Below are 57,121 nucleotides of genomic sequence, written 5' to 3'. Positions count from 1 at the left end.
GTCAGATCACCCATATCCTTGCTGAAATTGAAGCCAATGGTGTTTGGCAGGAAGCCCATCTTGATGCGGGAATCCCGAACGTCGTTCTGCTTGTCGTCACGGTTTACGTAGAACGCATTGAAGTAGCCATCCACGGAAAAGCTGGTGCCGTCCTGGTTATACAGCTCAACAGCGGCATTGGCCCCTGCGCTTGCACCCATGGCCGCTGCCATGGCAATCGCTAACCCTGACTTTCTGACGTTATTGTTTTTCATAGTTCCCCCGGTTGTTTTTGGAAATCTGGGATCGGAGGCCCGGATCATCCGGACGCCCCAGGCGCGGTCTGTCGCCTGAATTCCATGGTCGGTGATGCGAGGGAGGGGGAAAATGCTTCCAGGGAGCAGGTTTTCTGCTCATTTGGGAGGCACTTGAATTGAAACTTTGGGAGTACGACCAGGCGGGTCAATCGCCGGGAAACTGGGCCAGTTCCTGCAGGCAGTCGTTGAGGAAGTCTTCGGGATCGGCCATCACCGCCTCATCGGCAACGACGCCAAACTGCACCTGGCCGGCGTAGCTGACGATGCTGATACCCAGACCGATATCGCCGGCCTGGGGCACCCAGAACATCTGCTCGGTAATCCGGCAACCGGCCATGTAGCGAGCCTCCGGGGTACCGGGCACATTGGACACCACGGCACTGGCCTTGCGATAGAATACATCGGCCAGAGGCTCCCGCCAGGGCTCCGGCACAATCGTGGCACTGGCCGCCAGGCCCCAGGCAATACCCGGCTGCCAGCTTTTCTTCAGGCGGCGGGTTTCATGCTTGATGCGGTAAAGACGCTCGAGGGGGCTTTCGCCATCCACCGGCAGGGGCACAAACACGGTACCAAAATAGTTGCCCAGCGTGCCGGAGGCCGGCTTGAGCTCCTCCGGTAGGCGACTGCGAATATCCACCGGCACGGCCGCATGCAGCACGGCTTCGTCCAGGTCCTCGCCCTCAATGCCCAGACGGGTCCGTACAGCCGCCGCCACACAGCTCAGCAACACATCGTTGATTGTCACGTTGGTGACTCGGGCAATGTTGCTGAAGCGCGCCAGGGGCACCGGCTCAGACCAGCGACAGTGCCGCCGCCCCAACAGCGGCTGCCTTAAGTCAGTGGCTGTATCTTCCGGTTCAACCAGGAATTCCGAGAACTCATTTACAAGTTTCAGGCTTTTCTGGGCTACCCGCTCGAGCAGACGGCCAGCATCCTGCCACTGATTGCCATCGGATTCGTCTATACCGGCAACGCCATCGGCCTCTTCTGCGGACTCTCCAGAAGCCATCAGTTGTCCGAGCCAAACCTTCGCCGCAGCGGTCCAGCCTGAAAGCTCCGCGGTTTCAGGCGCGCCGTAGATGGCCGGATGCTGCTGGGGTGAAGGTGGGCACAGGCGATCAAAAATGCCCAGCAGGGACAAACCATCGGCGTAGCAATGGTGAATGCGCAGCAGCAGTACCGCTCCACCCTCGGCATTGGGCGCCAGCCAGAATTTCCATCGCGGACGATACATGGGCAATGGCTGATTCAATCGCGCCGACACCCATTCCTGAAGATTTTCCGGGGTGAAACGGTCTACCACCACATCAAGGTGGTGACGGACATCAAACGTCGGATCCTGCTCCCACCACCAGGCAGCTGAGCGCTTGACCGGCATGTACCGGAAACGCGCCCAGGCCATCCAGTAAACCCGAAGAAACTCACGGAAGCGTGGCGCGGTGAGGCCATCAACCCGAAGCATCACAGTGATGGTCATGGGATTTTCCGGGCGCTCCAGGGCCAGCCAGGCCGAATCCGTAGGTAGCAGGAGATGCGATTGTTCGTGACTCAAACCCGAACGTCCCCGGAGAAGTGGTGAAAGGTAAGTAAAAACCGAACTCCGCATTGTGCCAGACAAGCTCCCCAGGCTCCATATGCGGCACCAACGCACGCAGTTACAAAAAATTACACGTGAGTAACTGTTCAGTCCTATACTAGTTATAAGCCTTGATGCAATGGTTATTAATCAACCGGTCCTGTCACCAATTGGCCCTGAGAGATCGAAAAATCTGTATTCAGAGCCAGTAACACAACGGGTTAATCGGGGTACAAAAGGCTTACCAGCACACTCGAATTCCAATAACAGGCCATTGCCGTGCTGGACGGGAGAACAGTTATGAAAGCGAGCCACGTTCGCAAGCTGATAAAACCGATTGAAAGCGCCTACTCGGAAATGTTCTCCGGGCAGGTGTATCGCGTTGGTAAGGGCGCCGTGTCCGTTCGCAACCACAGTGGCAAGGCCGAGCAGACCGTTATCGGCGTGCACGGCTTCCTGGAAAACCACTGCTACTTCACCCAGGCCTATGAAGCGCCCACCACCGAACTGATCCTGCTTACCTGTAGCAATTACCATATCCCGGTGAACGGCGTGACCCCGGAGACCCCGGACTGGGAAGTGCCGATCAAACAGCTGGAAGGCACCATCGAGTACGATGCCTGCATTCTGAACCAGGCGCTTTCCAGCCTGCCGACCACTGAAAACATTCGGGTACATGGCCACTCCCGGGGCGGGGCGGTCATCCTGGAAGCCATCAAACAATGGCCCCAGCTCTATGACGACGTGGAAATCGTACTGGAAGCGCCCGTACTTCCCAACGGTAAGCTTTCGGCGTTGGTGACGACCATTCTGGAACCTGTCAGCCACGGCATGTGGCCCTGGCTGATCCGCCTGATCAACAGTGCCCCGTCCTCAGCTTACGGGCAGACTTTCTTTGGCAAGATGAACCCACGGAAGAAACAACTGCTGAGCAAGCTGTTTTCCGCCACCAGGGACCATCTGACCATTGTTCGTAACATCGAGAACATCATGGACTGGATGGCACGGACGGACACCAGCGTCTACAGCCATGTGCGCCATGGCACCTTCCTGATCCCCGCCGTGGATCGCATTCTCGATCGTTCATCCATGCTGGCCAGCGCCCGCCAGAGCCCGACCACAATGCGAATCGTGGAAACCGAAGCACCGAGCCATTTCATTACCCTCGACAGCAAGGAATGGGTCCCGGGGTTCGAAACGCTGCCCGCAGCCGCACAGGGCTAGCGCCCGGCCAGTGACCTGCTGCAAGACCGCCAAAGCTCCGCTAAACTACGCTCTTTTCTTCAGGTTTAGTGGAGCCCTTGCCCATGTACCGAGAGCGCCTTGTCGCTACCGAAGCCCGCACCGAAAGCGCTCGCCGGCTGCAAAAACTGCTGCTGGACTACCATGATTTCCGGCATCTTAAAGCCACGCACCCGCTGCTGGAGAACGCATCCCACATCGCCGACTGGCAGGCTGAACGGCTGAAGACAACCCACGAAGACCTCTACCATCACCCCGGCTACCATCACGGCCTGGAATTCTTGCTGACCGACCTGTACGCGCCTGCCGGAATGACCCACCGGGATGACAATATTGATCGCGTGTTTCCCAAGATGGTGAAGTGGCTGCCGGATAACCTGTTAGACACGTTTGCTGGCCTGGTGGAGCTGAACCTGATTACCCAACGGCTGGACCTCGAGCTGGCCGAGCTGTTCCACCTCCAGAGCGTACCCGCCCACTCCTTAACCACCGAGGACTACTGTGCCGCCTACCGTGAGAGCAGGTTGCTGGATCAGCGGGAAAAGCAAATCTCCCTGGTGGCTGACGTGGGCCAGCAGCTGGATCGCTATGTCCGCAACCGCACCCTTGGATGGCTGTTGTCGATGACCCGGGGCCCGGCGGAAATGGCCGATCTGAGGGACTTGCACAGCTTCCTGCACCGGGGCTATTCGGCCTTCCGCAAGATGGACGATGTGGAGCTACTGATCGACCGCCTGGTCTCCCGGGAACAGCAGGTGATGCGCAATATACTCAACCATCACCCGGACCCGTTCAGCCTGCCGGAAAGCCTCTGAGTCACCGGAAGCTGGTGCTTCAGGCCTTGATGATCTGGTCCAGCTGGGAGTGAATTTCCTGCTCGATCCGGGATTTGAAGGGCCGTAACATCATGCCCAGCTCCAGATGAATGTGCAGATCCGTCGGGGTAATGTTGAGATGCCCCTTGACGCCGCTGCGCTTGAATTTCAGGTGATCGCCTTCCCACTGGTAATGCACGTCGAATTGGCTGGAGAGGTCTTTGGCCAGGGTTTCGGCAGCCTGTCTGGCGTGTTCTTTATCCAGGGTATGCGGGCGGTGTACATCAATGACGGACATGAAAACGTTTTCTCTCGGATTTGGACGAATTTACAGTTTAGGGCGCTATTTAACTCGCCGCCACCCTTGTAGCAACCCCGTCAGCGGTTAGAATACGGGGTTCAGATTCTGACAGGACATCTCCCATGAGTGAGCAGCAAACGCCAGCCAACCAGGCCGCGAATAATACCGGCCAGGATGACGTCACCCACTTTGGCTTCCGCAATGTACCGAAAAGCCAGAAAGCGAGCCAGGTGGCAGAGGTATTCCACAGTGTGGCAGGCAAATATGACCTCATGAATGACCTGATGTCCATGGGGATCCACCGGCTCTGGAAGCGCTTCACCATCGAGCTTTCCGGGGTGCGGCCCGGCCACCAGGTATTGGATATTGCCGGCGGCACCGGTGACCTCACCATGAAGTTTTCAGACCTGGTGGGCCCCACCGGCAAGGTGGTGCTGGCCGACATCAATGCCTCCATGCTCCAGGTGGGCCGCAGCCGCCTGACCGACCGCGGCTATGCCGGCAATATTGAGTACGTGCAGGCGGATGCCGAGCACCTTCCGTTCCCGGACAACAATTTCAACGCGGTTTCCATTGCCTTCGGTCTGCGCAATGTCACCGATAAAGATCAGGCCCTGCGCGACATGACCCGGGTTCTCAAACCCGGTGGCAAACTGATGATCCTGGAATTCTCCAAGCCGACCAATCCTTTGTTGAGCAAGGCCTACGACACCTACTCGTTTTCCGCTCTGCCACTGATGGGCCAGCTTTTCGCCGGCGACAGCGAAAGCTACAAGTATCTGGCCGAATCCATCCGCATGCATCCGGACCAGGATACCCTCAAGGGCATGATGGAAAATGCCGGCTTGGTGAACTGCAAGTACTACAACATGACCGGCGGCATTGTCGCCCTGCATGTGGGAATCAAGCCCTGATGGTTGCCGGCCCCACCCTGCTTTCCGCTGTCTCCGCGATCCTGGAAAGCGCCCTCAACCGGGCGCTGGAACTGGATCCGGCGGGGCATCATGCCTTGATGGAAGCACTAGCGGGCCCGGTGCAGTTCAATATCACCGATCCTTTCCCCCTGACCTACACCCTGGACCGTGCCGGAAACCGCGTCCGGGTTGGCACCCAGCCGGCCGACCAGCCTGCTCTGGAGATCACCGGCAAGCCCATCGCCTTTGCAGCGCTGGCCACCGGCGATGACCGGGTCTTTGCCGACGGCCGTCTTGAGGTGACCGGCGACACGGCCCTGGCCCATCAGCTGCAACGTGCCCTGAATCAGCTTGAGCCGGATTGGGAGGCCGCCATGGCCCGGCACATCGGCGATGTACCCGCGCACTTTCTGGGCCAACGGGTTCGCGGCGCTATCCGATGGAGTCGACAGGCCTTTCAGTCCCTGAATGCCAACATCGAAGAGTATGTGCACGAAGAAAGTCGTGCCCTGCCCGGGCGACGGGAACTGGAAGCCACATTCGAGGACATCGACGAACTGAACCTGCGCACCGAAAGACTGGAAGCCCGGCTGAACCTCGTTAAAAACCGCGGCAAGACTGACGAACCGGAGAACCTGTGACCCGCCTGCAACGCCTGTTTCGAATTGCCTGGGTATTCTGCCGCTATCGGCTGGACACGTTCCTGCCAATCGCAGAACTGCCTGCGCCCCTGAAGGTGTTTTTCCTGCTTGCGCCGTGGCACCTGTTCCCCAAACCCAAGCTTGACCGTGGCGATCGCCTGCGGCTTGCGCTAGAAGAATTGGGGCCGGTATTCGTAAAGTTCGGCCAGATACTCTCCACCCGACGGGATCTCCTGCCGGATGACATGGCCGAATCTCTCAAGAACCTTCAGGACCGGGTACCGCCGTTTCCGAGCGATGAAGCCCGGGGCATTATCGAAACCTCCCTCGGTGCCCCGGTCTCTGAACTGTTCGCCGAATTCAGCCCGGACCCGTTGGCTTCCGCGTCGGTTGCCCAGGTGCATGCTGCCACCCTGCTCAACGGTCAGAAGGTGGTGGTGAAAGTACTGCGCCCCGGCATCGAGAGGGTGATCCGCCAGGACCTGGCCCTGATGTACATGATGGCGGGCCTGCTGGAAAAGTACTGGTCCGAGGGCAAGCGCCTGCATCCGGTGGAAGTGGTTGCCGACTACGACTCCACCATTCACGACGAACTGGACCTTCAGCGAGAGGCTGCCAATGCCAGTCAGCTGCGCCGGAATTTCGAGAATTCCTCGCTGATCTATATTCCGTTTATCGACTGGGACTACACCCGCAAATCGGTGCTGGTGATGGAGCGCATTCACGGCATTCCCATTGCCGATACCGCAGCCCTGAAGGCCGCTGGCGTCAACATGAAGGTGCTGGCTGAAAAAGGCGTGGAAATTTTCTTTACCCAGGTGTTCCGGGACAGCTTCTTCCATGCCGACATGCATCCGGGCAACATCTTTGTGGATACGTCCAATCCCTCGGATCCCCGGTATATCGCCATCGATTTCGGCATCGTCGGCACCCTGGCACCGGACGACCAGAGCTATCTTGCCCGAAACCTTCTGGCCTTTTTCCGCCGCGATTACCGGCAGGTTGCACAGCTGCACATTCAGTCCGGCTGGGTACCACCCGATACGCCGGTAAACCAGTTTGAGGCGGCCATCCGTACTGTCTGCGAGCCCATTTTCGAGAAACCCTTGAAGGACATCTCTTTCGGCCATTTCCTGTTGCGCCTTTTTCAGACCGCAAGGCGATTCAACATGGAAGTGCAGCCCCAGCTTGTTCTGCTGCAGAAAACCCTGCTGAATGTGGAAGGCCTGGGTCGCCAGCTGTATCCGGATCTGGATCTTTGGAGCACAGCGCAACCCTTCCTTGAGACCTGGATGCGGAAGCGCATTGGCCCATCCGGGCTGATCAAGTCTCTGCAATCCCATCTCCCATCCTGGCTGGAACAGTCGCCGGAAATGCCTCAACTGGTGCACGATGCCCTCCTCCAGCTGCGACAAGCCGGGCCCACCGAGCCCCAGAACCGGGCGACACTGGAGTTGCTCCGCGAGCAGCAGATCCGCACCGAGCGGCGCTGGCGACGGGGTACACTCGCGGTACTGCTGATTATCGGGGGCGTTTTAGGCACCCAGCCTGAGGGCCAGCAGTGGATTGAAAGCGTACCTACCTGGAGCTGGGCACTGTTTGCCATTGCCGGCGGACTGATGCTCCGGGGCAGCCGATAACCGATAAAGATTTCAGGATTCACGAAAATGCAAAATAGCTCGGATAACGTCGAGACCCCTGACTGGCTGGATGCCATTCGATGGACAGAGGACGGCCTGGTGCCGGCCATCGCCCAGGATGCCGAAACCGGCGAAATCCTGATGATGGCCTGGATGAACCCCGAGTCTCTCAGGCTGACCGCCGAAGAAGGCCAGGCCGTGTACTGGTCCCGTTCTCGGGGTAAGCTCTGGCGCAAGGGGGAAACCTCAGGACACCAGCAGGTCATCCGGGACATCAGACTGGACTGCGACGAAGACGTCATCCTGCTGAAAGTGGAACAAAAAGGTGGCATCGCCTGCCATACTGGCAGACGCAGCTGCTTCTACCGGACTCTGAAAGACGGTCAGTGGGTCAGTGTTGACCCGGTGATCAAGGATCCCGGCACTATCTACGGCAGCAACTGAGGAGTACGGACAGTGAGTGATGTACTGGAAAACCTTGCACGGGTTCTGGAAGCCCGGAAGGAAGCAGACCCGGAAACCTCGTATGTAGCCAGCCTCCATGCCAAGGGTCTGAACAAGATTCTGGAAAAAGTAGGGGAAGAGTGCACGGAAACCCTGCTGGCCGCCAAGGACGCTGAACACTCTGGCGAAACCCGGGACGTGGTTTATGAAACGGCGGACCTGTGGTTCCACAGCATGGTCATGCTGTCGAGACTGGGCCTTGGTCCGAAAGATATCCTGGACGAACTGGCCAGCCGGTTCGACCTTTCAGGCCTTGAAGAAAAAGCGTCAAGGAACAAGTGAGCGGTAATACCTCTAAAGGGGTTTCCGCGTAACCGTTCTGGTAACGTACAATGTCACTGAACAGAAACATTAAAACGAGGACCCCGTAATGGGTATCAGCATCTGGCAATTACTTATCGTACTCGGCATTGTCATTCTGTTGTTCGGAACCAAGAAACTGCGCAACATCGGCAGCGACCTTGGTGGTGCCATTCGCGGCTTCAAGAAGTCCATGAGCGATGAGGACTCCAAGGCCGAAAACCAGGAATCCCTGGAAGGCAAGGAAGAGGAGCAGCCACAGCAACAGGCTGCGGCCGAAGACAAGCCCCGGGACAAGTCCCACAGCTGAGATTAGGCTGAATGTTCGATATCGGCTTTCTTGAGCTGCTGATCTGCGGCGTCATAGCGCTGTTGGTGCTCGGTCCCGAGCGTCTGCCTGCGGCCGCCCGTGCGGCCGGTCGCTGGGTGGGTGGTGCACGGCGCATGGTCGGCCAGTTCACCTCGGAGCTGGACCGGGAACTGAAAGCCGGCGAACTCCGAGACGAGCTTCGCAAGGCAGGAGACGTTGGCCTGGACGACGTCCAGAAAACCGTACGCGGCGCCCTGGACGAGGCCAAGAAGTATGAGCACATGATCCTGCCCGAGAACGAGACCCAGAAGCCAAGACCAGCACCCGCGACACGACGGGTGTCCAGCCAATCGAAAGCTTCCGAGGCTCCGGCACAGGATCACGCTGATGCCAGTGACTCCTCGCAGAGTCCTGATGTGGGTTCTGCCGGAAAAGAACAACCCAAAAGCGAAACCCCGCAAAGTCCGCCGGATAACCGTTCATGAATGCAAAACCCGACGGCAACCAGCTGCCTCCGGAACAGCAGGAAATGCCACTGATCGAGCACCTGCTCGAGCTGCGTAATCGCCTTCTGAAAATGGTCCTTGCGGTGCTGGTCTGCTTCGCTGCAATTTATCCGTTTGCCAACGAGCTGTACCTGTGGCTGTCCGAACCCATCCGCTCGCTGTTGCCTGTTGGCCAGACCATGATCGCAACGGACGTCACCTCGCCGTTCTTCGCGCCGTTGAAGCTGGCCCTGGTGCTGGCCGTGTTCGCCGCCATCCCGATCATCCTCTATCAGCTCTGGAGCTTCATTGCGCCGGGCCTCTACGCTCATGAGAAACGGCTGGCCTTTCCCTTGCTTTTTACCTCAGTGATTCTGTTCTACGCGGGCGCGGCGTTCGCCTATTACGTGGTTTTCCCGCTGGTGTTCGGCTTCTTTACCGCGATAGGGCCGGAAGGCATCGTCGAATTGCCAGACATCACCAGCTACCTCAATTTTGTGCTCAAGATGTTCTTCGCCTTCGGCGTGGCCTTTGAGATTCCGATCGCCACCGTGCTGTTGATCCTTACCGGCGCCACTACACCGGCGGATCTGGCGGCCAAACGCCCCTATGTGGTCGTGGGCTGTTTTATCATCGGCATGATGCTGACCCCGCCTGATATTATTTCCCAGACCCTCCTGGCGGTGCCCATGTGGATCCTGTTCGAGATCGGCATACTGTTCGGGCGGCTGGCAAGACGGGAAGTAGCAGACCCGGATAGCGATGAGCCTGCGAACGAATGAATCTGGCGTTACTGTTTGACGAGGATTTCGTCGCGCCTGACCGAGCCGTTCTGAGCGGCCGGCGTCTGGCCCACCTGCATTCCGTTATCAAAGTCGTGGCTGGTGACACGGTCCCTGTAGGCCGGGCGGGAGGCCAAATTGGAACCGGTGAGGTAGTCCGACTTACTGATACCGAAGTGGAGTTGCAGGTTACGCTGGATCAGCCTACCCCGCCCCCACTGCCGCTCACTTTGATCCTGGCCATGCCCCGGCCAAAGATGTTCCGTCGCATCCTGCAAACCTGCGCCGCCCTGGGCGTGAAGGACCTCTGGCTGATCAACAGCTACAAGGTGGAGAAAAGCTTCTGGCAGACACCTTGGCTATCTGACGAGCAGCTTCGGGAAAACCTAACCCTTGGGCTGGAGCAGGCGAAAGACACCCTGATGCCACGGGTGCAGATCCGCAAGTTGTTCAAACCCTTCGTGGAAGACGAGTTGCCAGCGCTTTTGGCGGACAAGCAGGCCCTGGTAGCGCATCCTGGCACCAGCACCCCTTGTCCGGTTCACCTGAACCAGCCGACGGTGCTCTGCATTGGCCCGGAGGGTGGCTTTACCGATTACGAAGTGGGCAAACTGGAAGAAGCCGGTTGCCAGAGCGTACATCTCGGCCCCCGCATTCTACGGGTGGAAACCGCAGTACCGGTGCTGGTGAGCCGGCTGTTCGACGCCTGCCTCTAGCCCCCGGGGCATCTCAGGCGTTCCGCGCCTGCCACCACCGGGTCAGCGGGGTGATAATGGCGACCAGTAACGCACCGGCAAACACACCAAACAGGCCGTTGGCTATCGTTGGCATGACCATGCCAACCACCCCACTAAAACCTTCCGCAAAGTGATGAATGGCGTCATAGACCGGGGTAAAGCCGTGGGTGAGAATCCCGCCGCCCACCAGAAACATTGCCAGAGTGCCAAGAATGGAGAGCGTTTTCATCAAATAGGGGGCCAGCCAGAGAATGCCTGAGCCCAGTTTCTGGAGCACCGGATTGTCTTGCTGACTGAGGTAAAGGCCGCCGTCGTCCAGTTTCACGATCCCCGCCACCAGGCCGTAGACACACACCGTGATCAGGATGGCAACCACCGCCAACACCATGAACTGCATGCCGATGGTCTGGGTCGTCACCGTTCCCAGAGTGATGGCAATAATCTCGGCAGACAAAATGAAATCGGTGCGGATGGCGCCCTTGATCTTGTCCTTCTCGATCGCTCGCAGATCGACCTTCGGATTCTTGAGGGCCTCATGCAGCTCCCCTTTGCGCTTCTGATCTTCCTCCCGATGCAGAAACTTGTGCACCAGTTTCTCGAAGCCCTCGAAACACAGGAAGGCACCACCGAGCATCAGTAACGGCGTAACCAGCCAGGGCATGAAAAAACTGATCGCAAGGGCCGCTGGCACCAGGATTGCCTTGTTGATCATTGAACCCCGGGCGACCGCCCAGACCACGGGTAACTCCCGCGCAGGTTTCACGCCAGTCACCTGCTGGGCGTTGAGTGCCAGATCGTCACCCAGAACACCCGCAGTTTTCTTGGTAGCGGTTTTGGTCATCAGGGCAACATCGTCCAGTACGGTGGCGATGTCATCGATCAGAACCAGAAGACTGCTTCCTGCCATTGGAAAATTCCTTTTCTGTTCAGCTGTTAAGACCCATGGCCTCAGCAGCAATACGGTTTTTGACCGGGCCCAACTGATTGAGCCAGCGCAGGCCGGTGTTGCGCAGCCAGCGCACTGGCAGCTCATCACGGCCAAACAGCTGTTTGAAACCCTCCATGGCCGCCATCATGGTCAGATTCTCACCTTTTCTCCGGCGCTGGTAGCGCGCCAGAACCAGGTCATTGGCTGGACTCAGGCCTGTTTTCTTTGCCCGCGCAAGCTCGTCGAGCATAGCGCGCACATCGCCGTAGCCCAGATTGGCACCCTGCCCCGCCAGCGGATGGATGGTATGAGCTGCGTCGCCTACCAGGGCAAAACCGGGCGCGATGTAGTCTTTCGCGTGGCGCTGGCGAAGCGGAAAGGCAAACCTGCTGGAGACCGCCTCAATTGCACCCAGCTCCCGTTCAATGGCACGCTCAAGTTCCGCTGCGAACTCGCTGTCATCCAGGGCCATCAGACGCCCGGCTTCCTCGGTATCCTGGGACCAGACAATGGAACAGAAATGCTCATTTCCAGACTCGGGCAGCAAAGGCAGAAAGGCCAGTGGCCCGGTCGTGGAAAACCGCTGCCAGGCGGTAAAGCGGTGGCTCTGGGTGGTTCGCACCGTGCACACAATCGCCTGCTGGTCGTAGTCCCACTCGCGGGTTGGCAGGCCCACCCACTGACGCAGACGGGAATTGGCACCGTCACAACCCACTACCAATCCGGCAGACAAGGATCCGCCATCCTCCAGCTCAACGGTGACGTCATCGGACAACCGTTTGCAGCCAGTAATCCTCGCACCCTCAATCAGTTCAACCGGACTTTGTTCCAGCGCCCTGAACAGGGCCCGCACGATACTGCTGTTCTCGACAATCGTTCCAAGGACCCTCGCCTGTAGCTCGGCAGCCTCAAACTGTATGCGCCCCGTGCCATCACCATCCCAAACCGTCATAGCCTGATAAGGACAGTGCCGGCCAGCGGTCACCTCGGACCAGACGCCAAGCTGCTCCAACAACTGCTGACTGGCGACCGAAATGGCACTGACCCGCGGCTCGAAATCTGCAACGGTGGTCGCGGGATCCGGCGCCCGAACCAGGGTTTCGTGATCGGAACCCTCAACCAGCCCTATACGCCAGCCCTGGCGTGAGAGCCCGAGAGCCAGAGCGGAGCCGATCATGCCGCCACCGGCCACAAGAATATCGAAGGTTTTCACCTCACTCATGACCTGGCGCCTCCCGATTCAAGTTTACGGGACGGTCAATCACCGCCCGGCGACCGCCAAGCCCCATAGCCTTACGCGCGAACCAGCGTTTTGCCCCGGGCAGCAGATCAAGGCCGACCAGTCCGGCGTCACGGGCAGCGGTTACCGGCAGCATGGAATGCCCGAACAGGCGCACGAGAGAATCGGAGAAGCGCACAGTCTGCCGCCAGTCCTGACGATGCAAAGCCTGGTAACGCTTCAGAACATCAAGATCGCCGATCGATCGGCCCTGCTCTTCCGCCAGCCGGAACTGTTCGACCAGTGTCATTAGACCTCGCAGCGCCAGATTGAACCCTTGCCCGGCCACCGGATGCAGGGCGTGAGCAGCATTGCCCACCAGAGCGACACCGGGCCGCACCGGCTCGTCCACCGTGGTCAGAGTCAACGGGTAATGGTGACAGGCACCGAAGCGGGTAAACCGGCCCAGGCGCCAGCCAAACCGATCCTGAAGCCAGCGACATTTCTCGTCGTCGGGCAGCTCCAGAACCTCCTGCAAGACCTCATCGGATAATGTCCAGACCAGGGCCGACTGCTGCCCGGCGCGCGTGGGAGAACCATGAGGCAAAAGCGCCATGGGACCGGCGTCGGTGAACCGCTCAAAGGCGGTGAAACCGTGGCTGTCACTGGTGGAGACATTAGCGATCAGGGCATTCTGGCCGTAGCTGTGGCGATCGGTTCTGAAACCGAGCTTCTCCCGCAATCCGGAGCGACCGCCATCCGCGACCACCAGGCAGCGGGCCGTCAGTTCCGGGACCTCTACGCCGTCCTCCGACAACCGCACCCGGACGCCGCCAGCAATGGGCGTCATGTCCGTTACTTCAGCCGGCGCCCGCCACTGAACATTGGTTTCCAGTAGCTCCCGCATCAGGCACAGGCCCATCCAGCGATTGTCAGCGACGTAACCAAGCGCCTGCTGACCATGCTCGGCGGCATGCAACCGGGTGGCGCCGAAGTGCCCTCGATCAGAAACATGGATGTGTTCGATGGGAGTGGCATGCTCGGCGAGCCGATGCCAGAGCCCCAGCTCTTCAAAGATCAGCCGGGAACCCCAGGCCAGCGCCGTAGAACGTGCGTCGTAGCTGGGTTGGTAGCTGTCCGGCAGGGCATCGGGAGAGAGCGGAAACGCCTCAACCACCGTCACACGGAGCGACGGCACCATCCGCGCCAGCGCCAACGCCAGGGTTGCTCCGGCAAGGCCACCACCGGCAATGATCAGATCAGTATCAGGCTTGGTCACAAGGTCTCAGTCCGCCATCAGGGCTTCGATTTCTGCAATGGTCTTCGGGACTGCTTCGGTCAGAACCCGGCAGCCGTCCCTGGTCACCACCACATCGTCTTCGATCCGTATACCGATGCCACGCCACTTCTCATCCACATCGGTGTTATCCGGCGCGATGTACAGCCCAGGCTCTACCGTCAGCGCCATTCCGGGCTCCAGCTGACGCCAGGCGTCACCGACCTTGTAATCGCCCACGTCGTGTACATCCAGCCCCAGCCAGTGGCCGGTTCGGTGCATGAAGAAGGGTTTGTAGGCTTCATTGGCAATGGCGTCTTCCAGGGTGCCAGACAACAGCCCCAAATCAATCAGGCCCTGGGTCAGTACTTCCAGCGCCGCCTCATGTGGCCGGTTCCAGTGGTTTTCCGGCGACACAGCCTCAATGGCCTGGTACTGCGCCGCCAGCACCACCTCATACAGGGCCCGCTGCTCGTTGCTGAACTTTCCGCTGACCGGGAAGGTGCGGGTAATATCGGAGGCGTAGCACTGGTATTCACAGCCGGCATCGATCAGTACCAGATCGCCGTCTTTCAGCGGCGCACTGTTCTCGATGTAATGCAGGGTGCAGCCATTGGCGCCCCCACCCACAATCGACGGGTAAGCCGTGGACCGGGCGCCATGCTCCATGAACGTGTGAATCAGTTCCGCCTCAAGGTTGTACTCGAAGCCGCCCTTGCGGGCCCGTTTCATGGCGCGGCAGTGGGCTTCGGCACTGATCTGGCCTGCCTTGGCCATGATCTTGATCTCATTGGCGCTCTTGTAAAGACGCAGGTCATGAAGCAGGTGCTCCAGGGCCACGAATTCGCCGGGCGGATGGGCCCCGCTGCGAACCTTGCTGCGAATCATCTTCACCCAGTCCATGACCCGCGCATCGAAGTGGTCGTCCTTGCCCAGGGGATAATACACCCGGCTGCGACCTTCGATCATGCCCGGCAGGATGTCGTCGATGTCTGCGATCGGAAACGCATCGTCCAGGCCATAACGTTCAATGGCGCCTTCCGGGCCTACCAGGAATCCGTCCCAGAGCTCTTTCTGTGGATCACGCTCCTTGCAAAACAGTACCGATTCCCCGTGTTCACGCCCCGGAATCAGGGCCAGCACGGCCTCGGGCTCACCAAAACCGGTGAGATAATGAAAGTCGCTGTCTTGGCGGAACGGGTGCAGCACATCCCGGTTACGAACACGCTCAGGGGCAGCTGGAATAATCGCAATGCTGTCTGGCGCCATACGCTCCATCAGCTTGCGACGACGCTCGGCAAATTCCTTTACAGGAATCATTGAGTTCATAGTCTCTCCTGCAATCAGGACCCTGATCAGTGCAGGGTCGGCGAATCAGACTTGGGCGGTTCAGGGGCATTGAATTCGGTAAACACGGCGAGCGCCCCCAGCCGGATGTATTCGGTAATTTCCAGCAACTGCTGCTCGCTTTCGTCGTCCGCTTCTTCCTCTTCGGACAGTTGACTGATGGCCACCATATCCTCAATCAGCTCCCGGATCTCATCGGGCGCCTGGCCAAGCGACTCACCGGCCGACAGTGCCATACCCTCCAAGAATCCCCGCACCCAGGAAACGAGGGCCTCCAGCCGCTGCTCGATGGCGTAGTCGTCATCCGGCAGTAAAGGATGGAAACTCATGTCGGCTGATTTCAAGAGCTCAAGGGTCTGCTCATAGGCCCGGTTCATGAACGGCGCGAGATCGTCAGACTCCTCGGCTGCGTCCTCAGCCAGCCCCATGTGCTCGCACACCATGGCCAGCCACTCCGGCTCTTCAATACGGGACCCGGCCGCCAGGCGACCACAGAGTGCACCGTGCAACTCGGATGGGTGGCTGAACGCCTTGTGGGCTGTAAAAACGTTGGCCCAGCGCTCGAATTCGGCGGCGCGGGCAGCACCGGAAGTGTCGGTTTCTGACATGAAACAGGCGGATCCTGTGTTGATGAATTAAAGGACTACTTTAGCATTCAGGCGATGCCAAGGCACTGCCTGTTGATTTTTACCCGGGAAGCGAACAATATGTTATAACATATCATTTTGCACCATGAGACAATGCCATGACGCCATCAAAGGTAACCCGTGCCCTTCTGTCCGCCACCGTCCTGACAGCCGGCTCCGCTTTTGCCAGCAACAACCCGGGCGCTCACCAGCACGGTCATGCCGAATTGCAACTGGCCATCGATGGAAACCAGGTTGACCTGATTTTCACATCACCGGCCTACAACTTGCTGGGATTTGAACATCGTGCCCGTTCGGACGAGCAGAAGGCACTGGTTAACCAGGTGACCAACTGGCTTGGACAGACTCCCCTGACGAACACTCGCGAGGGGAGCTGCACCGTCATGAATGCGGTAGTGCATCATCAGGCAGGTGGCGATGATCACGGACACAACCATGGGCATGACCATGATCATCCGGACGAATCCTCCCACTCGGATTTCGAAGTTACCCAGACCCTGAGTTGTCCAGATCTGAAGCCTTCCGAGGCGCTTTCAACACCGATCACAATCCGTTTTCCCGAGATAGAGAATCTCAACGTTGAATGGATCTGGTCGGGAGGCCAGGGTTCAGACCGCCTGGGCCAAGGGGAGACCAGGGTCAGGCCAGGAGCCCAATGATGGACCTCGCCAGTTACTCCTCGTAGGGCTCAACCTCGGTTGCGACCATGGAATAGGAAGATGTGCCAATGTCATTCTCGGTGCGGTCGATTACAAGCTTGCCTTCGATCCAGACGGGATCGTACAGGGCCTCAAGCGTGAAACCTTCCTTGTACTTGACGTGAATAATCTGATTTGGCGGCGGTGGCGGCACATGAATACAGGCACCGTAGTAGGGCACCAGGAAGAACTCCAGGATGCGCATATCCTCGGTTGTCTTGAGAGGCACCACGAAGCCGGGAATGCGCCCTTCCACATCGCCCATTTCCGGCACAACCCGACCGGTCATGATCTCGTCCGGCAGCAGCGGCGGGCCATCGCCCTCGTGCTCAATCTCTGGCATATTCTCCAACAGCGCCAGGTCCTCGGCGGGCATCAGCTCAAGCCAGTCAATTTCCCGGGTTTCGGTCCGGCCTGTTGCCGGGAGCAAGAGCACCAGTGCAAGCGCGGTGAGAGAGGGCAGCGCAAAGCGCAAACGCGCCGGGGCAGACATCATTGGACCACATACTCCTGATAGTGAAATACGGAAGCCGCAATCATACACCGGGCAGACAGCAACCAACATGACCAGCAAGACAGACTTAGCCAGCAACAGTTCCCGGAGCACGGAAACCTCGATTGACGTCAGCGGGCTTGGTTTTTCCTGGGACGCGGCACAGGCGCCCCTCAACTTTCCGGATATTACTCTGAAACGCGGTGAACACCTGTTTCTGCACGGCTCCAGCGGCAGCGGCAAGAGCACACTCCTGAGCCTTCTGGCGGGGATGCTTCGTCCTGCCACTGGCTCCGTAAGGGTTCTTGGCACCAACATTCACCGACTGGGCGCTGGCGCCCGGGACCAGTTCCGGGCCGACCACATGGGCGTCATCTTCCAGCAGTTCAACCTGGTGCCCTACCTGACAACCCGGGCCAACGTCACCCTGCCCTGCGGGCTTTCTGAACTGCGCAAACAGCGCACCGAACCTACGGTCGCAGACGAGGCGGAGCAATTGCTCGCAGCCCTGTCAATTCCCGAAGATCACTGGCACCGTAAAGTCACCAGACTGAGCATAGGCCAGCAACAGCGAATCGCTGCCGCACGGGCACTGATCGGCGCCCCAGGCCTGATTCTCGCGGACGAGCCCACCTCGGCACTGGATGCTGACAACCGTGACCGGTTTCTCGAACTCCTCCTGAATCTTGCCCACCGGCATAACACCTCGGTCCTGTTTGTCAGTCACGATCAGTCCCTGGCCCGCCATTTCGGTAATCAGTTGGAACTGCGGGGTAATCGGACATGAAAGCACGCCTTGCCCTGACACTCGCCCTGGCCAGCCTCTGGCACCGGAAAAAAGTACTGGCCCTGGTGTGTCTGACCCTGACGCTCAGCGTTTCCCTGTTGCTGGGCATCCAGTACCTGCGCACGGAGGTCAAACAGTCTTTCACCAGCACCATCAGCGGTACCGACCTGATCGTCGGTGCCCGAAGTGGCCAGCTGAATCTTCTGTTATACACCGTGTTTCATATTGGCGATGCCACCAACAACATTCGTTGGTCGACCTACCAGAGCCTGAAAGACGATAACCGCCTGGCCTGGCTGATTCCGATTTCGCTCGGAGACAGCTACCGGGGTAATCGTGTGGTCGCCACAGACGAGAACTTTTTCAAGCACTTCCGCTACGGTCGCGATCTGCCCCTCGAACTGGATGACGGCCAGTGGTTTGAAGGAGTGTTTGATGTGGTGTTGGGCGCCGGCGTTGCCCGGTCGCTGGCGCATCAGGTGGGCGAGCAGATTGTGCTATCCCATGGCGGTGGACGCACCAGCTTCTCCAACCACGAAGACACGCCGTTTACCGTCACCGGCATACTGGCGCCCACTGGCACTCCGGTGGACCAGGCCGTGTATATCAGCCTGGACGGCATGGAGGCCATGCACGTGGGCTGGGAATCCGGGGTCGCCATCCCCGGACGGACAATCACACCGGAGCAGGCAAAGGGCCGAGATTTCACACCCGATGCCATTACCGCCGCATTCGTTGGCATCGACCGGCAAATCCTGACCTTCCGCATACAGCGGGAAATCAACCAGTTTGCCGGCGAGCCGCTCTCGGCCATACTCCCGGGAGTCGCCCTCAGTGAACTCTGGCGACTGATGGGCCAGTTTGAGCGAGCGCTGCTGGGCATCACCGGTTTTGTGGTAATCACCAGCCTGATCGGGCTGGTTGCGGTGCTTCTGACCTTGCAGGCCCAGCGAGCCCATGAGATCGCCGTACTCAGAGCAACCGGTGCATCCCCGGCTCTGATAGCCTCACTGTACATCCTTGAGTGTGTCGCCCTTGCCCTGGCTGCCTGCGTGCTGGCTCTGGGTATTGGCATGGCAGGCGTCTCACTGGCAAGCCCCTGGCTGCTGGCCAACTATGGCCTGCAGATCTCGCTGCGTCCGCTGACACCTGAGGAATGGGCGTTGCTGACCTCAGTTCCGATCGCCGCCTTTACCGTGGCTCTGATACCGGCTTTCAGCACCTGGCGCCAGAGTCGCCGACTGGGGTTCGGCGAGGCCGCGGATCAGTGATGCGCATCACGCAAGGAGTCCAATGACAAGCCTGTAAATTGACCGACTTAGCGTCCACACTTATAGTTAGTTGCAATTACCTCAAACCACTGCTGGGCACGTCATGGAACAGTCCGAAGTACAGGCATTAGCGGACAAGCTGGACAGGCTGATTGAACGCTGTCAGAAACTTGAGCGGGATAACGCCACATTGCGGGAACTGCAGGATGACTGGAACCGGGAACGGGCCCAGCTGGTGCAGAAAAACGATCACGCGAAGCACAAGATCGAAGCCATGATCAGCCGCCTTCGGGCCCTGGAGCATCACTGATGGCACAGCAATCCACCACAGTTGAGGTGAAGATCCTCGACAAGGAATACCTGGTCGCCTGCCCCGAGGAAGAGCAGGAGGCATTACTACGGGCCGCTCGGCATCTGGACAGCAAAATGCGGGAAATTCGCGCCGGCGGCAAGGTTTTCGGCACCGAGCGTATTGCCGTCATGGCAGCTCTGAACATTACCCACGAACTGCTCGAGCGCGACACCATGTCTGACGCCACCAGCACCTTGCTGCGGGCCATGGACAATAAACTGGACGGCGCCCTTGGTGATGGCTCGGGCCGTTAAATCCGCAGAGAATCTCAGACAGGTGTTGCAATCGGCCCCGACACTGCCCGTATAATAAGAACAACTTCCTGGGCTGTTCGGGATAGTCGGATACGTCCTCGAGCCGATGCGCATTACCCAGGTGGCTACTTCAGGGCATTGTGAGCACGTCCCCGTCAGGGGAAAGCCTAATATGTCACAGCGGCCACCGACCTTGAACTTTGGGTTCAAGGGCAACATCCGATAACGGCAGCCCGGGAAGCTTTATTTTGAGCCAGTTTATCGAGCCTCAACCGTTCCAATCCCATCCCGATACCCTCTCACGCAGTGAACTTCGAAAACGCCTGCGGCAGCATCGCCGTGAGCTGAGTTTCGAGCAACAGCAACAGGCGGCCGAGCACCTTGCTCTTAACCTGCTGAAGAATCCAGACCTGCATCGCGCCCGGCACATTGCCATCTACCTGCCCAACGATGGTGAAATTGATCCTCACGTCTACCTGGACGTCGCACAGCGCAAAGGCATCCGCTTCTATCTGCCGGTACTGCATCCAATTCATGAAGGCAGGCTGGTTTTCAGCCCCTACTACGATGGTGTAGAGCTCTCAGCCAACCGGTTTGGCATCCCCGAGCCCGCATTCAGCAAAGGTCTGCGACGCCCGGCATGGGCACTGGATGCGGTGCTGTTTCCGCTAGTGGGTTTTGACGAACAGGGCGGAAGACTGGGAATGGGTGGAGGCTTCTATGACAGGACGTTTGCCTTCAGCCGGATACGACCAAGACTGGCGCCAAAAATGATTGGCTTGGCACATGATTTTCAGAAGGTGAAAAAGCTGCCGGTAGAGCCCTGGGACGTGCCTTTGCACAGCGTGGTGACCGATAAGCGACGTTACCGGTTCAGCGGCTGACTCACTACCTGAACAGAGCCAACAAGATTGGCGGCTCGTGCGCCTTTGTCTTCGGAGGCGTGGATGGATGTGAAACCAGTAATCACAAGGCCGATGGCAAAAATCAGCACAATGGCTTTGATGATGTCAGGCTTGCCGCCCATGGCTTCAGTTCCTCAAGATGCAGTTTTGAAAGTGTTGGGAAATCAGTGAGCTATTCTTGACTTCAAGAATCAGAAGAAAGACTAACACGCATCTTCAGTTTTACAATTTTTCACAGATTAAAATTAGGTAAGCTTTGTGTGCGGCGACCGGCCAAGGTCTGACAGAGCTTTCCAAAACACGCTGTGGATACGTCCCTGTACGCTTGGCTCCGCACAGTTTTGGAAAGCTCTACCAGACCCTGACCCACTCCACGTTAACTCGATCGTGCATTTCCCTGGCCAAGAAACAGCTGATAGGCCTCATTATCCGTCATGTTTTCATAGCGGAAGCCGACCTTATCCAGCATTTTCTCGAAATCCTGCACCTCGTCGTCGTCCACCTGGGCGCCCAGCAACACACGGCTGTATGCTGCACCGTGGTTGCGGTAGTGGAACATGGAGATATTCCAGCGGGTACCAAGAGACATCAGGAACTTGAGCAACGCCCCCGGGCGCTCCGGGAACTCGAACTGGAACACCTTCTCGTTGGTGATGGTCGGCGCGTGGCCGCCCACCATGTGCCGAATGTGCTGCTTGGCAAGGTCGCTGTCTGTAAGGTCAACCACCGAGTATCCGCTCTCCCGCAAATCCTGAACCAGATCTTCGCGACCATGGCCACCCGCAGCAATCTGGATGCCCACGAAAATCGTGGCATTGGTGGCGTCCGCATAGCGGTAGTTGAACTCGGTAATGCTGCGCTTGTGCAGGGCGTTGATAAAGGTCTTGAAGGCGCCCGGTTTCTCCGGAATGGTCACCGCCAGGATGGCCTCGCGTTTCTCGCCCACTTCCGTGCGTTCGGAGATGTAGCGCAGACGGTCGAAGTTCATGTTGGCACCGCTCAGGGTGGCAATCAGGTTCTCGCCCTCGACTTTCTCGCGCTCGATGTATTTCTTGATGCCCGCCACACCGAGGGCACCGGCCGGCTCGGCAATGGAACGGGTGTCCTCGAACACATCCTTGATGGCCGCGCAGATTTCGTCGGTGGATACCGTGATCACCTCGTCCACGTGATCTTTGCAGATTTCCCAGGGGTACTTGCCAATCTGCTTGACCGCCACGCCGTCAGCAAAGATGCCCACTTCGTCCAGCACCACCCGCTTGCCCGCCTTCATGGCAGCCTGCAGGCAGTTGGAGTCCTCGGGCTCAACGCCAATCACCTTGATTTCGGGGCGCAGATACTTGATGTAGGCGGCCATGCCGGCAATCAGTCCACCGCCACCAACGCAGATAAAGATCGCGTGGATCGGCTTGCTGAACTGCCACATGATTTCCATGGCCACCGTGCCCTGCCCGGCAATCACATCGGGATCATCGTACGGCGGGATGTAGGTGTAACCGTGTTTCTGGATCAGCTCCTGGGCGTGGGCAGCGGCTTCATCAAAGGCATCGCCCTTGAGAACAACCCTGGCACCGTGGTCCCGCACCGAGCGCACCTTGATCTCGGGTGTCGTTTGCGGCATCACAATCACCGCCTTGATCCCCAGATTCTTGGCAGCCAGCGCCACACCCTGGGCATGATTACCGGCGGAGGCACAGATAACACCCTTGGCCTTCTGCTCCTCGGAAAGCTGCGCAATCCGGTTATAGGCACCACGAATCTTGAAGGAGAACACCGGCTGAAGATCTTCACGCTTGAGCAGAATATTGTTGCCAAAGCGCTTGGACAGACTGCGGGCTTCAGTCAGGGGTGTTTCGATGGCCACGTCATAGACGCGCGCATCGAGAATCTTCTTGATGTAGCGTTGCGGCATAGCAGTTCCGGCTTTTGGTCGATGTGTGAGTGATGACTGGCTGAGAAAAACCCACAGTGTAGAAAGTTTGCACGGTAGCCGTCTATAAGCAGAGGGCGCTTAAGCGCTATAATGACGACAAAGCCAACCTGATTTGCAGCCGGAGCCAATGATGAACCAGGACGAACTGAAAAAAGCCGTCGCCAAAGCCGCCATTGATTACATTGCTCCCCGTCTTGATAGCGAGAGCGTGATCGGTGTAGGCACTGGTAGCACGGCCAATTTTTTCATCGACATGCTCGCGGAACTCAAGACCGATTTCGACGGCGCCGTTGCCAGCTCAGAAGCCACCGCCGAGCGCCTGAAAAGCCACGGCATCCCGGTTTACGACCTCAACAGTGCCGGAGAACTGGAGTTCTACGTGGACGGCGCCGATGAAACCAACGAACGCCTGGAACTGATCAAAGGCGGCGGTGCCGCATTGACCCGGGAAAAAATCGTGGCCGCGGTCGCCAAGACCTTCATCTGCATTGCCGATGACTCCAAGATGGTCGGCATACTCGGCAAATTCCCGCTTCCGGTGGAAGTCATCCCCATGGCCCGGAGCCACGTTGGCCGGGAAATCGTGAAACTGGGCGGTGACCCGGTCTACCGGGAAGGCGTAGTGACCGACAACGGCAACATCATCATCGACGTCCACAACATGGATATTTCCCAACCTATCCGGGTTGAAGAGCAGCTCAACAACATCGTGGGCGTGGTCACCAATGGCCTGTTCGCCCGCCGCCGCGCGGATCTGCTGCTGCTGGGAACCAAAGACGGCGTGAAAAGCGTCTCGAGCGAAGGCGCCTGACCGGTTCCTGTTCCTCCTCGATTGTCGAAGCTGGCCTTTCGGGCCAGCTTTTTTATTGCCTGGAGCATTATCAACCAAGCGCTTGCTTGGTAGCAATATTTGGGCGACACTGCTCTGCATTGATTCCGATCAGAGGGAACGTCACTGTGTCCGATTACTTCAACGAAACCCACCAGCAGGTCCGCGCGACCGCCCGCAAATTCATCGAAACCCACGTGCTGCCCCACATCGACGACTGGGAAGAGGCAGGTGAATTTCCCCGGGGTCTCTACAAGAAAGCCGGGGATGCAGGTTTGTTGGGCATTGGCTTTCCCGAAGCATTGGGCGGTATCGGAGAAGGCGACATCTTTCTGAAAGTGGCCGTTTCCGAAGAGTTGATGCGCTCCACCTCCGGCGGCCTGGTGGCGGGCCTCGGCTCTCTGGATATCGGGCTGCCGCCAGTCGCCAAATGGGCAACAAAGGAAATCCGTGAACAGATCGTGCCGCCGGTCCTGCGGGGCGAAAAAATTGCCGCCCTTGCGGTTACCGAACCGGGCGGAGGATCCGATGTCGCCAACCTGAAAACCCGGGCGGTCCGTGACGGCGACCATTACATCGTCAACGGCAGCAAAACCTTCATCACCAGCGGTATGCGGGCCGACCACTACACCGTCGCGGTGCGCACCGGGGGCGAGGGCCACGGCGGTATCAGTCTGTTGTTGATCGACCGCGATATGCCCGGCTTCTCCACCGGCAAGAAACTGCGAAAAATGGGCTGGTGGGCCAGCGATACCGCCGAGCTGTTTTTCGAGGACTGCCGTGTGTCGGCGGACCGCCTGATCGGCGCCGAAAACGCCGGTTTCATCGCCATCATGAGCAACTTCCTGTTTGAGCGCCTGAGCCTGGCTATCATGGCTTATATGACCGCTCAACTGGCCTACGAAGCGGCGCTGGAATACACCCAACAACGCAAGGCGTTCGGCCGCAACATCGCCGGCTTCCAGGTGACCCGCCACAAGCTGGTGGACATGGCCACCCAGATCGACGTGGCCCGTGAATACACCTACCGCTGCGCCGCCCTGATGCAGGCCGGCAAGAACCCCATCAAGGAAGTGGCCATGGCCAAGAACTTCTCGGTGGATGTCTGCGAAAAGGTCACCCGGGAAGCGGTGCAGCTGTTTGGTGGCATGGGGTACATGCGGGAAACCGTCGTCGAGCGCCTCTATCGGGACGCCAAGATTCTCTCCATCGGCGGCGGCACAACCGAGATCATGAAGGAGCTCATTGCCAAGCAGATAAAACTGTAGACGCTGCACCCAATGTAACGACCAAGGTTTAGTTTCGAACTGCAGGATACTCCCGTATAATTGCGCCCACTTTTTAACCGCAGTTAAACGTACCGTTAACGTACCAGGAAGGATCGCACATGCAATTCGACAACATCCCCGCAGGCAAGAACCCGCCTGAAGACATCTACGTTGCTATCGAAATCCCGGCCAACAGCTCCCCGGTGAAGTACGAACTGGACAAAGACATGGGCGCCCTGCTGGTAGACCGTTTCATGGCGACCCCCATGTTCTACCCGGCCAACTACGGTTTCATCCCGCACACCCTGGCGGACGACGGTGATCCCCTGGACGTGCTGGTTGTGACCCCATACCCCATCCAGGCTGGCTCTGTGATTCGCTGTCGCCCGGTGGGTGTCCTGAACATGGAAGACGAAGCCGGTGGCGATGCCAAGCTGGTTGCGGTTCCCCATGACAAGCTGACCACCACCTACCACGACGTCAAGGAAATCGACGATCTGCCCGAGCTGCTGCGCGACCAGATCAAGCATTTCTTCGAGAACTACAAGACCCTCGAGCCGGGCAAATGGGTGAAGGTGCAAGGCTGGGACAACGCCGAAGCCGCCAAGAAAGCCATCGTGGATTCCGTGAACGCCTATAAAGGCTGAGCCGGAGATTTCATGGCATAAAAAAACCGGGCCTCGCGCCCGGTTTTTTGTTTCTCAGATAACACCAACAGCCATCAGCCCCGGGACAGCAGATCCCGCATATCACTGATCGCCGAATTGGCCCGGGAAAGGTAAGCGGCCATCGTCAGTGAGTGGTTGGCCAGCACGCCAAAGCCACTGCCGTTAAGAATGACCGGGCTCCACATTTCGCCCTGGGCACCTTCCAACTCGATAATCACCTGCCGTACGCTGGCCATGGCATTTTTGTCCTGTAGCACTTTCCGGAAGTCCACTTCGATTGCCCGGAAGATGTGCAAAAGTGCCCAGGAGCTACCGCGAGCCTCGTAGAAAACGTCATCAATTTTGGTCCAGTCTGTCTTCACGTCTTCTCCCGTGGCCTCTTCCGCCAGCGGGTCCCCGTCGTCCATGTTGACCACGGCGTCTGATACCGAGGCCTTACCAACGCTCTCACCAAGCGTACGGGACAGGCTTCCGAGGCGAGTCTCGAGATCCGCAAGCCAGTTACTCAGATTGTCTGCACGGGCGAAAAACTGCGCGTCAGCCTGTTCCGGGCTCGACAGCCGGTCCAGATAGCGCTTCAAAGCGGTTATGCCACGGCGGTACTCGGCCTCGGTGGACGGAATTGCCCAGCTCTCGCTGTCAAAGTGGAACTGGGGCTCGGCAATAATCAGATCCTTGTCCTCCGCCGACTGACTCTGGGAGCGGCTGATGTCCTTACGCATTGCGCGTGAGAGGTCACGGAGCTGAACCAATACGCCGTACTCCCAATTGGGCATGTTATCCAGCCACAGCCCCGGAGGAAAAATATCGTTTGAGATGTAGCCGCCGGGCTTGTCCAGCAGGGTTTCTGCAATACGGATCATGGTCACTGTTGTGGCAAACCCGGTGATGGGCTCTCTCTCCATGGTGTTGGACACCGAACGGGTGTGCTCTCGCACCGAGTAAGTCTCAGGTTCGCTGCTCCAGATCATGCCGAGCACCAGCGCCACCAGCAGGTAGACCACAACCAACGCCAGAATCAGTTTGCCGATTACACCGCTGCCACCGGCATAATCCTGAACATCGTCTTTCTTGTCCTTGAAGTACTGTCTGATTTTGCCTGGCATATGACTTTTAATCCCCTGTCTGTTGATTGTCAGCGGCAAACGGCCGGCCCAGATGGTAACCCATGGCCCCGTCGATACCCAGTTTACAGAGTACCGAGTATTCCGCGGCAGTTTCCACTCCTGTGGCGAACACTTTCACGCCTCGACTGTGTGCGATGGCCACAACGGACTCTATATAGAACCGGTTATCGTCATGGGTGTCGATATCGTGAACGAAGGTGTTATCGATACGCAGGGCCTGAAACCTCAGATTTCTCAGGTAACTGAATGGCACACCGCCAACCCCGAATCGGTCAACCAGGACCGGAACGCCCATTCGCCCTAAAGCCCTGACCAGAAGCCCCACAGCCGTGCGCTGATGGTGAATGGTCTGTTCGGAGATGCCGATCCAAAGGTTTCGTGCCAGTGAACCGGCCTGCTGCAGCTGGTCTATCAAATCCGCACGAAACGCCTCGCTGGCCACGGATGCATTGCCGAGTGAGACGGCCAGCGGCTGATCCGGCCATTCCTTCAGGCGATCGAGAACCCGCTGAACCAGCAGGCGATCAATATCTGAAATCAGCCCGAACCGCTCTGCCATTGGCACAAAGGTGCCAGCTTTCAGGACCCCTTCGGCAGAATCGATTCGGGAGAACACCTGATGATAAACGGGCATGAGGTGGCCTTCGTTGACCATGGGCTGAAGCCAGAGCGAAAGCGTCTGCTGGCGGATCGCCTGACTGATAATCACCCGCCAGGTTTCCAGATTGTGATGGCCATCCTTTTCGGGATCAGCCAGATGGCAGTTTGTCTTGGCCCGGCCCTGGGCAGCACGCAATGCTTCATCCGCAGCCGCCATCAGGTCACGGGCGCCACGGCCCTCACGAGTTCTGGCCAGCCCGGCATGCACAGCGGTATCCATCGGCGAGGCAAGATCTGCATATACCCCGTCGAGATCATTCACCATTTGCCGACACCAGACACCGGCGTCGGCCGGCATCACACCGGGCAGAAAAACAGCAAATTCAGCACCAGCCCGGCGGCCGGCAAACGATCCTGCATGCTGCATGACGAAATCGGCGATCAGAGTCGCCACCCTCAACAACAGCCGGTCAGCCTCGCTTCGACCGTAGGCCTGGTTATATCCTGAGAAATCAGCCAGTTGAATCAACATAAGGATCCCGGGCGCAGCCTTTTCCTCGGACTCTACTTCCACTTTCAGGCGCTGATCAAAGGCACTGCGGCTGGCCAGCCCGGTAACCGAATCCTCGTTGTTGACCCGGCGCAGGTGCTGAATGAGTTTGGCCTGCCCTTCAAAAAGCTGCCCCAGATCTTCCGCCATCTGGTTCATGGCGTCAGTCACCTGGTTGATCTCCCGGGTCGACCTGAAGAAGACTTTTTTTCTGAAGTCCCTCTGGCCGAGGGCCTTTGCCTGATTTTCCAGGGCACGGAGCGGACGGAGGGTGTGACGGAGCAGAAGGAAGATGGCAAACAGTCCAATTGCCCCGATAACAGTAGTGCTGACAGTCAGCCCGATGGTGATTCGCCAGAGATCCTCGTACGCGCGGCCTGGATGGCTGATCACCTGCACGGTTCCGAGGCGACTCCAGCCACGCACGACTTGTGCCTCCGCAACCGGCAGGGGAAGAGCCGCAAAGGATCGAAACCAGGAAGGCACAGCTACTTCATTGAGCGTCATGGCCCGACCGGCAATCTGCTCGCCCTGGTGATTCAGGTAGCTGACTGACAGGTATCGGCCACTATCAAACACCGCATCGATCAGTGAAGCGGAGGCAACCGGATCACGACCGTCGATGGCGTTGGACAGGGACAAGCCTATGGCCGTTGCCCCGTCACGGGCATGGCCAGCCAGCTGGTCCGAGACATAGTCCCGGAAATACCCGAAGCTGGTAATGAACACCGCAACCAGCAGGGTAATCAGCAGACTTCCGGTCAACACCAGAAGCATGGTTCGCAATGTGACCACACCCTGTTGCTTCCGCTTCAGGGGGATGTGCTTCCGTGCCATGAAGAGCTTCTCCGGATTGGCTGTGAGCCAGCCGGCCAGGTGATTGTGACCTGCACCGCAGAGTTGACAAACATTTACATAGCGCAACCTACGCCGACAACATTAAACACTATAGACTCTGCAAAAGGACTAAGGTTGAAAAATCGTCCGCACCGGGGAAAGACGACCAATAACGAAAAAGAGACAGGCCCGAGCAACATGAACGACGAAAGCCAGAAAGAAAAACTCAGGCAGCATTTCGCACGCCGTGTAACAACCCAGGCCCGGGTTGTTCTGGATACCTGGCAGAAAATTCACGAGGACCGGGACAAGGCCGCCGCCCATCGCAACGAGTTTGCCGCCGCTGCAGACAAGCTGGTGCGCTATGCCCAGCGGTTCGAAATGGACAGCCACGCCAGGGCCGGGCAGACCACGCTGGAACTGATCAAACAATGGGAATCCGGCTCGGCACTGGACGATAGCCTTGAAAGACAGCTTCGGGATGCCATCGAGACCCTGTCACAGAGCACCCTGCGCAGGACCGATCTCAACAGTTCCGAGTCGCCCCACCAGTTCCGTCGCACCCCGGTCTACATCGCCCTGGCCAACCAGGAAATGGCGGCCCGCCTTATCCGGCAACTGGAGTTTTTCGGCTTCCGGGCGTCGGCCTTTGCCAACGCCGATGAACTGACCGAGGCCTGCGCACTTCACAAGCCGGAAACCATTCTGGTGGACGTCAACTTCGGCGGATCGCCCAATGCCGGCATTTCCACCATCGAACGCCTGCAGGAACGCCACGACACACCCATCCCCATCATTTTCGTGAGCGATGAGGACGGTTCTATCGAGACCCGCCTGCAGGCATCCCGTTGCGGCGGGGAAGAGTTCTTCTATCCGGCCGTAGATCCGGGCCAGCTGATCGAAAAGATCGAAACCTACACCCACGGCAACACGGTGGAGCCCTACAAGGTTCTGGTGTTGGATGACTCCCGGGCCCAGGCCAAATACATGGAAACGGTGCTGAAAAAGGCGGGCATGACCGCCCACATCATCACCGACCCGATGCAGATCATCTACGCCCTGGAAGAGTTTTCTCCAGAGATCATCATCCTCGATATGTATATGCCAGGCTGCACGGGCATGGAAATCGCCCGGGTGATCCGCCAGCAGGACCGCTTTCACAGCGTACCCATCATTTACCTGTCGGCCGAAGAGGACGTCAGCAAACAGCTCCATGCCATGAGCCTCGGGGGCGATGACTTCCTGACCAAACCAATCGACCCGAAGCACCTTATCGCCACCATCCACAACCGTGGCCGACGCGCCCGTTCGCTTCTGGCATTGATGATCCGCGATAGCCTGACCGGCCTGTTCAACCACACCCATACCCTCCACCTGCTGGATCAGGAGATTGCCCGGGCGCGTCAGAAAGATCAGCCACTGTGCTTTGCGATGATCGACATCGACTATTTCAAGAAAGTGAACGACACCTTTGGCCACCCAATCGGCGACCGGGTATTGCGAAGCCTGTCGATGTTTCTCAAGCAACGCCTGCGCAAAACCGACCATATTGGCCGGTACGGCGGTGAGGAATTTGCCATCATATTGCCCAATACCCGCCCGAGCGATGCCCGTAATGTTCTCAATGAAATCCGGGAACGGTTCTCCGAGCTGCTCCAACCGGCCGGCGACCGGGAATTCAATGTCACCTTCAGTTGCGGCATCGCCGCGTGGGATAATGAAACCTCCCAGGCATTGTGCGAGCGAGCGGACCGAGCGCTCTACAGCTCCAAGGAACTTGGCCGCAACTGCGTGACTCTGGCCGATTCCTGATTCCGGGCCGTCCCGGCCCATCTCGCTCTGCACAGAACTCTCCAGACAATTTTCCGTCGGGCATGGCTGAGACCCTACCCGGCTGCTACCTTTTATGAAACCAACGTCGTATAGAAGTTCGTTCCGCCGTTCACGACAATGATTGTCATCAGCGGAAAGATCCCGTTTCGATTCATTTGCCGTCTTTTTACGACCAATGGACAACAGGGAAGATTGTCAAAAAGTGTTGATCTGAACAAAACAAGCACGCACCATTGGGGGAACATGCCGTTAACTTCGGCGATCCTGTAAAAAGACACCAAGGCAGACAGAACCATGTCGACAATTCTCGTGCTCCATGGACCCAACCTCAACATGCTCGGTACACGCGAGCCGGAGGTCTATGGCTACGAGACACTGGCGGATATCGACGACCGGTTGCGTTCACTGGCGGCAGAGCACGGTCATCATCTGCTGCATTTGCAATCAAACGCCGAATACGAACTGATTGAACGGGTTCACGAGGCCCGGGCGGAAGGCGTGGATTTCATCATCATCAATCCGGCGGCTTTCACCCACACCAGCGTTGCCCTGCGGGACGCCATGCTGGCTTCGGGAATCTCCTTTATTGAAGTGCATCTTTCCAACGTGCATGCCAGGGAACCGTTCCGGCATCACTCTTATTTCTCGGATATCGCCGAAGGCGTTATCTGTGGGCTAGGTAGCCAAGGGTACGACCTCGCACTCCAGGCGGCCCTGAAACGCATTCACCGATAGACCTGACAAACGGGACTGGACTGACTATGGATATTCGTAAAATCAAGAAACTGATCGAGCTGCTCGAGGAATCTGATGTAGAGGAGCTGGAGATTCACGAAGCCGACGATTCGGTGCGCATTTCCCGCCGCCGCGAGCCGGCTGCCGGCCCCCAGTACGTGAGCCACTACCCTGCGCCTGCGCAGCAGCCCGCTCCGGCGGCGTCTGCCCCGGCCGCCGAAGAGGCTTCTGCACCTGCTGCGCCGTCCGGCCACACCCTGAAGTCGCCCATGGTCGGCACCTTCTATCGTTCACCGTCGCCGACCGCCAAGGCGTTTGTGGAAGTTGGCCAGACCGTCAATGTGGGTGATGTCATCTGTATCGTGGAAGCCATGAAGATGATGAACCAGATTGAGGCCGACAAGAGCGGCACAATCCAGGACATCCTGGTCGAGAATGGCCAGCCGGTTGAGTTTGACCAGCCCCTGGTCGTCATTTCCTGAACGCGGTGATAGCTACTCATGGCCATGTTAGAAAAAGTTCTGATCGCAAACCGGGGTGAAATTGCCCTCCGGATTCTGCGCGCCTGCAAGGAGCTCGGCATCAAGACCGTGGCAGTGCATTCCCAGGTTGATCGCGACCTGATGCATGTTCGTCTCGCCGACGAGTCTGTCTGTATTGGCCCCAACAGCGCGACCGACAGCTACCTGAACATCCCGACCATCATCAGCGCCGCCGAAGTGACTGATTCCGTGGGCATCCACCCAGGCTACGGCTTCCTCGCCGAGAACGCTGATTTTGCCGAACAGGTGGAGAAAAGCGGCTTCCGATTTATCGGTCCCAAAGCGGAGACCATCCGCCTGATGGGCAACAAAGTGTCGGCCATCAACGCCATGATCAAGGCCGGCGTTCCAACCGTGCCGGGCTCCGACGGGCCGCTCGATGATGATGAAGAGCGAACACTCCGGATCGCCCGGGAAATCGGCTACCCGGTGATGATCAAGGCTGCCTCCGGCGGCGGTGGACGCGGCATGCAGGTGGTCCATTCTGAGGCAGCCCTGCTGAAAGGGGTACAGATCACCCAGAGTGAAGCCAAGAACGCCTTCGGCGACCCGACCGTGTACCTGGAAAAATTCCTGGAAACCCCGCGACACGTGGAAGTCCAGGTTCTTGCCGACATGCATGGCAACTGCATTCATCTGGGCGACCGTGACTGCTCCATGCAGCGCAGGAACCAGAAGGTGATCGAAGAGGCCCCGGCCCCGAACATCAATGCAGAGTCCCGGGAACGCACCCTGAAGGCGTGTACCGATGCCTGCAAGGAAATCGGCTACGTGGGCGCCGGCACCTTTGAGTTCCTGTACCAGGACGGCGAGTTCTATTTCATCGAAATGAATACCCGGGTACAGGTGGAACACCCGGTCTCCGAAATGGTCACCGGTGTTGATATTGTCCGCGAACAGCTACGCATCGCCAGCGGGCTGCCACTGCAATACACCCAGGACGACATCCGGATTTCCGGGCACGCCATGGAGTGCCGCATCAACGCCGAAGACCCGAAAACCTTTGTTCCCAGCCCGGGCAAGGTCAAGCACTTCCATGCTCCCGGTGGCAACGGTGTCCGGGTGGATTCGCATCTGTACAGCGGTTATACCGTTCCGCCCTACTACGATTCCCTGGTGGCAAAACTAATTACCTGGGGTGACGACAGGGACATCGCCCGGCGCCGGATGAAGAATGCGCTGGACGAACTGGTGGTCGAAGGCATCAAGACCAACCAGCCTCTGCATCGGAAACTGGTACGCGATGGTGGCTTTAAACAGGTAGACTTCACCATCCATTACCTTGAGAAACTGATGCGGGATTAATCATGCCCTGGATACAACTCCAGATCCCGGCTGATCCGGACAACGCGGATCAGCTGGAGGATCTGCTTATGGAGATGGGCTCTGACGCCGTCTCCATGGAAGATGCCGCCGACCAGCCCCTGTACGAGCCGGACCCCGGCACCACCCCTCTCTGGAGCCGTACCACCGTCACCGGATTATTCGAATCCGGCCGGGATCTCGAACGGCTTTGCGCCGATATCCGGGATGCCTGGCACCAGCAAACCCAGCAGGCGCTTCCGGAAATCGAAGTGACGCTGGTTGAGGACAAGGACTGGGAGCGGGCCTGGATGGACGACTTCCAGCCCCTGAGGTTTGGGGAGCGGCTCTGGATTGTTCCCAGCTGGCATGACGCTCCGGACCCCGATGCGGCGAATTTGATGCTGGACCCCGGCCTGGCCTTTGGTACCGGCACCCATCCGACCACGGCCCTCTGCCTGGAATGGCTCGATGGTCAGGACGCCCACGGCAAGCAGGTCATCGATTATGGCTGCGGCTCGGGCATTCTTGGCTTGGCGGCCCTGTTGCTTGGCGCAGACCATGTTATTGGCGTCGACACTGACCCGCAGGCCCTAGAAGCCAGTCGGGAGAATGCCAGGCGCAATGGTGTCGACGACAGCAAACTGGACCTGTTTCTGCCAGACGATGAACCCGAGGCCAAAGCCGATATCATGCTTGCCAACATACTGGCTCAACCCCTGATTGGCCTTGCCCCCCATCTTGCATCCCGAACCAGACCCGGCGGCGACCTGGTCTTGTCCGGCATACTGTCCAGTCAGGCCCGGGACGTGATGGCCGCCTACGAGCCCTGGTTCGTGATGGACGAGCCTGAACAGCGGGAAGAGTGGATACGCCTCACAGGACGGCGTAACGACAGATGACGAATTCACTCTTAACGTCTAAACTCCGACACTCGTAGCCCAGTCGCTTTCAGGAAGAAGCATGACCCAAAGCAGCCTGCAGACACAGTGCCCGAACTGCCAGACCCGATTCCGGGTAACCGAAGAACAGCTTGGCATTGCCAAGGGCAAGGTACGCTGCGGGAACTGCATGAAGGTGTTCAATGCCATAGAGCACCAGGTTGTTCCTGGCGGCAACAAGTCACCGTCATCTCCGGAAACTGTGGAGCCGGGTGAAACTCCCTCATCAGGTACTCCCGGCTCCGGAGTCAGTGAAGAAGATTTCGTATTCGCCGACAACCCCGAAGAGGATGCGGCTGAAGGTCGTTACGCCGGTACCAAACTGACCTTCTCTGACGACGAACTCAGTGACAGCTTCCGCAGTTTCGACGAACGCGACGAGACAGATTATAAGGATGCTGAAACCGACACCACTGACGAAAATATCGATGAGAGCTGGGCTGAAGCCATCCTCGAGGACGACGAGCCGGCACCACGCAAACCGTCGGAACCCGCGCGGCCTGACCCGTCACCCGAATCAGAACCTGAGCCAGCCTCCGACCCCGAACTCAGGCCAGAACCGGAGTTCGAGCCAAGCCTCGAAGAAGAACCGGTGTTCGAACAGACCGAAACACCCGCTTCCACTGGCGTCCGCCAGGACAGGGATACGGATCCCTTCGACGACTTTGTGGACGAATCCGGTTTCGGTTTCGATGAACCAGATCGACCAGCCGACTCCTTCCATGCCGACCCGCCCTTTCGGGACCTGCGTCGCGACCCCGTTGCCGTCAATTCCGGCAGAGGCGGCGTCCGGACCATGGTCTGGAGTATTATTGTACTCGCCCTGATCGGCGTTTTGATTGCCCAGGTTACCTGGTTCCAGTTCGACCGCCTGTCGGCCATTCCCGAGCTGCGACCGTTTTATGAAAAAGGTTGTGCACTGGCCGGCTGCGAGCTCCAACCGCTGATCAATGTTGAAGCGATACAAAGCCGGAAACTGGTGGTACGGACCGATCCGGATAACCGCTCGCAACTGGTGGTCGACGCCGTAATCATCAACCGGGCCGACTTCGAACAACCGTTTCCCGCCATCGCCCTGACCTTTTCCAATTTGAATGGCGATGTGGTTGCCCAGAGCCTTTTCACGCCCAAAGAATACCTGGCTGGCGAAGGCCGGGAGCTGGATGCCATGCCCACGGATACGCCCGTGCGCATTGCCATCAATATCCGTGATCCTGGCCGCGACGCGGTCAATTACAACATCCTCTTCCGCCCCTACGCACCCTGAAGCAGTAAGGAAGTATTTACTCGACAGCCATTGCCGACGGCCACCACACAGAACAAAAGTCAACCAAAAAGGGCGAAAAATAATCAGTTTTTTCACCGCCTAGCCCCTTCAATCATGGCCCACCCGGCGGTATCATTACCGCCCTTCGGATGCTGGATCGGTTACTTATTGAACAACCGCTCAGCCCGACCTTTGCTTAACCCGCTGTGACACGGACTCAGATCATGCTGCCAACGGCAAAAATCGGGCCGTACACCCTGCCCAACCCTTTGATTGTTGCGCCCATGGCTGGCGTAACAGACCGACCATTCCGTCTTTTATGCCGGCGGTTGGGCGCCGGTCTGGCGGTCTCTGAAATGGTCATAGCGGACAGCAAACTCTGGCATACGCGCAAATCCCGGACACGCCTTAACCATCAAGGTGAGCCGGAGCCCCGCTCGGTGCAGATTGCCGGCGGTGACCCGCAAATGCTGGCCGACGCAGCGCGCCAGAATGCGGAATTCGGCGCCCAGATCATCGACATCAATATGGGTTGTCCGGCCAAGAAGGTCTGTAACAAGGCTGCCGGCTCCGCCCTGATGAAAGATGAAGCCCTGGTTCGCGACATTCTGGAGGCGGTGGTTCAGGCGGTTGATGTGCCCGTCACCCTCAAGATGCGCACCGGGTGGGACCGGGACAACCGCAATGCACTGGTCATTGCCCGGATGGCAGAGGATGCCGGCATTCAGGCTGTTGCTATTCACGGCCGGACCCGTGCGGATAAGTACGAGGGCAGCGCCGAGTACGACACCATCGCCGATGTGAAGTCCCGCATCAGCATCCCGGTGTTTGCCAACGGGGATATTACATCGCCGGAGAAAGCCCGGGACGTGCTTCGCCATACCGGCGCCGATGGTCTGCTGATTGGCCGTGCCGCCCAGGGTAGCCCCTGGATTTTTCGGGAAATCCAGCATTTCCTGGAAACCGGCAGCCACATGGCCACACCGGAGCTGGATGAGGTTGAAGATATCCTGACCGAGCATCTCCAGGCTCTGCATGCCTTCTATGGTGAGACCATGGGTGTGCGTATTGCCAGAAAACACGTGGGCTGGTACCTGCAGTCCCACGATCGGGGTAAACAGTTCCGCAAACGCTTCAACGCCATCGACGACGCGCTGGAGCAGAGAGACACGATTCAACGGTATTTTGCAGGCTTACGAAATGGAGAGGTATTCGCAGCATGAGCGCTGAGACTTTGGCAAACGACAACCTGAGCACCCCCGCCAACGATGATATCCATCAGTTGCAGACGGTGAACAGCAGCGGCAACACCGTCACCCTGCGCGACAGCGTTGAGGTTGCCCTGAAAAACTACTTCGCCCAACTGGACGGCGCTCCGGTGACCGAGGTCTACCAGCTGGTGCTTTCCGAAGTGGAAGCTCCCCTGCTTGAACAGGTGATGAAATACACCCGCAACAACCAGACCAAGGCCTCGACCATGCTGGGCCTGAACCGCGGGACCCTGCGCAAGAAGCTGAAGCAGTACGGTCTGCTATAATCCAGACACCCTGATTTGAAGAGGGCCTCCCGGACACCATTCGCGAGGCCCTTATTCGTTCATCTCCAGCGAAGAAAGTGACCCATGGCAAACCAGGCTAACACCTCAGTCCGTCGCGCCCTGATCAGCGTGAGTGATAAAACCGGCATCGTCGATTTCGGACGTGCTCTGACCAAACGCGGCGTTGAGCTGCTCTCTACCGGTGGCACCTACCGGCTCCTGAAAGAAAACAGCATCCCGGTAACGGAAGTCTCTGACTACACCGGTTTTCCCGAGATGATGGATGGCCGGGTAAAAACCCTTCACCCGAAGATCCATGGCGGGATTCTTGGTCGCCGGGGCACCGACGATGCGGTGATGTCCGAGCATGGCATCAGCCCCATTGATATGGTTGTGGTCAATCTCTACCCCTTCGAGGACACCGTGGCGAACCCGGACTGTGATCTGCCGACCGCCATTGAAAATATTGATATCGGCGGGCCGACCATGGTTCGCGCCGCCGCCAAGAATCACAACGACGTTGCCATCGTGGTGAACGCCTCAGATTACAGCCGGGTTCTGAAGGAGCTGGATGCCAACGATGGCCAACTGAGTTACAACACTCGGTTCGATCTGGCGGTCAAGGCGTTTGAGCACACGGCGGGCTACGATGGCGCCATTGCCAATTACCTGGGCGGGCGCACGCCTGATAATGACAACGCTGATTTCCCCCGTACCTTCAACGCCCAGTACGTGAAGGTTCAGGACATGCGTTACGGCGAGAACCCTCATCAGCGTGCCGCGTTCTACGCCGAGCGCAACCCGAAGGAAGCCTGCGTGGCCACGGCCAAACAGCTCCAGGGCAAAGAGCTCAGCTACAACAACGTGGCCGACACCGATGCCGCCCTGGAATGCGTGAAGCCCTTCGCGGATCCGGCCTGCGTGATCGTCAAACACGCCAACCCCTGCGGTGTTGCCATCGGTGCCGATATTCGTCAGGCCTACGATCTGGCCTTCGCCACCGACCCGACATCAGCCTTCGGCGGCATTATTGCCTTCAACCGGGAGCTGGATGCGGAAACCGCCAAAGCCATCATCGATCGTCAGTTTGTGGAAGTGATCATCGCGCCAACTGTCGTTCCGGAAGCGGTGGAACTTATATCCGCCAAGAAGAACGTTCGCCTTCTGGCCTGCGGCGAGTTTGATGGTGATCGTGCGCGCTCCATGGATTACAAGCGTGTGACCGGTGGTCTGCTCGTTCAGGACCGTGACCTGGGCATGGTGGCCATGGAAGACGTTAAGGTGGTAACAGAACGTAAGCCTTCCGAGCAGGAGCTCAATGACTTGCTGTTTGCCTGGGAAGTGGCCAAATACGTCAAGTCTAATGCCATTGTTTACGCCAAGGCCGGTCGCACCATCGGTGTCGGTGCCGGCCAGATGAGCCGGGTCTACAGCGCCAAGATTGCCGGAATCAAGGCCGCTGATGAAGGTCTGGAAGTGAAAGGCTCGGTGATGGCCTCCGACGCCTTTTTCCCGTTCCGGGACGGCATTGACGCAGCCGCAGCGGCGGGCATTACCGCCGTTATTCAGCCTGGCGGGTCCATGCGCGATCAAGAAGTGATTGACGCGGCCAACGAACACGGCATCGCCATGGTCTTCACCGGCATGCGTCATTTCCGGCATTAAGGGAAGATTTGAGAGTGTCGGATTACGCCGTTGGCTAATCCGACCTACGATCTGAAGCTCGAATACAGTAGGTCGGATTAGCCAACGGCGTAATCCGACAACACAGGAATACGCTCATGAATATTCTGGTTATTGGCTCCGGCGGCCGTGAACACGCCCTGGCTTGGAAAGCCGCGCAATCCCCCAAGGCAGACCGTGTTTTTGTAGCGCCCGGAAACGCCGGCTCGGCACGGGAAACCGGCCTGGAAAATGTCGACATCGACGTGATGGACCTGGACGGCCTGGCCAACTTCGCCGCCACCAACCATGTCGGGCTTACCATCGTCGGCCCGGAAGCGCCGCTGGTTGCAGGCATCGTGGACAAGTTCGAGCAGCGCGGCCTGAGGGTCTTCGGCCCGAGTGCTGGCGCTGCCCAGCTTGAAGGCTCCAAGGCTTTCACCAAGGATTTTCTGGCACGCCACAAAATCCCGACAGCCGGCTACGGCAACTTCACTGATGTGGACGAAGCGCTGGCCTATGTTCGCAAACAGGGCGCTCCGATCGTCGTCAAAGCCGATGGCCTCGCTGCCGGTAAAGGCGTGATCGTTGCCATGACCCTGGAAGAAGCCGAAGATGCAATCCGCGACATGCTGGCCGGTAACGCGTTCGGCGATGCCGGCAGCCGTGTAGTCATCGAGGAATTTCTCGAAGGCGAAGAAGCCAGCTTTATCGTGATGGTGGATGGTGAGAACGTACTGGCCATGGCCACCTCCCAGGATCACAAACGGGTGGGCGACGGCGACACCGGTCTCAATACCGGTGGCATGGGCGCCTACTCGCCGGCCCCGGTGGTGACCGCCGATGTTCATCAACGCATCATGGATGAAGTGATCTATCCGACCGTGCGCGGCATGGCGGCCGAGGGCTATCCCTACAAGGGGTTCCTCTACGCCGGCCTGATGATTGATAACAGCGGCACCCCCAAGGTGATCGAATTCAACTGCCGCTTTGGCGACCCGGAAACCCAGCCGATCATGCTGCGCATGAAGTCCGACCTTGTAGAACTGTGCGACGCGGCCATCGACGGCAAGCTGGACCAGTGCGACTCCGAATGGGATGACCGCGCCTCCGTCGGTATCGTGATGGCAGCCGGTGGTTATCCGGGCAGCTATAACAAGGGCGATGCCATTTCCGGTCTGCCGGAGACCGAGACCGAGGGCGAGAAGGTGTTTCACGCCGGCACCCGCCTTAACGGTGACCAAGTGGTCACCAACGGCGGTCGGGTGCTCTGTGCCACGGCGCTTGGCAATACCGTTACCGAAGCCCAGAAACGGGCTTACGAACTGGCCTCACGGATCCAGTGGAACGGCGCCTTCTATCGCAAGGACATCGCATTTCGAGCCATTGCCCGAGAACAGTCCTGACCCCGACTAAAAGGGGCTGAACCAGTCCGCGAAAACGCAGCCCGGTCATTGACCGGGCTTTTTTATGGAGTAATGTAAACGCCTCGCAACGGATGCCAATGAGCCGCCCGACAGGAGCCCCAGATGCAACGCCCTCTTCCACTGAACCTTGTTTTCATTCTGACTGTCTCACTGCTTCTGAGCGCCTGCTCACGCCAAGGCATTTACGAGACAGCCATCGGGCTTGAGCGGTCCTCTGCAGGTCTGGAAGCGGATACCGTGGCTGTCGATAACCTCGAGATCGCCTATCTGAGAAATCATCAGGCGGTTGATGGCGACACCATCGTAATGATCCATGGCTTCGGGGCCAACAAGGACAACTGGACCCGTCTGGCCGGCCACCTGACAGACGATTTTAATGTCTATGCAATCGACCTGCCCGGGCACGGTGACAGCAGCAAACCCCTGGATATCGGCTACCGCCTGGAAGACCAGACAGGCTACGTCGCGCAAATTCTGGAGGCACTGTCGGTAGATAATGCCCACATTATGGGCAACTCCATGGGTGGTGCGATTACCGCACTCTACGCCGCCAACTATCCCGAAAACGTAAAATCGGCGGTGCTATTCGACCCTGCCGGCATTCTGGAATATGAAAGCGAATTGGTGGATCTGGTGATGGAGGGAGACAACCCCCTGATCCCGAAACAGCCCGGAGATTTTGAACGGCTCATGGAGTTTGCCCTTGAGAAAGAGCCCTTTGTGCCATGGCCGATCATGGGCGTGATGGAAGAGCGGGCCATCGCCAACCAGGAAGTCAACGAGGTCATTTTTGCGGCCATTCGTGATGCCGGTTTCGAGTCGGACTTCCGCAATGCGATCACCCGAATTCAGGCCCCGGTCCTGATCATCTGGGGTAAGGAAGACCGGGTTATTAACTACCGAAACGGCGAGGTGTTCGCAGCAGCAATCCCGGATGCCAGGCTTGAACTGATGGAAGGCATCGGCCACGCACCGATGGTGGAGGCCCCGGCCGAATCAGCAGAACTGTTCCGAGCCTTTATCGGCCGACCGGCTGAGTGAGGTCCATTTGAACAATAGTTTCCGCTTTCCACCTTCAGCGACTACAAGGGCACGCCAAAACAGGGTAGCCTAGCAACCATTGTGCTTTTGACGTCCGAACTGATACCCCATGCCTGAAGCGATCTGGATTACCTTTGCCTTCGGCCTTGGCCTGCTGGTCAAGCTTGTTGGTCTCCCTCCTCTTGTTGGCTATCTGGCTGCCGGCTTTGTGCTCAGTGGCATTGCCGAGGCAACGGGTGTGGTAATCGAGGAGACCGGTGTTCTCCAGCACATCGCGCACCTTGGCGTACTCCTCTTGCTGTTCACAGTGGGGTTGAAGCTGAAGCTCCGATCCATCGTCAGTCCTGAAGTGATTGGCGGCAGCCTGCTGCACTTCGGCATCACCTGCGCGGTGTTCACCCCCGGCGTGTACCTCCTGATGGACCTTGATTGGTCGACTGCACTGATGCTGGCCATCGCTTTGTCATTCTCGAGCACGGTGCTGGCAGCCAAAGTGCTCGAATCCAAACGGGAACTGCGGGCGTTCCACGGACGAGTCGCCATCGGCATCTTGATCATGCAGGATCTGATCGCCCTGGTCGTCATGAGCCTTGCCGCCGGCAAGACACCCTCCGAGTGGGCGCTGATTGTGTTCGGGCTCCCGCTGCTTCGACCTCTTCTGTTCAGGTTGCTGGATGCCAGTGGCCACGACGAACTGCTGGTGCTTCTGGGATTGCTTCTAGCGCTCGTTGTCGGCGGGCTTGGCTTTGAGGCAGTCGGTCTCAGCTCGGAGCTCGGCGCGCTGGTTTTCGGTGCCATGCTGGCAAATCATCCTCGTTCCCAGGAGCTCTCCAAATCGCTCTGGAGCGTCAAGGAAGTGTTCCTGGTGGGTTTTTTCCTGCAGATTGGCATTGGCGGTCTGCCCGACGGGGATGCGCTCCTATTCGCAGTAATCGCTGGGCTGGTCCTGCCGCTGAAAGGGGTCCTGTTCTTTTTCCTGCTCCTGGCCTTCCGTTTGCGGGCCCGCAGCGGCTTCCTGAGCGCCCTGGCACTCACCAACTACAGCGAATTCGGCTTGATTGTCGCCAGTGTTGCCCTGCCTGAATGGCTGGTGCCACTGGCGATCTCGGTGTCGCTGTCTTTCCTGTTTTCAGCACCGATCAACCGGTTCGCACATGGTCTTTATGAGCGTTACTCCCAGGATCTCAGCCGGTTTGAGGGCAGCAAGCATCATCCGGATGAACAACCGCTATCGCTGGGCGACACCCGGGTCCTGATCATGGGCATGGGCCGCACAGGCACCGCTGCCTACGACTGGCTTTGCGAGGATCAGCCAAAACTGATGGGACTGGACTCTGATCCGGCAAAGGCCCGCCAACACCAGAAGGAGGGCCGTAATGTGGTCTTCGCCGATGCCGAGGACGCTTCCTTCTGGAACGGCTTGCACATGCCCGCCGTGCAGTCGGTGATTCTCGCCATGGGTGACATAGAGGGCAAACTGATCGCCGCACGGATGCTCCGGAAACTGGGTTTCAAGGGCTTTATCGTGGCCCACACCATGTATGAGGATGAGGCGAAACAGATCCGGGAAGCCGGGGCAGACGAAGCCTATCTGACCATGAGCGAAACCGGCGTGGCCCTGGCCAGCCACCTCATCGACAAAACGCCCGCCAAACCATCCCTGGTTATGGGAAAGTCCGAGTAATCGAGCCAGCCCGCACAGTGCGGTTGTCAGCCTCGCTCAAGCGCACAGGTTCGGAAACCGGTATAGACGTCGTTTCGAAGCGGCAGGTATGCCTGCCGATAGGTGCCTCTGATCAGGCAGGACGATGTCGCACAACTCCCACCTTTGGTGACTTTGTGATCGCCAAACTGCAGGGTGGACATGAACGGATACATATCCACCTTGAAACCGTCGTAAGGCAGAAACTGGTCACTGGTCCACTCCCAGACGGTACCAGTCATCTGGCGGCAGCCAAAGGGACTGTCTCCCTCAGGAAAATCGAACACCGGGTTCTGCGCCATGGCACGCCCGCTCAGATCCGCCAGCTGCTCGGTCGGCGTCGAGTTGCCCCAGGGAAAACGCCGGAAGGGCTCGCCCGGGCGATTACCCAGAGCCGCGACTTCCCACTCGTATTCCGTCGGCAGCCGACGTCCTGCCCACCGGCAATACGCCTCTGCCTCCCAGTAAGTCACGTGGGTGACCGGTGCGTCCGGGTTCAGGGACTGCCAGCGATCGAACAGCCGCTCCTGCCACTGGTCATCGTGCCAGCGCCAGTACAGCGGGTGACGGGGAGCCCGAAACAGCGGTTCTTCACTGCCATGAACAAGGGCCACATCGGATTCAGTCTGAAGCCACTTCTGCCCGCCGAAAGACCAAAGATCGGGTCGCCGATAGCCACCGTCCTCCACAAACGCCATAAACTCGCGATTACTGACCAGGCATTTTGAAATGGCGAACGACCCCAGCTTCACGGTAAACCGTGGTTTTTCATTATCGAAGGCAAAGTCGTCACTGGCGTACCGCTCTGACTCACCGGGCATCCCGATCAGCCACTCCCCTGCCGGAATCAATGCGTCTCCGTCATGCGGATCGCCCGGTGCCGGCCGGTAAAGATCGGGCCCAGGAGGCGCCGGGTAGCCAACGGTCTGTCGGCACCAGATCATCGACTCAATGTGCATGTTCTGGTGGTAGATCGCGTAGCGGTAAAGGTAACGGGCCTGGTCGGTTAGAGGTTCTCTTTCGATCCGCTCAGCAACGCGGTCATAGATGAGGTTGAAGTACTCGAGGGTTTTCTGCCGCCCGGGAAACAGCTCCCTATTCCAGCGGTCGCTGTGCTCGATATGGAAAGAGTCCCAAAGATCGTCCATGGACGGATCATGGCTGGATGTGCCATCCAGCAGGTTGAACACGAACACCTCATAGAAAAAGGCAGCATGGCCCATTTCCCATAGCGGCGGATTGACACCAGGATGATAGGGCACGTCCAGCGCGGGCTCCTGGAGAGAACACACCAGGGTCTCGGTACGCTTCCTTGTCCATTCAAGCTGATCCAGCAATTCCGCCTTTGCCTGATCGATTTGCTCAATCGCTGTCATCTCGCCAACCACTTGTCCAAATACGGTCTGAGCAGCATACCAGAGAGTTCAGAGGCGGGTTAAACAGACTAAGCCCAGACAGCAAGAATGACTGGGACAGCCACCAGGGTTACCAGAAAAGATAAAGGCAGCCCCAGTCGCCAGTAATCGCCAAACCGGTAGCCACCGGGCTCCATAACCAGCGCGTTGGACTGATGCCCCACCGGCGTGAGGAACGCACAGGATGCGCCAATGGCCACTGCCATCAACATGGCGTCTGCGGCAACGCCCAACTGGCCTGAAAGGCTCAAGGCAATGGGGGCAACCAGAATGGCAGCCGCCGCGTTGTTAACAACGTTCGACAGCAGCATCGTACCCATCAGAACAATCGTAACGACCACCCAGACATCGCCCCCGGAGCCAAGCATCAGCATCCAGGACGCAATCAGCTCCGCCCCACCGGTGGTTTCCAGGGCCTGCCCCACGGGAATCATTGCCGCCAACAGGACGATAATGGGCCAGTCGATTGCCCGGTAGGCTTCCGGGTTGCTGAGCACGCCACTGAGAACCATGGCAACGGCGCAGGCAACCAGCGCGACCGGCGGCGATAACCAGCCAATGACGATCGCGGCGATGGCAGCCACAAACAATCCGCCAGCCAGAATCGCGTTGCGTTCACGTCCGAACCGGAGGCCTCGCTCTGCCAGCGGCAGACATCCGAGTCCCTGAAGGGTGACCCGTAATGCTTCCTCCTCACCCTGGAGGAGCAGAATGTCACCGGCCTGAAAGCGAATGTCCCCCAGGCGTCGCTGCAACCTTTGCCCCTGACGTGCAACAGCGACAATATTAAGACCATTCTGCTCACGAAGATTCAGCCTGTTGGCGGTTTTTCCGATCAGACCGGATTCCGGCGTGATGACGGCTTCGATCAAACGAACGTCACCCTCGGACAGTGACTTTTCGCGTGGCTGTTCCGATGCCTTCCCATCTTCATCGGCCTCTTTGGGCGATGGATCCTCTACATTCGCCAACTCAAGTCCGGTGCCGTCCAGAAACTCCTGCAAAGCATCGGTATCCGCTTCCACCAGTAGCAGATCGCCGCCGCGGAGAACGGAAAACATTGATGGCGCCAGCGACCGTTTGTCGTCCCGGATCAGGGCCAGAACCACGACATCCTTCTCGACGTCCGCGTTTGTCAGCAGGCCGTGTAGCGTTGCTCCAATATGTGAGGAGTCGTCAGGCACCCGAAGCTCGGTGACATAATCCCCGACACTGAACAGCTTGCCGCCGTCGTCGGGCTTACCGCGCCTCGGTGTCAGCCGCCACCCCGCCAACGTAATAAAGGCAATGCCCGCCAGAGTGATCGCAAGGCCAACCGGCGCGAAATCAAACATGCCAAAGGAACCCGCTTCCCGGTAACTGGCAATGATGATGTTCGGAGGCGTGCCGATCAGCGTCATGGTCCCCCCAAGCAGAGAACCAAAAGCCAGAGGCATCAGCAGCAGCGAAGGAGACCGCCCGGATTCCCGGGACATCCAGATCGCAACGGGCATCAGAAGTGCAAGCGCACCGACATTGTTTATAAAGCCCGAGCACAGAGCCACCACTGAGGTCAGCATCAGTACCTGCAACGTCGGCCGATGTCCGACCTTACCGAGCAGTCGGGCCAGACGATCAACCACGCCACCGTTGACCAGACCCTGACTGATCACCAGAACCGCAGCCACAGTCACAACTGCAGGGTGACCAAAACCATCAAACAACTGATCGGCTGGCACAATGCCGGCAATGGCGACGGCGAGAAGCGCCAGCAACGCCACCAGATCAAACCGGATCCGATTCCAGACGAACAACACCAGGGCAATACCCAGTATTGAGAAAACAATAGCCTGACTGGCGCTCACTGTACCTCCATGACGTCAGTTCCTGCCCGTCCGATTAAGGCCTGTGTCGGCAAACTTTACAGAAAGTTCAGGGTGGCAGAAGCCTCTGCCCCTAACCTCCTGAAAGGTCTGAAAGTGTATAAACTGGCATACAAACTGAATGTCCGCCAGCAGGAGTTTTTTGCCTGTTTCCCCAAGCCGTATGCGGTCACAGGGCAGTGATCGGATCGAGCAGTTCCGGTATTACCAGCATTTACTGAACGGCCAGCAGTTCGTTTTCCAGGCCCATTCTCTGGGAGAGTCGCCATGAAGGAAAAGCGGCCGCTCGTTTGGTTGTCGGCGGTGTACCCGGTTTTTTCTGTCAGCGGGCCCTTGCTGAGGGACTGGCAGCTTATTCATGTCTCCCCTTCAGACAGGCCTTACACGGGCGAGCGAATCAGCGACGATGCCAGAGTCGGCGTGTTTGATCTGGGCTCGCTGAACGGAGAGCAATTGGCTCACCTGCCCGAGTGGCTGGACACGATCCCTGTCCAGCACTGGGTCGCTACGCTGGAATCTCATCAGATCCAGAGCCCGGAAATCTGTGCTCTGATCAATCGTTACTGTAGGGACTACCACACACTGCCGCTCCAGGCCGACCGACTCAATGCCATTCTCGGCCACCTGTGGGGAATGTCTGAGCTGCAGGCGAAGGCGTCCCGGACAAAACCCGCCTGTTATCACGACGTTGCTCTTGAGGGCGAGTCTCTGGCGATCCGGCATGTCAGAGAGTTGTTGCAGAAGTTCGCAGGGACGGAAGAATCCGTGCTGATCTATGGCGAGAACGGAACCGGCAAGGAAGCCGCAGCCAGATTCATTCACGACAACTCACCACGTAAAAACAGGCCGCTGATTGCAGTCAACTGTGCAGCCTTGCCACGCTCTTTAACCCAGAACGAGCTCTTCGGCCATGAAAAAGGGGCATTCACCCATGCCATGAGTGTCCAAAAAGGGCGAATTGAAGCGGCAAATGGCGGCACTCTTTTACTGATCGGTGTCGATGAACTTTGCTCCGAGCAACAATCGGCCATTCTGCGCTTCCTACAAGAGGGCCTTATAGAGCGCTTGGGCTCCAATCATCCCATCAGCGTCGACACCCGACTCATTGCAACAAGCACCCAGCCGCTCGAACAGCTGGTCAAAACCGGGGCTTTCCGAAGTGATGTGTTTTATCGGCTTGGGAGCCTGCATGTAATCTTGCCTCCGCTGCGGGAACGCAAGGAAGACATTCCCGTTCTGGCCAGCCGGATACTCTCGGCCACACCTTCATCAAAAGGCGTCCGACGCCTCAGTGACGATGCATTGATTTGCCTCGCTGGGCACCCCTGGCCGGGCAACCTCAGGGAGCTGCAAAATCGCTTACGTCAGGCCGTATTACTGGGGGAAAACCCACAGATCGGGGCCGAAGATATGGGCTTTGCGGCAAACCCGGGGGTTCACCAAGACCGTAGCCGGGAACTCTCACTGGACGCCTTTCGCTCCAGAGCGGATCGACAGGCAATCTCAGTAAGTCTCGCGCTTGCCCACAATAACGTGTCAGCAGCTGCCCGGCTTCTGAATATTTCACGAGTTTCGCTCTACCGGCTGATGGATAAGCACTGTGTGCCTCATGGCGCTTCAACCCGGCCACAGAGAGAAAACTGAAGGAGATGGCCACATGAATAAATACATACTATGGCTCACCCCGATGATTGCTCTGAGCTGCTCAATGTTGGCTGAAGCCGCTCAGGCAGACAGGGATGCCACACCCGTCCCGTCGGGTGCCCGGACAACCGCCGACGAAAGCCATGACCCAGCAACCGACATTGCCTCCATTACCGCGGACCGGGGTATCGTCACGCGGCCGGGCCGGTTTACCATCGAGCCATCCTTCTCACATGCCCACAGCAACTCAACGGCAGTCGCGATCGAAGGTTACACGGTGATCCCTGCCCTGTTGATCGGACTGATCAACATTTCCGAGATCCAGCGCGATATTTTCGTCGGGGCCATATCACTCAAATATGGCTTTACCAGCAAGTTTGAAGCGGCGGTGCGCGTGCCCTATCTGAGCATCAGTGAGGATCTGAGAGAGCGTGATGTTTTCCAGGGTACACCGGTGGACACACTGCGCGAATCCTCCGGAGAGGGTCTCGGTGATGTTGAAGTTTCAACTCGCTATCAGTTAACCGATGGCCTGGACGGCTGGCCCTACGTGATTGGCGCGCTGCGGGTGAGAGCGCCGACGGGCGAGGGCCCCTACGACGTTGACCAGAGGGTCATCGAGGATGATCAGGGCAATCCGATTGGCATCGAACTGGAAAGCCGGCCAACAGGTTCAGGCTTCTGGGCCTTCGAACCCGGACTCTCATTCATCTACCCGACCGACCCGGCCGTGTTGTTCGGCAATCTGAGTTATGTCTGGACTCTCAAAGAGGAGCAAGGCTTTGAAAACGGAGGCACGGTCGACCCCGGCGACATCGTGCGTTTTGGCTTCGGGATGGGGTTCGCCTTTAACGATCGCACGTCATTCAGCCTGGGCTATGACCACTCGATCATTCGAAAAACCACTTTCGAGAGGGACATTGATCTCTTCGAATCCAATTTCGACCGTATTCAGATCGGATCACTGTCATTCGGGCTGTCCCAGCGCCTGTCGCAGTCCACATCTCTTAGCCTGACGGTAAGCATTGGCGTTACTGAGAACGCGCCTAACAGCGAGATTACACTCAAGCTTCCGATCAGTCTCTAGGGAGGAATCGCGAATCTCTCAGCGGCCAAGCAACTGGATCAGCTGATCACTGAACCGGGCCGGGAACTGATTCCCGACACCCAGATTGTTCAGTTCGATATTCAGCTGATGCATATTCTGTATCACAGTGCTATCGAGGCTGTTCTGAACCACCGTCATCCAGCCATTGGGACCCGCCATCTGGCTGGCTACCCGCGCACCGCCGCTGCGGTTCGCGCTGATCACTTCCAGTACGGTTTCCATTTGATGGTCCACCAGACCGCCGTTGACCGCCTGGTTGAGGTTGGGAATGGTCAGGCGATTGACCACCAGGGTGTCACCGTTAATACCGACAATCTGCTCCAGACCGATACTGATCTCCAGGTTATCCATCAGGAAGCCACCCCGATATTCAGACAGTTCCGGATCACTCAGGGGCGCAACACCAAGGGCCAGCTCTGCCTGGACCGATGGCGACACCGTTGCAAATGAAACAACCAGTAACGCTATGGCTGGCATCCGGGGCATCATGATTATCACCATTCCCTAGAAGAGGGCCAGTAAGGCAATGTGTGCCCGAGCGAAGGACCACTCAAGCCTCTCTGTATCGGCGCCCTGGCCACTTGGGGCCACTGTCCCTCGCCGAGAAATCCGCCCCGACCCTGCTCAAGATGACTGCGAATAATAAAGGCAGTACCGTTCCAGTACTCGCTGAATTTTGAGTAGGAATAAACCTTCAACCCCCGCGCCGGATCCCCCACCAGGACCTCATCGTCACTGATCCCTTTGATCAGAACAAAATGCCGGAAGCCATTTATGTTTAGCAATACAATCATGGGCAGGCGCACTTTCTCCTTCAGGCCGCTCAATGGCATGCGAAAACCGTCGGCCTGGTACCCTCTGGCCTCCAGATAGCGCTTCATATCTAGCATGGAGAAACCGTCCCGGCGTACTTTCTGCTCGTCCGCGAGAGTAAGCATCTCGATGAAAACATCGTGCTCTGTTACCTGGTCCTCATAGTGAAAGGACAACAACGAAGCAATCGCGGCAGAGCCGCAACTGAAGTCGTATTGCTGCCGCATCACGGAATCAAACCGGCGGTTCTCAAAACTGGTAACGTTTACCCGAACATCGCCGCCAATGCCCGGCACCATGACCGAGCCGGCAAATGCAGTGGACCACAGCAGCCCGGCACTCGCGCAAACTGCGACAAGAACCTTCCTGGTCATGGCCCACCTCCTTCAGTGATTGATCAGTATGTTGATCTGGGTACTGTCCTGAATGACCACCTGGTTGCCGGTGTTCTGGATAACCGTGGCAACCCCGCTCATGTTGCCGAACGCGTTGTCGGAAATACTGTTATCACCTGTGACAACATTTCCCGACAGCAGGTTATCGGACACATTCGCATTCTGCTGGTTATCGTTAATCTGCCACTGCATCGGGATTCCCTGGCGACCACTTGAATCCGCCAGCTGATCCGCCGACATCGGCGCGGCATCCAGCCACTCTTCGGCCGAAACCAATCCCGCTGCCGTGAACAATAACGTCAGCAAGGCAGCCTTCAGTTTCCATCTGATGACGTAACCCATGGCAGTTCTCCCGGAATAACCGGGCCGCACCCGTTAAGGCGCGGCCCGAATTCCTTACTGGGTGCCGCCACCGCTGCCGGTGGACAGGTTGGACATTACACTGACGTTCGCCTGTGTAACGCTGCCATTGCCTGCGTTCTGGGCAAAGGCCCCGACGCCGGTGTAATTGGCTGAGCCACCAGAGATCTCGTTTCTGTTGCGAGCATCAGTGTAGGAAGCTCTGCCGTTGGCATCACCATAAGTGGTTGAAGAACCCGATACGCTTCCATCCAGATCCGCGTTATTCAGGAACACATCCAGGTCCAGCGCCAGGGAATTATCGGAATTGTCTGAGTTATCAGACGAATCGTTTCCGCTGTCAGCGATCTTGAATGAATCGTTCACGCTGGTGCTGTTGTCAGAGTTATCTGAGTTGTCAGAGTTATCTGAATTGTCAGAATTATCGCTGTTATCTGAATTGTCTGAGTTATCAGATGAATCATTGCCACTATCAGCGATCTTGAACGAATCAGCCACATCAGTGCTGTTATCCGAATTGTCCGAGTTATCGGAGTTATCCGAATTATCGGAGTTATCCGAATTGTCCGATTTATCGTTAGCGGTGTCCGCTATCTTGAATGAATCGGCCACATCAGTGCTGTTATCCGAATTGTCCGAGTTATCGGAGTTATCCGAATTATCGGAGTTATCCGAATTGTCCGATTTATCGTTAGCGGCATCCGCTATCTTGAATGAATCGGCAACGTCGGTACTGTTGTCCGAGTTATTCGAGTTGTCGGAATTATCTGTATTGTCCGAATTGTCATTCCCGCTGTCGGCGATCTTGAACGAGTCGGCCACATCAGTGCTGTTATCGGAACTATCGGAATTGTCCGAGTTGTTGGTGTTATCAGAATTGTCGTTACCGGAGTCAGTATTGCCGGATTGGTCGTTGTTGGCCGTGGAGGTATTGTCCGCGTTGGTATTCGGATCTCCATCTCCTCCCTGGTCAGCGTAGGCAAAACCGGAAACGCCCAGACTCATTGCGATGGCAGCTGCTAGCAGTGTTTTTTTGGTATTCATGATGTCATTTCCTTTGAAGTTATTGGCTTTTAAGGGATCCGACCCAACCCGCTAGCCTTCGGGTAAGCCAAGGTTCAGACCCGCCAGAACAAAGGAGCGATTCCCGTGCCAGAATTTAGAAATCGATCCCACCCATCTGTTTTTTCAACAATTTCTACAGATCAGTCGAGAACTGGCAAGGCTTTACGGCAGGGAAACTGTTTCAGGGATGAAACAGGGAAGGCATACGAAAAACACTGAACCGGCTGTTTATAACCTTTTTTCAAACACATACGTAAAATGCACAGTGTCAGAAAACACAAAACCCCGCAAAATGCGGGGTTTTGGGATTAGAAGCGAGCCCGAAGACCCGCTTCAGCAACGCCTGAACCGTCGATTAGCCGAACTGGTTCATGGTGTTGTCTTTACCACCAGCCTTCAGGGCCGCATCACCAGCGAAGAATTCCTTGTGGTCGTCACCAATGTTGGAACCAGCCATGTCCTGATGCTTAACGGTAGCGATACCCTGACGGATTTCCTTGCGCTGTACACCGGCAACATAGGCCAGCATGCCTTCGTCACCGAAGTAGCCCTTGGCCAGGTTGTCTGTGGACAGGGCCGCAGTGTGGTAGGTCGGCAGGGTGATCAGGTGGTGGAAGATACCTGCTTCGCGTGAACCGTCACGCTGGAAGTTACGGCACCACTCATCCGCCAGCTGACCCAGCTCGGTGTTGTCGTACTCTTCGCTCATCAGCTTGGCGCGGTCGTAGGCAGAAACGTCCTTGCCTTCTTCCTGCCATGCGTCGAATACCTGCTGACGGAAGTTCAGGGTCCAGTTGAAGGACGGGCTGTTGTTGTAAACCAGCTTGGCATCGGGAACCACTTCCTTGATGCGGTTAACCATGGCAGCGATCTGGCCAACGTGCGGCTTCTCGGTTTCGATCCACAGCAGGTCTGCGCCGTTCTGCAGGCTGGTGATGCAGTCCAGCACAACACGGTCTTCGCCAGTGCCCGGCTTGAACTGGAACAGGCCAGACGCCAGACGCTTCGGACGAACCAGCTGGCCCTTCTGCTTGATCACAACGTCTCCGTTGTTGATATCTTCAGCCTTCTCGATCACTTCACCATCGATGAAGCTGTTGTACTGGTCGCCCAGATCGCCCGGCTCTTCAGTCACAGCGATTTTCTGAGTGAGGCCAGCGCCCAGTGAGTCAGTACGGGCAACAATAACGCCGTCATCCACACCCAGCTCGAGGAACGCCAGACGAACGGCGTTGATCTTGGACAGGAAGTCAGCGTGCGGCACGGTTACCTTGCCGTCCTGGTGACCACACTGCTTCTCGTCAGAAACCTGGTTTTCGATCTGGATGCAGCAGGCACCGGCTTCAATCATCTGCTTGGCCAGCAGGTAAGTCGCTTCTGCGTTACCGAAGCCAGCATCGATGTCGGCAATGATTGGCACAACGTGAGTTTCGTGGCTGTCGATCTGCTTGATCAGCTCTTCGGCCTTGGCGTTGTCGCCCGCGTTCTCAGCTTCTTCCAGGGCGCGGAACAGGTGGTTCAGTTCCCAGGCATCGGCCTGACGCAGGAAGGTGTAGAGCTCTTCAATCAGACCGGATACAGCAGTCTTCTCGTGCATGGACTGGTCAGGCAGCGGGCCGAACTCGGAACGCAGGGCAGCAACCATCCAGCCAGACAGGTAAAGGTAACGACGCTTGGTGGTACCGAAGTGCTTCTTGATGGACAGCATCTTCTGCTGACCGATGAAACCGTGCCAGCAGCCTAGGGACTGGGTGTACTGGGAAGTGTCGTTGTCGTAGTTCGCCATGTCTTCGCGCATGATCTTGGCGGTGTACTTGGCGATGTCCAGACCGGTCTTGAACTTGTTCTGGGCGCGCATGCGAGCGGCGTGCTTCGGGTTGATAGCATTCCAGGTCGGGTGCTGCTTCAACAGGGAAGCAATCTGGTCGACGTCTTGTGCGTAGGGCATGTTCTCAATCCTTTCTACGTTGGTTTTCTAAGTCGATGCGGAGAAGCGTACAGCAACTTCCGAAGCCAACAACCTGCTCACTTTTTGAGCGAAGCGCTGACGTTGATGGTTACTTTAGTGGTTTCAAATTTATAATTGAAATTTATATGATCTATTTTCAGCATTTTTCTGGTGAATACCAAAAGGGCCAGGCAATTGAGCTGGATCAAGGTGCGGAGGGTGACCTCCTGATCACCCGGTCCGCACAGCCTGATATTGCTTTTCAGGTCAGGCAGAGCACGACCAGCCGATCCTTTGGCTGCAATTCCAGATAGTCTTTCCTGGGGGGATTCAATTGCAGGTGGCGACCACGTTCATTGGCGCTGTGGCGAAAGACACCCAGGGCCAGTTCACCTTCAGACGCCACCGTCTTTTCCAGAACCTGAAACGTCGCACTGGCGGGCAAGGGGTAATCCGCGGGATCCCGGAACTGGATCTCGGCACCGCCCACGGTGAACAGCTCATCCAGCACGATTCGAAGCTCCCGCCGCAGGGCCACCTGGGCCAGAACATGACTCAGAATCATGGGGCTGATCATCATCTCACTCTGGTGCCCATCCAACAGATGCCGGTTGTCAGGGTCACTCAACTCCATGATCAGCTGAGGCCTCCGGGCAAAATCGGCCAGGATATCCTCGAGCTGGAGATACCCGACCATCGCCCGGGCATCGGCCTCCTCGCCGGAAGCCAGTCGGTCACTGCTAAGCAGGATCACGGTATCGTAGCCCGCCGGCCCAATCCTGCGCAGCTCACCCTCCACCATATAATCCGCCTCGATGTGTCGACAGGTCAGGCGGCCGGCATTCTCGACGTATTGGGCAATGGCCTGTTCCCGCTCGGCTTTCGGAACCACGGAAACAAGATCCACCTCAAAATGACGGTGCCCGTAGCTGAGAAATTCGGCGATCAGGCTGGGTACTCGTCGGTTCCAGCCCAACACCAGAACACGGTGGTTCGCCTGGTCGGCAGGCCGGTCGACGTGTATCGCGGGCCCTCTCACAAGCTCCGGCAAGGTTGCCCGTTTGGCATCCGGTTCTGTCTCGGAGTAATCCCGGGCCATGATAACCACCCGATCCGCCGGACCAATTCTCGCGTCTGAAGGTGCCAATAGCTGAACGTCCCAGCCTGCACCACGATGTTTCAAAAGCCCCAGAACGATTACCTCGGGGCGGGCGGACGCCAGCTCGCCAAGCGTCATGCCTGCCAACGATTCGCCGCCCCGGATATAGATTTCGTTCCCCTCACCGGCTGTAAGCAATTCGTTGAACACTTCCGACAGCCCGGGATGGAGAATGTTCTGAACCATCAAACGACTGATGGTGGCATCGCCGGCCACAACTTCCACTGCTCCGGGATAGGCCCGTTCAATCACCGGGAGCTTCCGGACGTCCTGGATCTCAGCCACGACGAAAGGCAGAGAAGCCTTGAAGTGCCTCGCCTGGGCGGCAATGGACAGCAGCGCCTTGACCGTTTCCACGTCCGAGGTCACCAGGCTGCCCGCTTCATGGGCGGCGCTGGGGACGATAACGGCGGCTGCATCCAGACAGGCCACCCGGTGCAGGGCATCCGGCTGGATTGCCGATCCTGAACGAAGGATGATCTGACGGGCTCTGCGCCCGATCCCGGGTTCACTCCTCAGTTCGTGAACCTGGGCGGCAGAAGCCTCCTCCGACAACACCACCAGGTTGAGCTTCTGGGCGTCATGCTTTTCCAGAAACCGCCGCATCCGGCCGCTGGAACCCAGCAACTCCGAGAGCAGCGGCAAGGTCTGGCTGGTCCACCCCAGCACCACCACATGGTTTTTCAGAGTCACCGGCGTGAGGCCCCGCTCGAGGTCCGCCATTTTGGCAATCAACCACCGAGTCAGGATGGCCACCAGAGTACCCATGAACACCACATAGCCGCTGATGGTAAGAAGCGTTGAGACGAAGCGCTGCCAGGTGCCAACATCGTCCCCCAGATAACCGGGGTCTGTCAGCCTCAGGAAGGCCCACCAGATCGCTGAGCCCGGCTCCTCGAAGTCCCCGCCCTGGGGAACCACCAAAAGGCCGCCGACCAGAGAGATCAGGCCGATAAAGACACCGACGACAAGAAGCTGAAACCCCGCCCCCTTTACCAGTTGGCGCTCCAGTATGAATTTCACGCGGTCGATCAGCCGGAAAGGCAGCATGGCGGTCCTCTGGTTCTGTGTGTTCTCGTAGTCTAAGGGTAAACTATCCAGAGGCTGCAGGAATCAACGTTTTATCGGGCGGGCTGATCAGCACGGGATTCCGGGTTGCTTATCAGACGCAACGCCTCATCAAGGGACGGCGTGAAACGGCTGACCCCCGGCACCGGTGCCACACCTGCACGAGCAAGGGTTCTCAAGGGCTGGAACTGGAGATCGGCAATGACAATCTGCGTGCCGTCCTGTTCGCAGGTGGCGATCAACTTGTTCAGAGCAGATAGCCCCCCGGCATCCAGAATCGTGACGCCATCCATATACAGGATGAACCCGCGGGCATTCCTGGACAGCTCGGCCAGTTCCCCGAAAATCCGGTCAGCAGCTGCAAAGAAAAGGGGGCCGTTAATCTTGAACACCTGCCAGCCATCAGGCAGGCCGAACTGAACGATCCGTTTGTTCAGGGTAATATCCGTCACTCTGGTCATCTGAGCCATTTCCCGCATGAACAGCACGGCCGCCAGCAAGACCCCGGTAGTAATCGCAATCACCATATCCAGTAAAACCGTGAGCGAAAAGCAAGTCAGAAAGACCAGGATGTCGCTGCGCGGGGCCGTTCTCAGCAGATGCAAAGACTTGGGTGCCTCGCTCATATTCCAGGCCACCATCACAAGAAGAGCCGCCATGGCCGGCATAGGCAGGTACGCCAACAGACCTGCCAGCGAAACCAGCGCCAGCAGCACCACCAGAGAATGAACCATTGCGGATACCGGGGACTCGGCGCCGGCCCGGTAGTTGGCTGCGGAGCGCGCAATGGCAGCCGTAGCGGTAATACCGCCAAAAAAGGGCGTGATGATGTTGCCCAATCCCTGCCCCATCAACTCACTGTTGGCGCTGTGGCGTTTGCCAGTCATGCCATCGAGCACCACCGCGCAGAGAAGCGATTCAATTGCACCCAGCATGGCAATGGCAAAGGCCGCGGGCAGCAGATCCTGGACCAGCGACCAGGTCAGCCCGATCGGCTCGCCCGACACCCCCGCCTGCTGCCAGGGCCAGGCAAATTCCGGCAGAAAGGGTGGAATACCTGCCCCCATCGAACCATTCGGCAACAGATAGCTGAACCTTGAACCGATGGTTTCGATGGCAGCGCCCTGTGTATTCAACCACAGTGCCAGAAGACTCCCGATCACCACGGCCGGCAGATGCGGCGGCACGGGTGTTTTTAGCCGGGGCCAGACCAGCATGACCGCGAGAGTGATGCCGGCAACCAGGGTACTCATACCATCAATCTCAGGAAGGGCGCCGACAAGCACGGCCAGCTTGTCCCAGTAATGTTCGGGCATATCCCCGACAGAGAGGCCAAGAAAGTCTCGGATCTGCAGAGTGGCAATCACCACCGCAATACCCCCGGTGAACCCCAAAGTTACAGACTCGGGAATGTATTCAATGAAGCGTCCCAGCCGCATCAGGGCCATGATGATCAGCAGAACGCCAGACATCAGGGTGGCCAGCAGCAAGCCACCGAGGCCGTAGGTCTGGGCAATCGGATACAGGATAACAACGAAGGCGGCGGTGGGGCCGGAGATACTGAACCGGCTGCCTCCGGTCAATGCGATCACGAAACCGGCAATAATGGCGGTGTACAGTCCGTACTGCGGCGCTACCCCACTGGCGATCGCCAGAGCCATGGCCAGTGGTATGGCAATAATGCCAACCGTGACACCGGCCATCAGGTCGCGCAGGAAACGACGGCCCCGGTACGGCTCATCAATACAGGCTTCCCGGAATGC

The 57,121-nt window shown here is 58.0% G+C and carries 56 protein-coding genes and 1 other RNA gene (2 of these 57 cut by a window edge); 35 read left to right on the top strand and 22 right to left on the bottom strand.

The features are described 5' to 3' along the window. Together FMN52_RS11990 and FMN52_RS11985 are read right to left on the bottom strand one after the other, a co-directional pair. Positions 1–254: the start of a porin gene (locus FMN52_RS11990; protein WP_148608832.1), read on the bottom strand. It extends 847 nt beyond the left edge of the window; only the first 254 of its 1,101 coding nucleotides appear in the window; its start codon is at positions 252–254; its stop codon lies off the left edge, out of view. A 187-nt stretch (positions 255–441) separates the two neighbouring features. After that, on the bottom strand, positions 442–1,848 hold the full coding sequence (locus FMN52_RS11985; RefSeq protein ID WP_148608831.1) for a WS/DGAT domain-containing protein: 1,407 nt from the start codon (positions 1,846–1,848) through the stop codon (positions 442–444). Between the two features lie 324 nt (positions 1,849–2,172). Here FMN52_RS11985 and FMN52_RS11980 point away from each other — a divergent pair, with 324 nt between their 5' ends. Together FMN52_RS11980 and FMN52_RS11975 are read left to right on the top strand one after the other, a co-directional pair. Further along, positions 2,173–3,096, top strand: a complete 924-nt coding sequence (locus FMN52_RS11980) for an alpha/beta hydrolase (protein WP_148608830.1) — start codon at positions 2,173–2,175, stop codon at positions 3,094–3,096. An 83-nt stretch (positions 3,097–3,179) separates the two neighbouring features. Next, positions 3,180–3,929, top strand: coding sequence for a hypothetical protein (locus FMN52_RS11975; protein ID WP_148608829.1), 750 nt, complete (start codon positions 3,180–3,182; stop codon positions 3,927–3,929). Between the two features lie 19 nt (positions 3,930–3,948). Here FMN52_RS11975 and FMN52_RS11970 read toward each other — a convergent pair whose 3' ends face one another. Then, positions 3,949–4,227, bottom strand: coding sequence for a polyhydroxyalkanoic acid system family protein (locus tag FMN52_RS11970; RefSeq protein ID WP_148608828.1), 279 nt, complete (start codon positions 4,225–4,227; stop codon positions 3,949–3,951). Positions 4,228–4,352: 125 nt separating this feature from the next. On the opposite strand from FMN52_RS11970, the gene ubiE reads away from it, so the two are divergent. From ubiE to FMN52_RS11925, 9 genes are all read left to right on the top strand, one after another. Then, a complete protein-coding gene (ubiE, locus tag FMN52_RS11965) occupies positions 4,353–5,144 on the top strand; it encodes a bifunctional demethylmenaquinone methyltransferase/2-methoxy-6-polyprenyl-1,4-benzoquinol methylase UbiE (RefSeq protein ID WP_148608827.1) in 792 nt (263 codons plus the stop codon). Next, positions 5,144–5,785 carry an SCP2 sterol-binding domain-containing protein gene (locus FMN52_RS11960; RefSeq protein WP_148608826.1) on the top strand — a complete coding sequence of 214 codons (642 nt, stop codon included), beginning with the start codon at positions 5,144–5,146 and terminating at the stop codon, positions 5,783–5,785. Before ubiE ends, FMN52_RS11960 begins: the two co-directional genes overlap by 1 nt. Beyond that, complete coding sequence (gene ubiB, locus FMN52_RS11955; protein WP_148608825.1) at positions 5,782–7,425, top strand: ubiquinone biosynthesis regulatory protein kinase UbiB; 1,644 nt, start codon at positions 5,782–5,784, stop codon at positions 7,423–7,425. The genes FMN52_RS11960 and ubiB overlap by 4 nt, the downstream gene beginning before the upstream one ends. Positions 7,426–7,452: 27 nt before the next feature. After that, a complete protein-coding gene (hisI, locus tag FMN52_RS11950) occupies positions 7,453–7,869 on the top strand; it encodes a phosphoribosyl-AMP cyclohydrolase (protein WP_148608824.1) in 417 nt (138 codons plus the stop codon). A gap of 12 nt (positions 7,870–7,881) precedes the next feature. Beyond that, positions 7,882–8,211, top strand: coding sequence for a phosphoribosyl-ATP diphosphatase (locus FMN52_RS11945; protein ID WP_014578404.1), 330 nt, complete (start codon positions 7,882–7,884; stop codon positions 8,209–8,211). Positions 8,212–8,299: 88 nt separating this feature from the next. After that, entirely contained in the window at positions 8,300–8,539 is a 240-nt protein-coding gene (gene tatA / locus FMN52_RS11940; protein ID WP_148608823.1) for a Sec-independent protein translocase subunit TatA, read from the top strand. A gap of 11 nt (positions 8,540–8,550) precedes the next feature. Beyond that, positions 8,551–9,024 (top strand): Sec-independent protein translocase protein TatB, encoded by a 474-nt coding sequence (gene tatB / locus FMN52_RS11935; protein WP_148608822.1) that lies wholly within the window; start codon positions 8,551–8,553, stop codon positions 9,022–9,024. Beyond that, positions 9,021–9,806, top strand: coding sequence for a twin-arginine translocase subunit TatC (gene tatC, locus FMN52_RS11930; RefSeq protein WP_148608821.1), 786 nt, complete (start codon positions 9,021–9,023; stop codon positions 9,804–9,806). Before tatB ends, tatC begins: the two co-directional genes overlap by 4 nt. Further along, positions 9,803–10,522: a 16S rRNA (uracil(1498)-N(3))-methyltransferase gene (locus FMN52_RS11925; protein WP_148608820.1), complete on the top strand. Its 720-nt coding sequence runs from the start codon at positions 9,803–9,805 to the stop codon at positions 10,520–10,522. Before tatC ends, FMN52_RS11925 begins: the two co-directional genes overlap by 4 nt. 13 nt (positions 10,523–10,535) lie before the next feature. Here the strand turns inward: FMN52_RS11925 and FMN52_RS11920 are convergent, their stop codons facing one another. From FMN52_RS11920 to FMN52_RS11900, 5 genes are read right to left on the bottom strand one after another with little or no spacing between them, the layout of a single operon-like run. Beyond that, positions 10,536–11,450, bottom strand: a complete 915-nt coding sequence (locus FMN52_RS11920) for a DUF808 domain-containing protein (RefSeq protein ID WP_148608819.1) — start codon at positions 11,448–11,450, stop codon at positions 10,536–10,538. Between the two features lie 19 nt (positions 11,451–11,469). Then, positions 11,470–12,693: a UbiH/UbiF/VisC/COQ6 family ubiquinone biosynthesis hydroxylase gene (locus FMN52_RS11915; protein ID WP_148608818.1), complete on the bottom strand. Its 1,224-nt coding sequence runs from the start codon at positions 12,691–12,693 to the stop codon at positions 11,470–11,472. Then, a complete protein-coding gene (gene ubiH / locus FMN52_RS11910) occupies positions 12,686–13,969 on the bottom strand; it encodes a 2-octaprenyl-6-methoxyphenyl hydroxylase (protein WP_148608817.1) in 1,284 nt (427 codons plus the stop codon). The genes FMN52_RS11915 and ubiH overlap by 8 nt, the downstream gene beginning before the upstream one ends. Before the next feature lie 6 nt (positions 13,970–13,975). Further along, positions 13,976–15,295 carry a Xaa-Pro aminopeptidase gene (gene pepP / locus FMN52_RS11905; RefSeq protein WP_148608816.1) on the bottom strand — a complete coding sequence of 440 codons (1,320 nt, stop codon included), beginning with the start codon at positions 15,293–15,295 and terminating at the stop codon, positions 13,976–13,978. 26 nt (positions 15,296–15,321) lie between these two features. Further along, positions 15,322–15,921, bottom strand: coding sequence for a UPF0149 family protein (locus FMN52_RS11900; protein ID WP_053113127.1), 600 nt, complete (start codon positions 15,919–15,921; stop codon positions 15,322–15,324). A gap of 137 nt (positions 15,922–16,058) precedes the next feature. On the opposite strand from FMN52_RS11900, the gene FMN52_RS11895 reads away from it, so the two are divergent. Beyond that, the gene (locus FMN52_RS11895) at positions 16,059–16,619 is read left to right on the top strand and encodes a DUF2796 domain-containing protein (RefSeq protein WP_148608815.1); all 561 of its coding nucleotides are present in this window, start codon (positions 16,059–16,061) and stop codon (positions 16,617–16,619) included. Positions 16,620–16,632: 13 nt separating this feature from the next. On the opposite strand, the gene FMN52_RS11890 is transcribed toward FMN52_RS11895, so the two are convergent. Further along, positions 16,633–17,154 (bottom strand): DUF3299 domain-containing protein, encoded by a 522-nt coding sequence (locus FMN52_RS11890; RefSeq protein WP_148608814.1) that lies wholly within the window; start codon positions 17,152–17,154, stop codon positions 16,633–16,635. Between the two features lie 67 nt (positions 17,155–17,221). Between FMN52_RS11890 and FMN52_RS11885 the strand changes: the two genes are divergently transcribed. From FMN52_RS11885 to FMN52_RS11860, 6 genes are all read left to right on the top strand, one after another. Beyond that, positions 17,222–17,938: an ABC transporter ATP-binding protein gene (locus FMN52_RS11885; RefSeq protein ID WP_148608813.1), complete on the top strand. Its 717-nt coding sequence runs from the start codon at positions 17,222–17,224 to the stop codon at positions 17,936–17,938. Next, positions 17,935–19,209 carry an ABC transporter permease gene (locus FMN52_RS11880; protein WP_148608812.1) on the top strand — a complete coding sequence of 425 codons (1,275 nt, stop codon included), beginning with the start codon at positions 17,935–17,937 and terminating at the stop codon, positions 19,207–19,209. The genes FMN52_RS11885 and FMN52_RS11880 overlap by 4 nt, the downstream gene beginning before the upstream one ends. Positions 19,210–19,312: 103 nt before the next feature. Then, positions 19,313–19,519: a TIGR02449 family protein gene (locus FMN52_RS11875; RefSeq protein ID WP_008170964.1), complete on the top strand. Its 207-nt coding sequence runs from the start codon at positions 19,313–19,315 to the stop codon at positions 19,517–19,519. Beyond that, on the top strand, positions 19,519–19,815 hold the full coding sequence (locus FMN52_RS11870; protein WP_014578418.1) for a cell division protein ZapA: 297 nt from the start codon (positions 19,519–19,521) through the stop codon (positions 19,813–19,815). The genes FMN52_RS11875 and FMN52_RS11870 overlap by 1 nt, the downstream gene beginning before the upstream one ends. A 62-nt stretch (positions 19,816–19,877) precedes the next feature. Continuing rightward, positions 19,878–20,059, top strand: a non-coding RNA gene (ssrS, locus tag FMN52_RS11865) — 6S RNA. A gap of 4 nt (positions 20,060–20,063) precedes the next feature. Continuing rightward, a complete protein-coding gene (locus FMN52_RS11860) occupies positions 20,064–20,699 on the top strand; it encodes a 5-formyltetrahydrofolate cyclo-ligase (RefSeq protein ID WP_148608811.1) in 636 nt (211 codons plus the stop codon). On the opposite strand, the gene FMN52_RS19860 is transcribed toward FMN52_RS11860, so the two are convergent. Together FMN52_RS19860 and ilvA are read right to left on the bottom strand one after the other, a co-directional pair. After that, entirely contained in the window at positions 20,681–20,842 is a 162-nt protein-coding gene (locus FMN52_RS19860) for a hypothetical protein (protein WP_162851870.1), read from the bottom strand. The genes FMN52_RS11860 and FMN52_RS19860 overlap by 19 nt on opposite strands. Before the next feature lie 254 nt (positions 20,843–21,096). Then, on the bottom strand, positions 21,097–22,632 hold the full coding sequence (gene ilvA / locus FMN52_RS11855; RefSeq protein WP_148608810.1) for a threonine ammonia-lyase, biosynthetic: 1,536 nt from the start codon (positions 22,630–22,632) through the stop codon (positions 21,097–21,099). 151 nt (positions 22,633–22,783) lie between these two features. Between ilvA and rpiA the strand changes: the two genes are divergently transcribed. The 3 genes from rpiA to ppa all read left to right on the top strand — a co-directional run bounded on the left by rpiA (position 22,784) and on the right by ppa (position 25,397). Next, complete coding sequence (gene rpiA / locus FMN52_RS11850; protein WP_148608809.1) at positions 22,784–23,464, top strand: ribose-5-phosphate isomerase RpiA; 681 nt, start codon at positions 22,784–22,786, stop codon at positions 23,462–23,464. A 146-nt stretch (positions 23,465–23,610) separates the two neighbouring features. Continuing rightward, on the top strand, positions 23,611–24,750 hold the full coding sequence (locus FMN52_RS11845) for an acyl-CoA dehydrogenase family protein (RefSeq protein WP_148608808.1): 1,140 nt from the start codon (positions 23,611–23,613) through the stop codon (positions 24,748–24,750). Between the two features lie 119 nt (positions 24,751–24,869). Continuing rightward, positions 24,870–25,397, top strand: a complete 528-nt coding sequence (gene ppa / locus FMN52_RS11840; RefSeq protein ID WP_148608807.1) for an inorganic diphosphatase — start codon at positions 24,870–24,872, stop codon at positions 25,395–25,397. A gap of 74 nt (positions 25,398–25,471) precedes the next feature. Here ppa and FMN52_RS11835 read toward each other — a convergent pair whose 3' ends face one another. Then, entirely contained in the window at positions 25,472–26,524 is a 1,053-nt protein-coding gene (locus FMN52_RS11835; protein WP_148608806.1) for a DUF2333 family protein, read from the bottom strand. A 7-nt stretch (positions 26,525–26,531) separates the two neighbouring features. Further along, a complete protein-coding gene (locus FMN52_RS11830; RefSeq protein ID WP_148608805.1) occupies positions 26,532–28,532 on the bottom strand; it encodes an EAL domain-containing protein in 2,001 nt (666 codons plus the stop codon). A 198-nt stretch (positions 28,533–28,730) separates the two neighbouring features. On the opposite strand from FMN52_RS11830, the gene FMN52_RS11825 reads away from it, so the two are divergent. The 12 genes from FMN52_RS11825 to FMN52_RS11770 all read left to right on the top strand — a co-directional run bounded on the left by FMN52_RS11825 (position 28,731) and on the right by FMN52_RS11770 (position 42,503). Beyond that, complete coding sequence (locus FMN52_RS11825) at positions 28,731–30,344, top strand: diguanylate cyclase (RefSeq protein ID WP_148608804.1); 1,614 nt, start codon at positions 28,731–28,733, stop codon at positions 30,342–30,344. A gap of 315 nt (positions 30,345–30,659) precedes the next feature. Further along, a complete protein-coding gene (aroQ, locus tag FMN52_RS11820; RefSeq protein ID WP_148608803.1) occupies positions 30,660–31,100 on the top strand; it encodes a type II 3-dehydroquinate dehydratase in 441 nt (146 codons plus the stop codon). A 26-nt stretch (positions 31,101–31,126) separates the two neighbouring features. Then, positions 31,127–31,582 carry an acetyl-CoA carboxylase biotin carboxyl carrier protein gene (gene accB / locus FMN52_RS11815; protein WP_148608802.1) on the top strand — a complete coding sequence of 152 codons (456 nt, stop codon included), beginning with the start codon at positions 31,127–31,129 and terminating at the stop codon, positions 31,580–31,582. 18 nt (positions 31,583–31,600) lie between these two features. Continuing rightward, entirely contained in the window at positions 31,601–32,947 is a 1,347-nt protein-coding gene (gene accC, locus FMN52_RS11810) for an acetyl-CoA carboxylase biotin carboxylase subunit (RefSeq protein ID WP_148608801.1), read from the top strand. Between the two features lie 2 nt (positions 32,948–32,949). Next, positions 32,950–33,846 (top strand): 50S ribosomal protein L11 methyltransferase, encoded by an 897-nt coding sequence (prmA, locus tag FMN52_RS11805; protein ID WP_148608800.1) that lies wholly within the window; start codon positions 32,950–32,952, stop codon positions 33,844–33,846. Between the two features lie 61 nt (positions 33,847–33,907). Beyond that, positions 33,908–35,152, top strand: coding sequence for a DUF3426 domain-containing protein (locus FMN52_RS11800; protein ID WP_148608799.1), 1,245 nt, complete (start codon positions 33,908–33,910; stop codon positions 35,150–35,152). A gap of 227 nt (positions 35,153–35,379) precedes the next feature. Then, positions 35,380–36,375 carry a tRNA dihydrouridine synthase DusB gene (gene dusB, locus FMN52_RS11795; RefSeq protein WP_240339510.1) on the top strand — a complete coding sequence of 332 codons (996 nt, stop codon included), beginning with the start codon at positions 35,380–35,382 and terminating at the stop codon, positions 36,373–36,375. Continuing rightward, a complete protein-coding gene (gene fis / locus FMN52_RS11790) occupies positions 36,372–36,689 on the top strand; it encodes a DNA-binding transcriptional regulator Fis (protein ID WP_008170934.1) in 318 nt (105 codons plus the stop codon). Before dusB ends, fis begins: the two co-directional genes overlap by 4 nt. An 84-nt stretch (positions 36,690–36,773) precedes the next feature. Then, positions 36,774–38,354 carry a bifunctional phosphoribosylaminoimidazolecarboxamide formyltransferase/IMP cyclohydrolase gene (gene purH / locus FMN52_RS11785; protein WP_148608797.1) on the top strand — a complete coding sequence of 527 codons (1,581 nt, stop codon included), beginning with the start codon at positions 36,774–36,776 and terminating at the stop codon, positions 38,352–38,354. Between the two features lie 116 nt (positions 38,355–38,470). After that, a complete protein-coding gene (gene purD / locus FMN52_RS11780) occupies positions 38,471–39,757 on the top strand; it encodes a phosphoribosylamine--glycine ligase (RefSeq protein ID WP_148608796.1) in 1,287 nt (428 codons plus the stop codon). 123 nt (positions 39,758–39,880) lie between these two features. Beyond that, positions 39,881–40,819, top strand: coding sequence for an alpha/beta fold hydrolase (locus tag FMN52_RS11775; protein ID WP_148608795.1), 939 nt, complete (start codon positions 39,881–39,883; stop codon positions 40,817–40,819). A gap of 109 nt (positions 40,820–40,928) precedes the next feature. Next, positions 40,929–42,503, top strand: a complete 1,575-nt coding sequence (locus FMN52_RS11770; RefSeq protein ID WP_148608794.1) for a cation:proton antiporter family protein — start codon at positions 40,929–40,931, stop codon at positions 42,501–42,503. Positions 42,504–42,529: 26 nt separating this feature from the next. Here the strand turns inward: FMN52_RS11770 and senA are convergent, their stop codons facing one another. Next, positions 42,530–43,897 (bottom strand): selenoneine synthase SenA, encoded by a 1,368-nt coding sequence (senA, locus tag FMN52_RS11765; protein WP_148608793.1) that lies wholly within the window; start codon positions 43,895–43,897, stop codon positions 42,530–42,532. A gap of 68 nt (positions 43,898–43,965) precedes the next feature. Continuing rightward, complete coding sequence (locus FMN52_RS11760; protein WP_148608792.1) at positions 43,966–45,780, bottom strand: SLC13 family permease; 1,815 nt, start codon at positions 45,778–45,780, stop codon at positions 43,966–43,968. Between the two features lie 285 nt (positions 45,781–46,065). Between FMN52_RS11760 and FMN52_RS11755 the strand changes: the two genes are divergently transcribed. After that, positions 46,066–47,442 (top strand): sigma-54 dependent transcriptional regulator, encoded by a 1,377-nt coding sequence (locus FMN52_RS11755; RefSeq protein ID WP_148608791.1) that lies wholly within the window; start codon positions 46,066–46,068, stop codon positions 47,440–47,442. Between the two features lie 13 nt (positions 47,443–47,455). Further along, positions 47,456–48,529 carry a transporter gene (locus FMN52_RS11750; RefSeq protein WP_148608790.1) on the top strand — a complete coding sequence of 358 codons (1,074 nt, stop codon included), beginning with the start codon at positions 47,456–47,458 and terminating at the stop codon, positions 48,527–48,529. An 18-nt stretch (positions 48,530–48,547) separates the two neighbouring features. Here FMN52_RS11750 and FMN52_RS11745 read toward each other — a convergent pair whose 3' ends face one another. From FMN52_RS11745 to dauA, 7 genes are all read right to left on the bottom strand, one after another. Next, the gene (locus FMN52_RS11745) at positions 48,548–49,039 is read right to left on the bottom strand and encodes a hypothetical protein (protein ID WP_240339470.1); all 492 of its coding nucleotides are present in this window, start codon (positions 49,037–49,039) and stop codon (positions 48,548–48,550) included. Positions 49,040–49,044: 5 nt separating this feature from the next. Next, entirely contained in the window at positions 49,045–49,737 is a 693-nt protein-coding gene (locus FMN52_RS11740; protein ID WP_148608789.1) for a C39 family peptidase, read from the bottom strand. Positions 49,738–49,749: 12 nt separating this feature from the next. Further along, positions 49,750–50,100 (bottom strand): hypothetical protein, encoded by a 351-nt coding sequence (locus FMN52_RS11735; RefSeq protein ID WP_148608788.1) that lies wholly within the window; start codon positions 50,098–50,100, stop codon positions 49,750–49,752. Between the two features lie 54 nt (positions 50,101–50,154). Further along, positions 50,155–51,162 (bottom strand): hypothetical protein, encoded by a 1,008-nt coding sequence (locus FMN52_RS11730; RefSeq protein ID WP_148608787.1) that lies wholly within the window; start codon positions 51,160–51,162, stop codon positions 50,155–50,157. A 376-nt stretch (positions 51,163–51,538) separates the two neighbouring features. Further along, positions 51,539–53,131, bottom strand: a complete 1,593-nt coding sequence (locus tag FMN52_RS11725; RefSeq protein WP_148608786.1) for an isocitrate lyase — start codon at positions 53,129–53,131, stop codon at positions 51,539–51,541. 262 nt (positions 53,132–53,393) lie between these two features. Beyond that, positions 53,394–55,340 carry an ion channel DMI1 gene (locus FMN52_RS11720; RefSeq protein ID WP_148608785.1) on the bottom strand — a complete coding sequence of 649 codons (1,947 nt, stop codon included), beginning with the start codon at positions 55,338–55,340 and terminating at the stop codon, positions 53,394–53,396. A gap of 71 nt (positions 55,341–55,411) precedes the next feature. Further along, positions 55,412–57,121, bottom strand: the 3' portion of a protein-coding gene (dauA, locus tag FMN52_RS11715) for a C4-dicarboxylic acid transporter DauA (protein ID WP_148608784.1). It continues 42 nt past the right edge of the window; the window shows 1,710 of its 1,752 coding nt (coding positions 43–1,752); its start codon lies off the right edge, out of view — the gene reads right to left on this strand; the stop codon is at positions 55,412–55,414.

The sequence above is a fragment of the Marinobacter sp. BW6 genome, from assembly GCF_008107725.1.
Lineage (GTDB): Bacteria > Pseudomonadota > Gammaproteobacteria > Pseudomonadales > Oleiphilaceae > Marinobacter.
Note: the sequence above shows the minus strand (reverse complement) of the source record. Positions and strands in the feature narration are given on the sequence as shown.

Excerpts from the sequence above, each read along its gene's own strand:
- tatC (WP_148608821.1), top strand. The coding sequence starts at position 9,021 with ATGAATGCAAAACCCGACGGCAACCAGCTGCCTCCGGAACAGCAGGAA.
- purH (WP_148608797.1), top strand. The coding sequence starts at position 36,774 with ATGGCAAACCAGGCTAACACCTCAGTCCGTCGCGCCCTGATCAGCGTG.
- FMN52_RS11890 (WP_148608814.1), bottom strand. The coding sequence starts at position 17,154 with ATGATGTCTGCCCCGGCGCGTTTGCGCTTTGCGCTGCCCTCTCTCACC.
- FMN52_RS11960 (WP_148608826.1), top strand. The coding sequence starts at position 5,144 with ATGGTTGCCGGCCCCACCCTGCTTTCCGCTGTCTCCGCGATCCTGGAA.
- FMN52_RS11920 (WP_148608819.1), bottom strand. The coding sequence starts at position 11,450 with ATGGCAGGAAGCAGTCTTCTGGTTCTGATCGATGACATCGCCACCGTA.
- FMN52_RS11835 (WP_148608806.1), bottom strand. The coding sequence starts at position 26,524 with ATGCCAGGCAAAATCAGACAGTACTTCAAGGACAAGAAAGACGATGTT.
- FMN52_RS11975 (WP_148608829.1), top strand. The coding sequence starts at position 3,180 with ATGTACCGAGAGCGCCTTGTCGCTACCGAAGCCCGCACCGAAAGCGCT.
- accB (WP_148608802.1), top strand. The coding sequence starts at position 31,127 with ATGGATATTCGTAAAATCAAGAAACTGATCGAGCTGCTCGAGGAATCT.
- FMN52_RS11830 (WP_148608805.1), bottom strand. The coding sequence starts at position 28,532 with ATGGCACGGAAGCACATCCCCCTGAAGCGGAAGCAACAGGGTGTGGTC.
- FMN52_RS11885 (WP_148608813.1), top strand. The coding sequence starts at position 17,222 with ATGACCAGCAAGACAGACTTAGCCAGCAACAGTTCCCGGAGCACGGAA.
- hisI (WP_148608824.1), top strand. The coding sequence starts at position 7,453 with ATGCAAAATAGCTCGGATAACGTCGAGACCCCTGACTGGCTGGATGCC.
- FMN52_RS11750 (WP_148608790.1), top strand. The coding sequence starts at position 47,456 with ATGAATAAATACATACTATGGCTCACCCCGATGATTGCTCTGAGCTGC.
- FMN52_RS11825 (WP_148608804.1), top strand. The coding sequence starts at position 28,731 with ATGAACGACGAAAGCCAGAAAGAAAAACTCAGGCAGCATTTCGCACGC.
- purD (WP_148608796.1), top strand. The coding sequence starts at position 38,471 with ATGAATATTCTGGTTATTGGCTCCGGCGGCCGTGAACACGCCCTGGCT.
- FMN52_RS19860 (WP_162851870.1), bottom strand. The coding sequence starts at position 20,842 with ATGGGCGGCAAGCCTGACATCATCAAAGCCATTGTGCTGATTTTTGCC.
- FMN52_RS11900 (WP_053113127.1), bottom strand. The coding sequence starts at position 15,921 with ATGTCAGAAACCGACACTTCCGGTGCTGCCCGCGCCGCCGAATTCGAG.
- FMN52_RS11720 (WP_148608785.1), bottom strand. The coding sequence starts at position 55,340 with ATGCTGCCTTTCCGGCTGATCGACCGCGTGAAATTCATACTGGAGCGC.
- ubiE (WP_148608827.1), top strand. The coding sequence starts at position 4,353 with ATGAGTGAGCAGCAAACGCCAGCCAACCAGGCCGCGAATAATACCGGC.
- FMN52_RS11875 (WP_008170964.1), top strand. The coding sequence starts at position 19,313 with ATGGAACAGTCCGAAGTACAGGCATTAGCGGACAAGCTGGACAGGCTG.
- FMN52_RS11895 (WP_148608815.1), top strand. The coding sequence starts at position 16,059 with ATGACGCCATCAAAGGTAACCCGTGCCCTTCTGTCCGCCACCGTCCTG.
- tatB (WP_148608822.1), top strand. The coding sequence starts at position 8,551 with ATGTTCGATATCGGCTTTCTTGAGCTGCTGATCTGCGGCGTCATAGCG.
- FMN52_RS11880 (WP_148608812.1), top strand. The coding sequence starts at position 17,935 with ATGAAAGCACGCCTTGCCCTGACACTCGCCCTGGCCAGCCTCTGGCAC.
- ppa (WP_148608807.1), top strand. The coding sequence starts at position 24,870 with ATGCAATTCGACAACATCCCCGCAGGCAAGAACCCGCCTGAAGACATC.
- accC (WP_148608801.1), top strand. The coding sequence starts at position 31,601 with ATGGCCATGTTAGAAAAAGTTCTGATCGCAAACCGGGGTGAAATTGCC.
- FMN52_RS11735 (WP_148608788.1), bottom strand. The coding sequence starts at position 50,100 with ATGGGTTACGTCATCAGATGGAAACTGAAGGCTGCCTTGCTGACGTTA.
- FMN52_RS11730 (WP_148608787.1), bottom strand. The coding sequence starts at position 51,162 with ATGAATACCAAAAAAACACTGCTAGCAGCTGCCATCGCAATGAGTCTG.
- FMN52_RS11725 (WP_148608786.1), bottom strand. The coding sequence starts at position 53,131 with ATGCCCTACGCACAAGACGTCGACCAGATTGCTTCCCTGTTGAAGCAG.
- fis (WP_008170934.1), top strand. The coding sequence starts at position 36,372 with ATGAGCGCTGAGACTTTGGCAAACGACAACCTGAGCACCCCCGCCAAC.
- FMN52_RS11980 (WP_148608830.1), top strand. The coding sequence starts at position 2,173 with ATGAAAGCGAGCCACGTTCGCAAGCTGATAAAACCGATTGAAAGCGCC.
- FMN52_RS11970 (WP_148608828.1), bottom strand. The coding sequence starts at position 4,227 with ATGTCCGTCATTGATGTACACCGCCCGCATACCCTGGATAAAGAACAC.
- FMN52_RS11775 (WP_148608795.1), top strand. The coding sequence starts at position 39,881 with ATGCAACGCCCTCTTCCACTGAACCTTGTTTTCATTCTGACTGTCTCA.
- FMN52_RS11755 (WP_148608791.1), top strand. The coding sequence starts at position 46,066 with ATGAAGGAAAAGCGGCCGCTCGTTTGGTTGTCGGCGGTGTACCCGGTT.
- aroQ (WP_148608803.1), top strand. The coding sequence starts at position 30,660 with ATGTCGACAATTCTCGTGCTCCATGGACCCAACCTCAACATGCTCGGT.
- prmA (WP_148608800.1), top strand. The coding sequence starts at position 32,950 with ATGCCCTGGATACAACTCCAGATCCCGGCTGATCCGGACAACGCGGAT.
- tatA (WP_148608823.1), top strand. The coding sequence starts at position 8,300 with ATGGGTATCAGCATCTGGCAATTACTTATCGTACTCGGCATTGTCATT.
- senA (WP_148608793.1), bottom strand. The coding sequence starts at position 43,897 with ATGACAGCGATTGAGCAAATCGATCAGGCAAAGGCGGAATTGCTGGAT.
- FMN52_RS11770 (WP_148608794.1), top strand. The coding sequence starts at position 40,929 with ATGCCTGAAGCGATCTGGATTACCTTTGCCTTCGGCCTTGGCCTGCTG.
- FMN52_RS11800 (WP_148608799.1), top strand. The coding sequence starts at position 33,908 with ATGACCCAAAGCAGCCTGCAGACACAGTGCCCGAACTGCCAGACCCGA.
- FMN52_RS11740 (WP_148608789.1), bottom strand. The coding sequence starts at position 49,737 with ATGACCAGGAAGGTTCTTGTCGCAGTTTGCGCGAGTGCCGGGCTGCTG.
- FMN52_RS11870 (WP_014578418.1), top strand. The coding sequence starts at position 19,519 with ATGGCACAGCAATCCACCACAGTTGAGGTGAAGATCCTCGACAAGGAA.
- FMN52_RS11925 (WP_148608820.1), top strand. The coding sequence starts at position 9,803 with ATGAATCTGGCGTTACTGTTTGACGAGGATTTCGTCGCGCCTGACCGA.
- ilvA (WP_148608810.1), bottom strand. The coding sequence starts at position 22,632 with ATGCCGCAACGCTACATCAAGAAGATTCTCGATGCGCGCGTCTATGAC.
- pepP (WP_148608816.1), bottom strand. The coding sequence starts at position 15,295 with ATGAACTCAATGATTCCTGTAAAGGAATTTGCCGAGCGTCGTCGCAAG.
- FMN52_RS11745 (WP_240339470.1), bottom strand. The coding sequence starts at position 49,039 with ATGATGCCCCGGATGCCAGCCATAGCGTTACTGGTTGTTTCATTTGCA.
- FMN52_RS11915 (WP_148608818.1), bottom strand. The coding sequence starts at position 12,693 with ATGAGTGAGGTGAAAACCTTCGATATTCTTGTGGCCGGTGGCGGCATG.
- rpiA (WP_148608809.1), top strand. The coding sequence starts at position 22,784 with ATGAACCAGGACGAACTGAAAAAAGCCGTCGCCAAAGCCGCCATTGAT.